This is a genomic window from Ruminococcus flavefaciens ATCC 19208 (assembly GCF_000518765.1).
Taxonomy (GTDB): domain Bacteria; phylum Bacillota; class Clostridia; order Oscillospirales; family Ruminococcaceae; genus Ruminococcus; species Ruminococcus flavefaciens.
On the sequence record NZ_KI912490.1, the window covers coordinates 173014 to 230684 of the forward strand.

The following is a 57671-nucleotide window of genomic DNA, read 5'->3' on the forward strand; positions in this document are numbered from 1 at the left end:
CTTGGCTTCAGTGATCTCCGAAGCATCAATGCTTGCTTCGCTCTCGCGGATAGCTTTTTCCAGCTCTGCCTTCTCATTTTTGCGATATGCAAGTGACCTGCGGACTTTCTCGACAAGACTTACGCGGTACTCCTTGTAGAGACGCTTCATTTCCATGTCGATAGCCTTCTGCTCCTCGGGAGTCCTTACAGGCGGAGTATATGCAGGACGAGGCTTGTTCTTCATTTCGCGAGCTTTTTTCCGCTTGAACTTCACATCAGCGATAAAGCGTCTGAAACGGTACTTGAAATCCTGACCGTACTTTTTGTAGTACACTTCCATCTGCTGACGTTCCTGCTTTTCCTGCTCCTTTTGCTGTTTCTTCTGCTCCTTTTCCGCAAGGAGCTGTTTATAGCGCGGATTATCGGTATCCTCGGGTATGATTCCGAATACCACAGCCAGTATATGCCTTATGAGGCGTATGATAACATATATGGGATTCCACGAATATTCGCGGTATATCTCCCTGAAAGGCTTGCTTTCAAAGTGCTGTCTTTCAGCCTTGAGACGCTGTGCACGCTCTGCCTCGGCTCGTTCCTTTTCAAGCCTCTGCTGTTCAAGTTTCTTACGGGCTGCAACGGCTCTCGGGTCTTCAAATTCACCCTGCTCCTCAGACTCGACCATTTCAGCCTTGACCTCTTCGACCTCATCTTCGGTGACTTCGTTGTACGCCTGTTTTTCAAGCTCGGCTTCATCGGGAGCATTATTGAGAGCCTCTTCATCAAGTCCCTCAGCCTCTCCCAGCTCGGCACGTGCCATTTCCTTATTCTGCCTGATGCGCTCACGCTCGGCAGCAATACGTTCTTCTTCCTCTCGTTTGAGACGCGCTTCTTCTTCCCTTTTACGCATCTCTTCCAGACGGGCAAGTCTTTCCTCTTCAAGCCGCTGACGTTCCCGTTCCTCGGCTTCCTGCTCGGCACGTTTCTTTGCCAGCATTTCCTGAAGCTTTCGTTCCTCTTCTTCCTTTTCGAGGCGGATACGCTCCAGCTCTGCGCGTCTTGCTTCCTCGATGCGCTGCTGTTCTCTGAGCCGTTCTTCTTCCTCCTGACGGCGTTTCTCCTCTTCCTGCCTGAGCTTTTCAAGCTCTGCCATATACGCAGTCTCGATGTTGATACATTCCGTTATCTGCTCAAACATGAGATTAAGGTCGGGAGGCAGCCTCTTCTCCATTCGGAATTCGGCATCTGAGGCGATATATCCTGCAACAGTCTCTGACGAAACACTGTAATCCGCAGCCAGCTCCTTATCGAATTTCTTCAAAAATTTCGGAGCTATAGGCTTTGAGGTCTGTGTTCTCAGCTCCTTTAGCTTTGCCTCGTTGTCGTTGTTCATGTACGAACGGAACAACAGCAGGTTAAGCACTATGAGCTTGTAGAAATCATCAACGTATTCCTTCTGAGGTGCTACAGCCTTATTCTGTATGTTTATCTCATAGCCGACCTTGTCATAGCTCTCTATGTACTGCCAAAGTGTAAGGCAGGCTTTCAGGTCGACATTTTTCATAATGGCGTTTGTACGCATTACAGGCGGTCTTATGAAGCTGTTTCCGAGAGTCCTGCAAAGCTCCGAGCCTTTATAGCCCTCGATAGCTGTTTTAAGCTTTTCAACTCTCTGCCATACGGTATAGCCGTTGGCATCATAAGAATCAAGACTGTCAACCGTCTCTATCTTTACGTCTATCTTCATTCTACTGCCTTTGGCATCATCAATGACTGTATCATATCCGAGTGTGAAAACCTCTTCGTCCTTTGATACCTCGGCAAGCTTTTCGTATCTTCTTGATATGAAGATGTAAAGCCTGTCCACAAGGGTATTGATGAACCTGTTCTCATATGTCATAAGGCTTTCTTCCTTATGCACATTGAGTATCTTTGAGGGAGTTATCTTTCCCGTTTTTCTGTCAACGCTCTGTATCAGGTCTGTATGCTGTGCAAGATGCTTGACAGATTCTATGGTCGTCTTACGCGACAGTGCTATGGGTACTATCTCCTCAACGTCCTCTATGGTACGCCGGGGATTTCTGAGAAAATTGTCAAGATGAACAAGACCATTTTCAATAGCCTCTACCCACGAAACATCTATCGCCTTTTCCATTATCTTCTTGTTGAAGGCAAAATTGTTACGGCTCGCTTCGAGGAGAGAACCAAGTGTACCATATAACTCATCGCTGCCGAACAGTTCCATGATCTCTTCAAACTCATGGTACCAGTTGCTGTATAAGCCGTTCACTTGCTCTCACCTGCTCTTCCGTATCAGAACAGCTTCTGTAGTCTTTCGAGATAAGCTATAGATTCGTTCATTTTATTTTTACCGAAGGTTTTTGTCATATATACGCATAATTCGCGCAGTTCCTCTCTCAGCATCGCAAGGTTGAGAGATTCAAATTTTCTGAATATCTTTGTAGCAAGAATGTAGTCTATGCCGTCAAGCTCGTCACCGCCGCAGGCAACATACACAGGAACAAAAAGGTTCATCTGCTTGAGGATACGGTTACCGAAAGCAACTCTCAGCTTTTCGATTACCCAGAGGTCAAGCTGCTGTATCTTCTTGAGGTTTTCCTGTGATATGGGATACTTGTCAAAGGCTTCCCTGAACAGCTTGTCAAGATGATCAAAGCCCAGATTCATAGGCGGCGTATCGGGTGCGTCAAATGCAACGCCCTTCGAGTCAAGATTTATAGGCTGAGCACGGTCGTAAACCTTATCCGATATAGCGAATGTAGAGTCATCGTTATTCGCTGTACCTATGTACCAGATATTCTGAGGGATACGTATCTTGCCCTTGTCAAGATTTACAGGGTCGGTGCTCCATACATTTGGTACGATATCCAGCTCCCACTCGTCAGCGTTAGGCATTTCGAGGATTGAGAGCATCTCTGCGAAGTAATACTCGACACGGGCGATGTTCATCTCATCGAGAAGGATAAGGTTTACATCGTTGTTATAGCCCGATGAATATATTCTCTTGAGGACTTCCGTTTCGTTGAAGTTCTTGGTGAATTCGTTGAAGTAACCGAAAAGCTCCGTTCTGTCACGCCATGAAGGCTGTACGGAAGCGATAGTGGTATCCACCTGTAAGAACTTACCGAAGGAGTACGGAAGTGATGTTTTACCTGTACCTGATATACCCTGAAGGATAATAAGCTTCGTAGAAGCCATACCCGCAAGGAAGAGCCATATTACCTTTGGCTCATAATAAAGATGCATTCTCGAGCAGGCGAAATTGCGGAAATTGTCGCATATGCCTGCAAGGTCTATATCATTGTCATACTCAGGCGGAGTATATTCCTTGTAAAAAGCATCGACTTCGATGAGCTTTGAAAATCTCTGCTCTGTAGTCTGTACAACACCGCTCTCAACAACAGCAGGTGCAGCCTCGCCGCCCTCACCACCGGCAGCCATGCTTCCGTCCGCAAGAGAAAGAGCCGATGAGCCCGCGGGAAGTCCCATCTGTGAGACCTTCATAGCCATTATCTCGTCCTTCTCCTTGGTCATTTTCAGTACCTTTCGCTGAAGCTCTGATATCTCTTCAAGCAGATCCTCATTGCTTACTATGGAATGACGGAACCTTACATACTTTCTTATGCCGAGTATTATCATAAGTATCAGCAGTACATATACAGCTATGACTATGATTATGGCGATTATGGAAAGCACCCAGCTCAGCGCACCGTAATTTGTGGAATGCTGCTTGAATATTTCGATATAGTTCTTTATATTGAAGATCTGTTTTATTCCATGACCTATGCCGCGGACTATTTCCGAATAGCCTTTCAGCATTTCCGAAATAAATTCAAAAAACCATTTTAGAAATTCATTCATAATAAACTCCTGAAGATCTATGCTTCCGCATATCTCATGTCAATTATTCGGCGGAGTCTCCTGCGATCTCTTCTGCCGCCTTTTCAACAGCCTCCTCAGCCTTTTCGACTGTATCATCAACAGCTTCTTCTGCTTTCTCTGCTGCTTCTTCGACCTTTTCAGCTGCTGCTTCGGCAGTGGTTTCAGCCTTTTCCTTCACAGCCTCCTCAGCCTTTTCGACTGTATCATCAACAGCTTCGACAGCCTTTTCTGCTGTATCCTTAACAGCCTCGGCAGCTTTTTCAGCAGTTTCGCCCTTGCTTGCAAGATACTCCTCTATTGCGCGTCTTTTGATCTCCTCTTCATCTATTTCGGGAGCATCTGAACGCTTTGTCTCAATAAGTGCGACAATGAACTTATAAAGCTCAAACAGGAAGAATATTGCCATAGGTATGAGTATGCATATGAAAAATCCTTTTTTGGTACGAAGGAAATTCATTGCCTTGCCTACCTTTGCTATCTTTGTCTCTGTCCACTTTCCTATGATATCACTTGAGTATGCAGGCAGTGTATCGTCTATAGGGTTGTTGTCGCCTCGTGTAATGAAGCTCCTTACACCGTCAGTATCATTGATACCAACGATCCTATGGGTATTCTTTACTCTTTTACCGTCTATGATAGTCCAGAAGGTGATAACATCGCCTGCTTTCAGGGCATTTATGTCGTCTATATCCTTACAGATAATAAGATCACCCTTATTGAATGTAGGTACCATTGAGTCAGATTCTACAGTCATCGGCATATATCCAAATAAATTTGCCACACCGTTGTTTTTATCGGAAGAAAATACTATCAGCGTTACAAGAAATGCCAATATAAGTATTAACCATGCAAAAACATTTACTGCTATTCTCAGCGCCTTTTTCATATTAAAAAATCTCCTTTTGGATTGATTATGTAGACTCTGTTATCTTGAAGTTCATACTAAGCTTTAATGTACCACCTATTATATTATCAAGACAGTCGGGATCGTTTCCCTCGAGCCATATGACCACAGTATATTTGTCCTTATTATCAGCCTCAAAGCCTTCGGTAGAGGTGCGCATTACCAGTGACGAAGAAAGAAACTCACTGTCACAGTCGCTTTCTTTTCCGCCGCCGTTTGATTTTGTCTTACCGTATACAGTCTTTTCACCGTTTTTGTAAACTGCGACACGGATAGCTTCGTCGACATTTTTCGTCACATTCTCTATTGACATCTCACCTGTATAAGAGAGTGTGTCATCACCCGAATTTATGAGATAAAACGTATAAGCTATATAATTTGTACCATTATGGCTTCCGTTTATCTTGTCAATATTATCGGGAATGTCATTTCCGCTTATATTCGTCATATCGTAAACGATATTAGCATTAAGCACTGCTGTCGCCTTGTCATATTCAGGTGTCTCTGACAGGGTAAGTCCCTGATGTACCATATCATACTTGCTTACCTTTACCGTAAAGCTGCCGAATTTATCATAAAAATACGATATTGCATATGCTACGGCAATTATCAGTATAAGGATTATTACAAGCAGAGCAAGTATCCTCATCAGGATCACATGGCGTTTTACCTCTTTGGCGGTTCTTCTGAGTTCAAGGACATCAATTATCTTATCATCCACAGCGAACTCTCCATTTCCTGAAATTCAATATCATTTCCTGAGAAATTATCGGTATAAATACCTTTTTTCAATCATCTGTTCTCCTTTTGACATATCTTTCTGTCACATATTTTCCCGACAGGCTGCCTGCACAGTATGAGCATTCAAACGAGTACAGCATTTCAGCCTGACGGCTATTGAAAACTCCGTCAGCAACAGGTTCTGAACCTATGTCGTTAACGAATGATATTATAGACTTCACCGCATTGTCCGATCTTTCGCCCCTGCCTATATAATTTGCGACCTCGGGACTGAGCATAACGTAATCAACAGAGAACTTTGACAGTCTCATCATAGGGCAGTAGCTTCCGCCAAAGCCCGTCAGCATAAAATGAAAGCCAAAATTTCTCATAGCCTGTATCGACTCAGACGCTTTTCCGTCGTCCTCAGCAAGAAGATTCTCAGAAAGCTCAAAGCATATACGGTTAGTCGGTATATCCCTTTTATGACATATCTCAACAACAGCCTTTGCAGCATGCTCGCTTTTCAGATAACGCACAGGCATATATACCGATATCCAGCCATAATTCAGTTCGCGTTCGTTAAAACTTCTGCACGCTTCCAGTGCCTGGAGCATTTCCAGCTGAAAGAGCTTTTCAGCCTGACTTGTCATTTCGCATACATCACGATACTTATCGGGTGAAAGAACTCCCAGCTTAGGAGAATTGAGCCGCGTCTGAGACTGATAAAAAGCCGTACTTCCACTTGATATCTCCCTTACAGGACGATAATAAAGCTCTACAGCCCTAAGACCGTCAACGGTGGTCTGTATTCCCTTTTCCGCCATTTCTCCACCCTCTTTCTGAAGATATATAATTTTTATATTTGTTTTATTATACCATAATTACTGCGCAATGTCAATGAAATAACTATTAATTACAACAAAAAAACAGTCAAAAATCGCTGATTTTTTTTGCTGATTATGCCATAATCAACAAAAATATGATCATATTCCGAGCCTGCATTGACAGGTTTGGCAGCAAAGGAATCCCTACAAACATATATATTTCCGCAGCAGCCGCCTAATTTGCCGATCAACAGCCTTTCTGCTCCTGCTTCAATATCACACCAATAAAAAAACAGCCCAGTACAAGTTGCCTCATACTGAGCCGTTTTGGTAATGTCCGAATATGCATTTTACTTGATAAAGCTTGTGATCACTTTTGCATTCGTGTAAATGAGCCAGTCACTTACGCCGCTGTTAGGGTATTTATTAACATCTGTATTTTCAGCAGCTTTATATAGCTCCGTTGTAAGATCTACCCTGTAATTTGCATAATCTGTAAAACTGTTGTCTTCACTGCCCGTTATCGCATCAAATTCAATATTGACAGTATAAATACCATCTTCCTTTTCACAAAGACTTGAAGGCATATCAACAGTTACTGTTTTTCTGTCTGATGCAATGGTAACACCCGATATCGTCTGTGATGTGAATGTTCCCACGCTCGGACTGAGAGGTATTGTTTTCGTACAGGTTCCTGATTTGAATACGATATCTCCCGAAAGTTTTTCATCAAGGTTTACAGGTTGATATTCAACACCTGTTATCACGCCCGCAGCCTTAATATCTGTCTTTTTGCTAAGCGAGAATGTCAGTCTGATATGATCTGCGTTTGCGTATCCGCTGAGAGATGTAGGATTGTACTTTGCAGCTGTGATTATCTTCATCCCCTCAGGACGACTTGAACGCAGTGCATTTATACCCAGTCTCGAGTGATTCTGACTCATCTCATCATCACCGTCATAGTCGAAAATGTCAAGATCGTTTGTAACAGAATAATACAAGTGAGCAGTATCCACCGATTCTCTGTAATAGTAATGACTGCTGCGCGGATATGAAGATGTCATACTTGAGAAAGCAAGACTGTCACTGTCATTGACATATGACAGATTTGACGAAGCACCTACATTTACACCGATTTGCGAATTGCTCGTTCCTATCGGGAACTCATCATCAAGTGCCGCTGTATCAAAGTCCATCTCCACCTTTGCATTAATAACCAACGGTACAGGCGGATCCTGGCTTTGATTTGTCCTGAGAGCAGACATTATAGAACTACCTGAAGTACGGATATTAAGATAGTCATTCTCAATATCTATTCCTGCCGCATCAATACTTGCAGCTACACCTTCTCCGAAGCTGTACTTTGCTGTAATGCTTGCATTATCATGTTCATCATCTATATCATGAAGTCCGACAATATTGTTTGAAACAGCTCCGTTACTTTCATAACGCGTAAGCGAAAGTTTAAATGAATGATATAAATCAGCACTGCTGAGATGCATGATAATTCCGGGGTTATTAATGGATATTCTGGTAGTTGCTTCAACTGTGATCTTCTTGTTTGATTCACTCATCTGTTCATCAGATGATGTCTTTAATGCAGCGGTTGTGTCCTGAGTATAAAGATCCGCAATAAACATGATATATCCTTCAGCGTTTGCTCTTGCACAGCTGACCTTCGCCGAGCTTGCTCCTGCTTTATTTGCAGGCTTATCAAACGTACCTACATTTTTTATGGTGTAGTAGTATAGTTCGTTATTATAATCATTGTTATGCGGAACATACATACTAAGATAGTAATCTTCATACAGATCTGTTCCTTCAGGTAAAACCAAATTACAGCCGCCGTTTCCGTTTCCTACATATCTGTAGTAAGTCTTTGTGAGCGTTATATTTCCCGAAGCATCTTTAGCTTCAGTGATCCTGTATGCATCATAATTGCTTGATGTAGCATCTATTGTTGTATAGCGGCCTCCCACAGTATCCACTGCCTCTATTTTAGCTGCAAGAATGTCTGCAAGATCTTTTACTTCAAAATTATTGGTTCCGTCGGTAAACTTGTTAAGAGCGATCTTCCAGCCTGCTTTTCCGTTTGACATATAGGTATTTGTAACAGTCCCATTAGTGTTGGGGTCTGTTTCAGTTTCAAATACACTCATATCATCAACATAATACATATCATCAGAATCACCGTTAGGATCAACAAGCACCATATATGTATTAGCAGGTAGTCTTAAATCAACATCATCTGAAAAGGTATCAAATGTAAATGTTTTTTCGTGATTCCATTTTACATTACCGCTTTCCAGCAATCCATTGATATCTTCTCTTTTGTAGGTGAAACGAATATACTGTGTTATCCATGTGTTCAGGCTGTCAAAATGGATAGTATTGCTCGTATCTCTGAATAAAGCCTCATACTGAGAATCTGTTGTATTCTTATAATTGTTATCCTTTACAGAATTTGCACCTGATATGGCTACAGCATTGAATTCAACTTCTATCTGTCTTATAGTGTAGACAGGAACATAGAGATGATATGCAATATAATTTGTATTAAACGGATCCTTGAACTGTACATCAACAAGAGAGAATGTATAGCTGTCGGTATTCTTTGAGTCTGCATGAGAACCATTCAAAGCAAATGTTCCCTTTGCAGTCTGTCCGTTTTCCTCTGATGTAACAGGAGGAGTCCATGTAAGTCCCGAAGTGCCGCCTGTTTCTTCAGAAAAAGCACCTGCATTATATTTGTACGGTGTTACGACAATATTATAATATGGACTGTAATCCGTATAGTCTGTAGATGTATTCGTAACAAGCTGGATATAACGATTGATAAGATTGGTAGTTTCGTCAGTATTATTGTTTGCGATAACAACTACTGCGAAATTATCCAGATTTGCCGCATCCTGCGGAAGTCCGCGCTCTGTCTGATAATTTGAGATACGGTCTCCGTCATAATCGGTACCGCGCATCAGATAATCTTCTATATTATTAGAGTTGTATATCGTTGTATCACTGAATGTCGTATACATTCCCGAAGCAGTGCCTGTCTTTATGTCGGCATATATCTTTGCCGCCATAGTCATGGAAGAAGGATAATGCGCACTGTTTCCGCCATCGGGTGAGAAATACTTTGTCGCTCCGTTTTCAGTATAGCTTGCATTTTCGCTGTTCAGCACAGCTCCGTCTCCCGAAATTATCTGTCCTGTACCCATTCCCGACTGTGGATTGATATTTACATAAGGATATGCAGGCATTGAGCTAACATTACCCGTATTATTATAGTTTGATACATCATCGGGATAGGTCGGTACACCGTTTACAGTTGTTCCCTGACTTTTTTCCGTATAGTCGGCAAAGACGAACGAAGCATCAGAGAATGAAGCAATATTACCAACGTTTTGAGTAAAGTTTCCGCCGTAAACCGCCATACCTGCGAACTGGATAATGGTTTTATTTGCATCAGTGGTACTTGTATCCTCAGCAAAACCAATCCATGCGCCCTTTTTATTAGTGCCTGTACTCGGGCTTGTAACATTATCGAGCTTGATATTGTAACCAAGTATCTTGTTATCAGGTTTCTTTGCTATGCCGCCGATAACACCGCCCGCATAATCCACATTGCCTGATTGTCCTATAACACAGTCTTCAACTGAGCTGTCATGGATATAACAGGTAATGCTTTCCTGCTGCGAATTGCAATAGCCAACAAATCCTCCTGCATACTTATTAACTTTGGCATTAATAGCGTAGTTTTCGACTTTACAGCCATTTATAATAATATTTGCATCATTTCCGTTTCTGGTACGTACATAACCTTCACCTACCAGACCGCCTGCTGAATCGCCGCCGTTTATGCTGCTGCTGTTTGCAGCTACACCAATAACATGGCAATTATTAAACTCCATACGGTACGGCACCCACGCTGTATGTTTATCATTGTCCCATTTTCCGCCGTATATTCCACCTGCAAAATTGCCTTTTATGGAAATATTTTCAACAGTACAGTTTTGAAGCATCGCATAACCCGTGTTACTATCCTGTGCTGCCGGCTGCATAACTCCGACAATACCGCCGCAAATTCCGGTTTTATCATTGCCGAGAGTAGTTCCTGCGGAATTTTTAGCTTCTACTTTCATATCGTAAGCATCAAAGCCGTGACCTGAATAGCCGACTAATCCGCCCACAGATACACAGAAATTATCTGTATCGTTTCCGAAAGAGAAGGTATTGATCTTTACGGTCGATATCTTTGTTGTATCTGTATTTGTGGTCGATCGTCCGCGAACAACTACCTTTCCCTCCTTGACCTTTCCGACAAAAGCACCCATTGCATTTCTTGGGTTGGCGTTAGACTGTGAAGCTGCCATTTTGACAGAGATATTATCTGCACTGCATTCTGTAATAGTAACATTGACTGAATCTGATTGATTTCCAGAATGAGCAAGAAGTCCGCCAACATAATTCGAGCCGTTCAAGGTTATATCTTTTAGAATGATCTTTTCAAAATTAACTGCCTGCGTTCCTCTGCTCCAGCCGCAAACTCCTCCCGTACTATGCCAGATTATCGCACCGCTTGTAGGCGCACTTAAGAACTCACTTCCATTTTCATAGATAGCAGTCTTGACCGAGCCTGTCAGAGTAAAATTATAGAATTTTCCGCCGCTCTTCATTATAACGCTGTCAAACAGACCGATGCCGTGCTCGGCGGTCGTAGTATCAATGGCATATGCTGTACCGCCGTTCACTGCCTGACTTGCGCCGCTATGAAGCATGTTAAAGTAGTTGTCAGTTTTGAACTTATTAAGGTAGATATCTGCATTGATAGTTTTACCGTTTCCGTCAAATTCGTTAAGTTTTATGCTGTACGGATTTGTAACGCCTGTTACCGTATCATAGATACCTACACAGCCCAGACCGCGGTAGCTGTCAGGAAGGACATACTCATCGCTGCCTGTCAGATTGATATCGTAATAGCCTTCTGTTTTTACTACGCAGCGTGCACCGTAATTATCAACAACTCCGGTCGTTGTATATGTTGTTACAGATGTTTCCGTATATGTTGTTACGTATGTCGACACAGATGTTACTGTATTTGTTACTATTGATGTCACTGTTTGTCCTGATGGTGTTTCATTTCTTTCAAATAATGCAAGTGGAGTACCCACATCTATTGTCTTCCAAGCGCAGAAATTATCTTTAGTATTAGCACAGTTAATATATCTATTACTACTATCACTGATACCCCAACCAGTTATACCATCTTTGCTTACCGGTCCAACATTTAAATAAATAGGTGTCTCACTATCAACAAAACCAAGATTACCACGTGCCATACCTGTATCTATATTTGGATTCTGGGCATCTTTGTAAATATTCGTAATTGTTAAGTACTTCCTTTTTTCTGCATTGTTACTGTCTTTATAGGTATAATAGATACAGTAGGTGGAAGCAGTAGGATGTTTTTCAAAACATACTTCTATCGCATTCTTTATCTTTGTTTCACCTAAAGTTAAACCATCCTCAGCTGTAGTATACTTTTTTGTAGTACGAAGAACATAATTACGTTTGTTAGTATTATCCCAACGTTCGTTGGTCAGATAATCTACATTATCTCTCTGTTCACCTATTATAAAATATGAGCCGCTTGGAATTGTTGCGCCAGTGAATTTTGTAACAGAATAACTATATACTTCCGATGTCACAACTGAAGTCGCTGTTGAATATATGATAGTTGTAACAGTTGAAGATTTAACTTCCGTCACAACCGATGTAAAAACAGCAGATTGAATTTTAGGTTCACATTCGGTATAGTACTTGATGATATAAGGTATTGCAGTATTTGCTGCTGTATCCTTGCTCGCATATGAGCTGAAATCATCACTTGATGCTTCGCCTGTACCTACATCACCATAACTTGCAATATGGCTCATACCGTAAACCGTACTGCTATATGTACCATAGGACAGTGAATTATTATAAGCTCCAAGCTCTGCCGATGCAGCCGTTCCTGCACATGACTGCGTAATAAGCGACAGAATAAACATTGCCTGTGCATTAGGAACATTGATATTGCCGTCTGTTCCGCTTGCTGCTACAGCCGTAACATCGAGCTTATTCGTATCGTTCTTGTTGATATCCGCAACAGAATAATGCTTTTTGCCGTTTTTCAGCGTATGCTGAGTGAGTGCCGAACCGTCAGAAGCAGTTCTTGCACTGCCTGCATCATCATGGTATGTGCCGTCTTCTGTCACCGAGAACTGCGTCGACTCGTTGACTGCATAGCCGTTGATAACGCGTCCCACCAGCGGATTTGCATAAATATCCGCCTTCGATGAATCGAGTGCAAGGTTAGTTGCAGTATCGCTGCCGTTATAAACTTTCAGACCCGTATTGTTCGCGCGGAGAACAGTATTGCCGTCAACTGTTTCGGTTGCAGTCATGTTCTTGAAGATAAGTCCGCCGAATACGATAACTCCGACATAGCCGCCAACAGGCACGATAGTACCGTATGTTCCTGTAAGCTTTACCGCAGAGTCGCCGTAGGATACATAGCTGTTGTCAATGATATTGTCGCCGCCCATTATCTCGCCGATAAAGCCGCCGTAATACTTACATTTTGCCTCATATCCGAAATATGCTTTATCATATGTATTCGTAGCCTGATCGAGCTGTATCTCGCTTATATCAACGATCATGTTTATATCCTTGATAACACAGCCGTTGGATACTTTTACAAGCGGATTTGCACTTTGGTTGGTAATGGTGTATTTGGGCACACCGCCCTCTTTTTCGCCTACAATAACGCCTCTGAAAGCAGTACCTTTACCATTCGTTATACCGCCAAGTCCCAGGAAGCTGTTGCTTCCCAGTGTGATGTTACCGCTTATCTTGTAATAGGCATTTGCAAGGTATTGCTGAACAGCAGTATTCTTCCAGTTTGAAGCACCTGCTACTGTAGATGTTGTTCCAAAAGAGGTACTGCCACTTTCTTTATATTCAGCATGATACCCCGTGCCGCTTTTATCTGTACACCAGCGGTTTCCTGTGGTATTCTCACTGAGCGTATCAAAATCACTGCTGTTCTTAGGAAGATTGATCAATCCCAGTTCCTTCGTGTCTGCTGATATGAGAAAACTTGAAAGAGCTTCAAGCTGTTCGCCCTTTTTTATCAGATAAGGGTCATTATATGTACCGCAGCCCTCAATAAAATCTGCCGCAATAACGTTTACCTTGATCTCTCTGTAATAGCAGTTGTTAGCGTCCTGAGTGCTATCATAAGCCTGTCCGACATATCTGACAAAGCCTGATGAAAAATCATAAACACTGCCTCGGTTCTCATTGCTCTCAGGGTTTACATAATATCTTGTTTCACCTGAATACCTTTGCTCTTTATCCTCATATTCTGTTGAATTCTTTATCTCCTGACCATATGTAACATTTCTTCCTTTGTTCCAGTCCTGAGCCCATGTGAAATAGTATTCCAGTGTGGCTGTCTGATTGGTATGGATAGATTCAAAGAATATGGCATTGCTGAATATGGAACGGCTTGTTCCGTATGCTGTTGTAAGAGCACTGTTAGCAGTACTGTTTGCAAGAGCCGCAGTTCTTGAATCGAGCTTTATTTCCGAAAACTTTAAAGACAGATCTTTTCCGCTTGCAGCACCGAATAAGCTCCTTGCTGCAATTGCATCTGTAACGTAGTTTTCAGTGGACAGATTCTGTACTATCAGTTCAACGGAAGGATCAAGCTCTGAATCTCTCTTGATATTATTGATGAGAAGATAACCGCTGTTATAAGCTGTACCGCCGGTCGTTTCAGGCATGAGGCCAGCAAGCTTGATACCTCCGCTGCCTGTACATTTCAAGCTTCCCTTCATTGTTCTGCTTATCAGAGCACCGCTGTATCCGAGGCTTGCATTTGTCGTATCTCCTGATGTGCCGTCAAGCTCAAGAAGAGTTCCTGCAAATTTGAGTTCTCCCGTAATGCTTATTGTCTTACCCTTCGGAAGATCAATGAACAGGCCTGAATTCATAAGATAATGCTGATTTTGCGGAGTTGTATCATCTGATCCCGAGGTAGTGTCACCGGGATCACGTACATAACTGTCAGTGGTACTGTTAGTGAAAATAGCTTCTCCTGATGACAGGAAGCCGCTGTAATCAAGTTTAAGCGTGAGTGCACCTATAGTACAATTATCTCCTGTTGCAAGAGGATAGAATGACAGACCTGTCATATCTGCATTACCGCTTATTACAGCACTGCCTTTAAATGTTGTTCTATTGAACGCATCACGGATATTTGAAGCAGCATAATTGTAAACGCTCCAGAGAAGCAAATTCTCTCCTGCGTCTGTAGTGCCGCATTTGTCAAGATTATAATAATATCTTGCAAATTTATTAGCATACTTTGTATTTACAAGTGCAGCCGACGAAGCGCTTGTAAGCTTATTCTGATATGTGCCAGAGCCTGTAACAGACTGACCATTAACAGTTCCCGATGAAACTCTTGCATTAGCTACGGTTCTGCTGCTATTCATATTTATTGAAATAACACCTGCGCCGCCTGTTAATACATTTTCCGCTGAGTAAACTGCCAGTTCATCATAAATACCTATTGAAGAAGGCAGCTGAATACCCTTGCTCGTGGTACTGTTCCAGTCTGTCAGCGTATATCCTTTATTAAGCACATCAAGATACAAACCGTCAGTGCCTGAATAAGCTTTGTTTACAAGCATACCGAGAGAAGCACTTCCGCCTGACGACATGGAAATATCATTCACAGTAAGCGAATCCACTTCCCATTTGCCCGTTGCATCATACGCCATAACGCCAACGTCCGAGGCCGCAAGCGTCATTGTACAGTTATTAACGGTAAGTCCTGAAACCGTAACATTTGCATTATACCATGAATGTCCGAGGATACCGCCTGCCTTACTTGTAGCAGGATTAACGATCGTGCATGGATCTGCTGAAACGCCTGAAGCCGCAGCAACACCAATATATGTATTATTTATAATAATGTTTTTATTGGTATAAGTTCCGTTTGAACTGATATATCCGATAAGACCGCCGATATAGAGTACATTATCTGTGTTGGAAGCTCCTGCCGCAACACCTGTCCTGTCAATATCCATCGTAACTTTACAGGTATCGCCTGAGTTGTCTGCAAATCTGATATTGACCTTACTTGATGAAACATTACCTATGGCGCTGCCGCACATAAGGTAATTCTTCAGCTTTCCGCTGAATCTGAACTGAGTATTTAATACAGTAGTTCCCTTGATCTCGATCGTGCCATTATCTGTATTATTATCAGCAAAGCCGATCAGTCCGCCAAGATGCTTTCCGAAAGCAGCAGAACCGCTTGTATCTCTGTCTTCATAATAGTTAACTGTCTGATTTGCAGTAATTCCATCAAGCGCAGTGCTGCCATGAGTACGTGCAGCAATACCGCCTATGCTCATTCCGTTTGCTCCTGCATTGCGGACATAGATATTTCCTGCAAGCTCAAGATCTGATACTGTAGCTGTCTCGCCTTCAGGATTTCCATTGCCGATAACAGCAAACAGACCTGTATACTGATGACGATATATCTGACCTACACCCTCATCGCTCGTTACATTAGGAGATGACCCGTCGGATTTCAAGCCATAGCTTTCACCTGCTGCAAAAGTAACAGTTTTATTTCCGCCGCTGAGTGTTCCTGTAAATTCACCGACGCTGCCTGTATTCGATGCAGAAATACCTGATGCTCCGTCACGCATAAATCCGTTGATACCTGTACCCGAAAGTGCAATATCAGCTGTCAGAGTCAACATACCTGAAAGAAGGTTGGCGCGTTTATTAGCATCACCTGATGTAAATTTAAGACATCCGTAATCAGTGCCCTGATTAAGCATTATATTCAGAGCAGTTTTGGCGAAATCAGCAGCAGAACCAATAGAGGTCTGCGCAGCCGCAACTGTGATATAATGACCGCTGCTAAGGTTTGTGCTGTCAATAATACCTGCTGCTTCTGCATTGCTGCTGCCGAACATTCTTACGACTTCGCCCCATGTGCCGAGGTCATCTGCGACCGCACCGTTTGAACGCTTGAACGTCCAGTTAGTGTCATTACCGCTGCCCAGTGCATATACAAGTACATTATCATTGTCACCAACAAGCTGTCCATAGCTGCTGTTGGTTGATGAATGACCGCCATACGGCTTTGCTGCACTCATATCTGTCGTTCCGCTAAGGCGCAGTACGCCGTTATTGAACTTTCCGACTACGCCTCCGCCGCAGAAGTCATTTGATGTAAGCTTAAAACTACCGAGATCAACAAACACGCCGCTTTCAGCAGATGTCTCACCGATAAGTCCGCCGAAATAAGCATTACCTGTATTTCTCTGAGATGAACCTGCTGCTGTGACAGTTACATTGCTAACCTCAATATACGCGGCAGAATCAACGATTCCTACAGCACCTCCGTAAGATGCAAATAACTGCGCTGACTCTGACTTGAATGTGAGGGCGCAGAGCAAAAGCTTATCCGTAAGCTTACTTGCTTCGTATTTTCCTATAAGTCCGCCGTAACAGCCTGATGTACTTCCGTCTGTACCCGATTTGTGTGCATCAGAGGTATTCGTTCCGGTAAATGTTACGGTATATGCGGTTTCATTGGTATCATTTTTGAACACGCCAAATAAACCACCGCTGTAAGTGCCTGTTGCACGTGCGGTTATTCCGTTATAATAAGTTGAAACATCAAAGCCGACAGTTGTATTTTTATTCAGGTAATAACCGAACAGACCGCCTGCTCCGTTTGTAGCTTTCACGTTACCTGCAACAACTGTAGCGGCAGGCAGAGTAACAATTGCATCAGATGTTAGTTCACCGATGATACCGCCTGCATTTCCGCCGTCTGATGTTACAGCAGGTGCATAGTTCGAAGGAACAGATGTTATGCTGAGAGATGCAGTTCCTTCCATAGTGCCGACATAGCCGCCTGCATTTCCGCTTGCAGATGTTATGGAACAATCTGCTGTTCCTGTATAAGCAGAAACAGTCAGTACAGAACCTGTTGCCATTTTTCCGCAAAGCGCGCCAACATCTTTATTATCAGATGCAGATTTTGATTCTATGGCAGCTGTTGATTCATTATTAAAACTAAGTCCAAGATGTGCGTTACTTTCAAGAGTTCCGATCACACCTGAATATGTGAAACCTGTATCTGTCGGAGCAGCAGCCTTTACTTGCCATGAAGCTGTGCCTGCATTTGCTCCCGTACCCTGATAAACATGCTCAGCCAGCAACGGTGAGCTTTCGCCTTCACCAACGCCCGATATACGCTTTATTTCAAAAACAATATTCGTCAAACCTGTATTATTCTTTATAGCAACCGAATCAGTAACATAACTGAAAAACGGTCTGTGCATTTCTAAGGTGAACGTTGCAGATCCAGGAAACTGAACAGAACCGTTAAACGGATAAGTTGAATTTCCGAGTCCTTTGAAATTCTCATTCAGAGTTCTTCCCTCATCATTTGTAAAAGACAAGATCAGATCATCATTCTTATGTGTGTTGGCAAAACTGTCACTTGTACTGTAGTAATAGCAGTAATCAATAAATTTTGTGACAGTCTCAAAGTCTACGCTGCCGTTGGAAAACTCTGTATATGTAGGAGTATATCCGGGAACTTCGCCCTCTGCAACAGTATTTATCGTAACGAGATCACTTATAAGTTTCGACAATTCGCCCACAGGTAATATATTAGTCATAATTGCTATAGTTGTAATGACACTTATGACCCTATGCCAGATTTTTCTGTTTTTATTCTGTTTCATATTATCACCACACTCTGTAATTTCTGATTAATATGAAGATGCGATATCATGATACCCGATATTCACATCTGATAAAATCTGATGCTTTACTATCACCTGTTAAATGTCGAGCAGGATCTTTCTTATATAACTGAAGCTCATATCTGTTTTTAATATCCTTGTCATTGATCTTATTCAGAGAATCGACCTGCAAAGTAACCATTTTCCATCTGTTATTATATGCAGTCACAGCCTCAGGAGTACCGTCTGTAATTGCATAAGCCGTTCCTGCGATTGAAACAGGCGTGGAATTATCAAAACTGTTTCCTGACAAATCTGAAAAGAAGAACGGATTGATCTCAAAAACATCGGAATCCCAAAGGATATCAACCTTACCTGCGCCGCTTCCCGATATTACATAATTATAAAAATCATAATCAACCGATGCGCAGTTTGATTCCACTAATGAGCCTATCCACGATGAACTTGCCTCAGAGCTTTTAGCTCCGAAAATCCTTGTATAAATCTTGCTCAGAGGAGTATTGGGTTCTGCCCATACACGAACGTAAAAATCAGGCTGGTCCTTCTCAAGATCAGAAGAAGAAACTGAAACAATATATCTGTCGGTCGATGATACACCTGCTGCGAGGGTCTCTCCTGAAAAACTAACGATATAATTATTTTCAGCATTCGCAGAAGAAGTAAAATACATTTCACCGCCGCTCAGTACACCTGTTCCATCATCTTCGGATTTTCTGATGAAATACTGATTATTTACCTTTGAAGTATATTCCGCATATTCCGCTGCCGCTGCTGCTTCTTTTTCTTCTTCTGTTTTTTCTTCATCGTCAGCGTATTTTTCGTCGATCTTTTCTTTAAGACCATTCATGTTATAGTATTCACCGTCTGAATACTTGACCTGTAGTTCAGCAAACAGAGCATATGTTATTTGCGAAGGATTATACGACAGTGATTTTTCCTGATCGTAATTACACACTGTAATTTCAAATGTATTTGTTGATGACAGTGCACGGCTTGAAATATCCTTTCTCATACAGTTTGACGAGAAAAGCTCTCCCGGTGCAGAAGTAGTCGATACAACACGCTTTACAGAAGAAACTTCCTTATACACGGCGTAGGTCACATAAGATGCAGTCGATAATAACAGGACGCTGATAAACCATATCCGAGTCCAGTTTTTCTTCAGACCGGCAAGTATTTTATTCATGACCTTCACCTCTTTTCATTATACAGTAGTTCTGCTTGCTGTTATATATATAATATCTGTCTCTTTATTGTTTTCCGCTTTATTCCAGTTCTCAAAACTTGTACCTTCTGTTTCGTCCCAGCCTAATTCCAGAATAAAATAATCGTGATCATTGTTAGGATCATTCGAAGGAGTGATAGGGTCCGCAGTCTGCAAGTACAGCGGAACTGCGTACATCTCGGGAGTATCGGGAGTTGCGCCGGTATCATTATAGGTATTGCTGTAATGAGTATCCGTCATGCTTGCAAGAACTCTTCCGTAAGCAGAAGTGCTTGCAGCATTGGCATTCAGAGTTGTAAGCGTCAAAGCCGTACCGCTTTTCTGATAATATGTCTTGTCATTCGGATCGTCCAACGGATGATATTCCACTATTCCGTCACCGGCAGCACTAACTTTGGTTGCACGATAAAGAGAATATGTAAAAGGAATATTCGTAGTATGAGCAAGCTGCAATTTATACGGTATCTTATAATCTCCTGCATTGACACTAAACACATAACACTTTGTCGGATCATCCTCATTCTCTACCATCTTCTCAATATCAATATCGCTCAGATCAAAGTTTATGATCTGATCATAATTACCTGCTCTGATATCAAGATTGTCAGGCTGTTTTATCATTGTCATGGTCTCAAGCTCGTTTGCGCTTCTGAACCATGCAAATACAGGAGTTCCGAGGAAAAGCGAAACCGTAAGGACAGATGCAAGCACTATTTCTATCCACTGAATTATTGTCAGTTCCTTAATGAATTTAGACAGCTTTTTCACTTACATCACCCCCCACCTGTATTATCTTCCGAAACGGAAAGCTTCAGGAGAATATAGTTCAAACGAATACCGATATCATTGTCCGCCTGATCATAACAGTCACCATAGTTACTGTAATCATTCACAATCATAGTCTCGTTCAGCACAGTCGAACGGCTGACACCTTTAAGGTAATAATCAGGGAAAGCAATAATATTATTTACGATCTTCTGATAATCGGACAATGTCTCCTGACCCGAAGCCACCTTGCTTGTAAAAGGAGTTATAGAAACATCGCTGCAGCTGCTTGCGTCAACAAGTGTACTCAGAGTCTTTGGCCAGACCCAATAGATAGTTACAGCTGTCCGCGTCCCCGCGCCGTCAAATCTCTTATTGCCTGTAAGTCTAAGCATATCGTCATCTGAAAGAATAGGATCGCTGTAGATATAATTCGGAGATGTGCCCGATCGGTTTCCAAATAAAAGAATATGTCCATTCAGATATTTTTCAAGATCTGCATTCTCCGGACTGTCAGCAAGAGAGGTCATTGTAGCTGTCCCTCCGCTTTCAGAATAAATATATCCTATTACTTCAAATTTAAATTTCAGATAAATAGTTGCAACCTTAGGAGTGACATAGAAGGTTATCATTCCGTACGATCCCGGCTTTATACCTGCATCGGGTTCGCTGAAATTATCCATTTTTGCCGTAGATGTCATATTCCAGACGATTGCAGAAGAATTGGTCTGCTCACGAACTATTTGCAGCTGATCGCTGTATATTCCCGGGCTTCCGCCCTCAGACTGAGATTTTACAGATATTTCGTACCTGTCTGTTCCGACGACTACATTCATACCCGAGCCCGCTACATTCCGATTTTGAGTAAACCAGCCCAGCGAACCTATAATAATGACGATCAGCAGAAAAATTCCGATAATTATAAACTTAAGCAATGATTTTTTCCGATTTTTCTCGAGCTCCTTCTGTCTATCGTTCTGCGGAGGGCTATGTGAAGCAGACTGAGGCAATTCACCTATTTTCATATTAAGATCGTTCTCATTCATCCGCTTCACCTCCGTGTGTGTTATATTTACAAAAGGGCATAGCTATGGCATTAGTGCACAGTAGCTCTACTTTATTATATCATTTTTATATATCCTATTTCAATGTGCATAATGGCTAATAATAGCGTTTACTATTTGTAATAAATGTGCATACAAAAATGTATAACAAGCGTCTTTTATTACAAGTCGTATATTTGCGAATGCAAATAACGAACCCCTCCGTGCTCAGAGGGGTTCGTTACGTTATAGAGGTATTTATGAGCCTATGATGAATCTTTCTTGTTAACCGCCCGCCAGACTGTTGCCTGTCGGGGAAAAGTATTCGAGTAGGCTTAAAAAACCTTATATGGAGGAATGATCATGAAAGCTTTTTTATGTAGAGCTTAGGGAGGAGCTCTTAGCAATTAATTGTTAGGAATTAGTTTTTATTGGTTAGTGATTAAGAACCAGATGGAAGTGTACACTGATTAGTTACATCTATCACATTGTGGTTGGTATTAACAACCTTATAAATCTTTGAATTTGAAGTGATAGTAGTATCTGGAGTATAGATATCAGCGCCATCAAGCTGAACGCTAATCTTGTAATAAGCTATACCGTCAATAGTAACAGTATCAGCAGTTGCTGTAGATACAGTTGCAGATGCGAGATTTGCCTTAGCTGTAGGAGCAGAAGTAGTAAGCTTTGTTACAGCCGTTGTTGTTCCGTCCATTACAATATCAAGGCTAAGAGCCCAGTTATCTGTTACTGTATTAAACACAGTGTTGTTACAATTTTCATCTTCGCCCTCAAGCCACAGTCTTACAACAACCTTGAAATAAGATGTAGTGCTTGCAGTTGCTGAGCCGATAGTAGCAGATGAATTGTAATTGGAAATCTCCGTTGGAGCAGTATTACCACTTATAGCCTTACCGTCTGAAAAATAGTAAGAACCTGTGTTACCAGTCTCACTACTAAGGATTGTTTTAAGAGTTCCTACTGTTCCAGCAGGTGCATCTGATGTTATATCTTCAGCGAAGATAGCTGCTCTGAAAGCATGAAGTGTGTCTGTAGTACCAGGCTTACCAGAAGTTAAGCTAATATCTTTAACAACAATGTCCTTAGCTGAATTAGTCGTGTTATTTGCCTTAATTTGAAATACATAATCAATATAACCATAAGCAACATTAGCTGTTGTTATTGATCCTGTTATTCCATAATTGGATTGGAACCCAGCATCATAATTGGTTTTGAAATTCACTCTTCCACCAAGATTATTAGCCAACTCAATTGATTCATTATAAGCAGTGTAAGCATCTGTTAAAGCATCACCACTACCACCTACATTATAAGTATCTGTGTACCAGAAAGATGTTCCATTTACAGTTGATACTGGTTCAAGAAGCGCGTTCATAACATCAATATCGGAAGTCTTGAACAGGTTATCAGCTTTCTTAGCTGTGCTTCCCAATTCATCCTGTGCAACAAGAAGGTTGTCACCAACCTGGGTTCTAACTTCCATACCCGTTACAGTAACTTCCTTATTCATGGTAAACCACGCGTAGGTTGAAGTTGCAAGCATTGAAGCTGATATAGCCAGCATTCCGGCAGCCGGTAATAGCTTTCTCGCTGTGCTTTTCTTTTTCATATTTTCTTTTTTCATCATAGGTCATTTTCCTTTCATAATATATTTACCGAATTAACGGCTCGGCTGCCTCATACCCCTTAAGGTTTTGTGGTTTATACTTTTTGTTTACAATCACATTATACACCATGCAAGTTGTTTTGTCAATAACTTTCCTAAATTTTTATTATATTTAGATTATTTTTGTTATATTGTACAATCAGGAGCATTTTGTTGTGCTTTTTAACCCGTTTTTTAAATACTTCGAGTATATTATTTTTTCGAGTTAAACTGTTGTAAACAGCATTTTTGTGATATTTTGCAAAAACGCCTCAAATTCAGCAGTAAAGTCCTTGTTTCGTCCTTTTTCTGCCGCGTAATTTTGAATTTACCATAAATTTTTTCATTTTTCATTGATTTACTGCATTTTATATGCTATAATATATTATGAATATGAACTGATATAACTTTATAATAATAATTCTTTATAAAGGAGAGTTGTTATGCAGCATATTGATGAACAATATATTATCGAAAATTTCGATTCTGCTCTGGAAAAAGGTTATATAAAAGCCTATTATCAGCCTGTTATCCGTACTCTTACCGAACAGATATGCAGCGTTGAGGCTCTTGCCCGCTGGCAGGACCCCGAAATGGGACTCCTCTCCCCTTACCTTTTTATCAGCGTTCTCGAAAAAAATCGGCTTATCCATAAGCTCGACATGATGATACTCGAAAATATCTGCTATACTTATAATGAGCTGCGCGAGAAAGGTCTGCCGCTGCACCCGTTCTCCATAAACCTATCCCGTCTCGACTTCAACGAAATGGATATGCTGAAGGCTATTTCCGATATCTTAGAGAAGTATAACGTACCTGCTACTGCTATACATATCGAGATAACCGAGAGCGTTATGCTGGACAATACCGCTTATTTCCGCAGGATATTCGACAGTTTCCACGAGGCAGGCTTCGCTATATTCATGGACGACTTCGGAAGCGGCTATTCCTCGCTGAACGTACTCAAGGACTACAGCTTTGACGTTCTGAAAATTGATATGCGCTTCCTCAGCGATATCGGTATACGCTCCAAGAAGATACTCTCGTCAGTTGTAAATATGGCTAAAGCTATAGGCATACACACTCTTGCCGAAGGTGTTGAAACAAAGGAACAGATAACTTTCCTGCGCACTATCGGCTGCGAGATGCTGCAAGGATACTATTACTCAAAGCCCATGAGCAGCGAAATGTATATTGAGTACCTCACGACCTCAGATATAATCGTTGAAGCCCGCAGCGAAAGCGACTACTGGGATACTATCGGCAAGGTGAATTTCCTGAGTCCCGACCCATTCAACGAGATATCTTCTGATGACTTCCCTATCGACGATACTTCGGTACTGCGCGAAAGTCCCACATCGCTTGCACTCATTGAGATAGATGGGAAAAAGGTGAAATTCCAGTACTCAAACAAGGCGTATATAGACGAGATAAAAAAGCTTGGCTACAAAAACACAGATGAAATGGAGTCAGCTATAGCCAATATGCCAATAGTCTATTTCAAGAACATCAACGAGCAGATAGAGCTTTCCCTCAAGACAGGCAAGCTCATAAAGAAAGATCACTACGCAAACGATATATATTTCACATACTCAACCAAGTGCATAGCCAAGACCGGCAATAAATATATGCTGGCTGCAAGTATAAAGACTTTCGATCCTTCCCGCAATGCCAACCGTGAGCAGATGTTTGAAAAATACAGCCGTATCCTCATCGACACATACGACCACATAACCGTTATCGACCACGATAACAACCGCATCATTACAAGACTCTACTCAAAAATAGGCTTCAAAAACGAATATCTCACTATGCCGCTGGATAAGGCAAGGCTTCTTTTTGCAGAAAACGAAGTGATCGAAAGCGAGCGCGAAAGATTTATCAAGTTCACAGATTTCGACTTTGTGAAGAAGCATATCGAAAAATCCGAAAATTCCATTCTTCAGCAGCCCTTCCATATCAGAAATCAGGACGGAAAGTTTCTGATAAAAGATATCAGGATAATCCTGACCACCGTAGAAGAAGGCGACAGATTCCTTTTTGTCATACAGTCAATGTCTCATACAGCTCAAAGAATGGCTTTGGAAGCATTAAAAGAAGATACAGATATGTTTATCTGATAACAGCCATAGTATCACGGCTTATGTTCGTATACTATGGCTGTTTTTATCTCATGTTTAAGTGATATAATTTAAGCAAAAAAGCAATATCATAATATATTACTTTCAAAATATTTTTATAAATTGATAATATTTTATAATTATAATAAGTATATTCCCGCTATTTTTTTATAATTTACAGTAAAAATGCCGTTTTTTAAGGTTGATTTAAGATTATTTTAAGATATATTCATTATTATGTAATCATCTATTAATAATATCTTTCAAGAGGTATGTTAGGAGGATGGTACACATGAAAAAGAAAACCATGCTTGCAGGCTTGATGTCTGCTTGTATTATCAGCTCTGCGGCTGTAACGCTGACCGCAGCTTCAGCAGCAGATACTATCGTTTACGGCGATGCAAACGGCGACGGAATCGTTGATATGTCCGATGCAGTACTTGTAATGCAGTCACTCGCAAATCCAAGCAAGTACGGAGTAACAGGCTCAGCAGAAGGCCATATCACTCAGGAAGGCGCAGACAGAGCCGATGTATTTGAAAGAGGTTCAGGTCTTACCTCAAGCGATGCCCTTTCAATACAGCGTTATCTTCTCAACGCTATAAGCGTGCTCCCCGAGTCTTATAAGGACAACGGCGGTCAGACAACCACTACTACTGCTGTTGCTACCACAACTACAGCAACCACCACGACCGAACCTGTAGTTACAGTCCCCAAGGAGGACGTAAATACAAAGATCCACCTCAACGGAAACTCAATAACCGTTGACGGCAAATATGCTGAAGCAAGCGGATCAAAGGTTACGATCTCACATTCGGGTACTTATACTATCGACGGTACTCTCAACGACGGTCAGATCTACGTTGAAGTTCCTGATGACAAGGCTGATCCGGATACCGTCAAGCTGGTACTCAGCGGCGCTAAGATCACAGGCAAGAGCGCTCCTGCTATTCTTATAAAGAATGCAGACAAGACCTCTATCACAATTGCCGATGGTACAGAGAATACTATTACAGATACAGAGGCTGCTTACACAGGCGACTTCCTTGAAAGTGCTGTTATCGAAGCTAAGGACGATCTCACTATCAAGGGCGGCGATGCAGGTACAGGTGTTATCACTATAACCGCTAATGTTCAGCCTGCTATCGTATGTAACAACGATATCAAGATCACCGGCGGTGTTATCAACGTTGATACTCTCAACCAAACTGACGGAAACGACGCTATAAAGGGTAAGAAGTCCGTTGTTATCAAGAACGGTACTGTTAGCATAAAGGCTGAAGGCGACGGTATCAAGTCCTCAAAGGGCAACGTTGATATCGAAGGCGGTAAGATCAGCATAAAGAGCGGCAGCGATGCTATCCAGGCTGAAACAGATATCAATATCTCAGGCGGCGATATCAGTGCAAACGGCGACAAGAGCCTTACAAGTACAGGCAATATCAACCTTACAGGCGGTACTATCGTTGCTACTTCTACAGACTGCCAGATAGAGAACCTTACTTCTACAGCTCAGTCAGCTATGCTCCTTGACTTTGCAAAGGAATGGTCAAAGAACAATCCTATAGCTGTTACTGATTCTTCAAACAAGATACTTCTTGAAGTAAATACTCTCAAGAAATACAAGTTTGCTCTTATTTCTTCTCCCGATCTTTCAGACAGCGCAAGCTACAAGGTATTTGCAGGCGGTATCAAGCAGAAGCACAGCACAGGCAATACCTTCAAGCCAGGCAAGCCTGCTTCATTCAAGGACGTAAACAACGATATGGACGATGCTGAGCAGCTCTACGGCGAGCTCTTCGATCAGTCATCAGTTCATAAGGTTGAAGTTAAGATGTCAGAAAATGACTGGAATAACTTCATGAAGGTAGCTCAGCAGGAAGAATGGGCTCCTTGTGACGTAGTTATTGACGGCGAGGAGATCAAGAACGTTGGTATCAGAACAAAGGGCAACAGCTCAAGAATGATGGTACAGAACGGCAAGTACAGCTTCCGCTTCAAGCTCGATAAGTACGAAAAGTTCAACAACTACCACGGACTCACAGAGTTCTGTGTAAATAATTTCTACTCAGATCCTTCATGCATGAGAGATATCATCTGCTATGACGCTATGTACGAAATAGACGGTGTTGCTCCTAAGGCAGGTTACTCCGATATGTACCTCAACGGCAAGCTCTACAGCTTCTACATGATCGCTGAGCAGCCGGGCACAACTCTCGCAGAGCGTTATGCTATAGATGATGATTCAAACCTCTACAAGGCTACCGAAAGAAGCAACCAGGCCGGCGGCGGCGGTATGTGGGGCGGAATGGGCGGAGGCGACAGCTACAGCACATTCACCCAGAATATGCCTGTAAACAACCTCGACCTTAAATTCGGCAACGACGAGCAGCTCACTCACCTTGAAGAGCTCAAGACAGCTATCAACAAGATGACTTCTTCAAACTACAAGTTCATCGAGGATATCATGGACGTTCCAAGCTTCCTCAAGGGCTTTGCAGTTAATGCTGTAATGTGCAACTACGACAGCTATAACGGTTCACTCGCACATAACTACTACCTTATCTATACCGGCGGCAAGCATTACTTTGTAGGCTGGGACTACAACCTCTGTTTAGGTAACTTTATGGGCGGTACTGATGCCGTAAACTCTGATATCACAACAAGCCTCTATCAGGCTACTCTCGAGTACAGACCTTTCGCAAGACTTCTCCAGATACCTGAATACTACGATATGTATGTAGGCTATGTAAAGGATATCCTTAACTACTACAGCGACCCTGAGTCATTTGTTACTAAGATCGCTGACATGATCCGTCCTCACATTCAGGCAGATCCGCTTTCAGCATTCACAGTTGATCAGTTCAACGCAAATACAACTAAAAGTGCTAACGGCCTCCAGACAAGCGGCGGCCAGCAGGGCAATAATCAGCAGTGGGGCCAGCAAGGCAACAACCAGCAGTGGGGCCAGCAGGGTAACAACCAACAGTGGGGTCAGCAGGGCAACAACCAACAGTGGGGTCAGCAAGGCCAGCAGGGCAATAACCAACAGTGGGGCCAGCAGGGCAACTGGGGCTTCCAGTTCAACTCTGATGAACCCGAAAATACTGTAAACACAGAAGAAAGCTGGGCATTTGAAGGCGGCTTTGGCGGATTCGGCGGAGGCGGCTTCGGCGGCTTTGGCGGATTCGGCGGCGGTGGCGGCGGAATGTTCAATAACAACACTTCCGTTATTGACTTCCTCATCGCTCGTTTCCAGATAATCCGTTCAGCATTAAAGTTCTGATGATAATTGATTCACCCCCTCATAACGAGGGGGTGAATCATCATTATTATATGAATTACAGTAAACATAAAGTTAAAAAATAAATTTTTCATAAAACTGTTGACATTTTATTCATTTTCTGATATAATTATTATGTTGCAGTTGATGAGCAGCAAAAATAGGGGTATAGCTCAGTTGGTAGAGCAGCGGTCTCCAAAACCGCGTGCCGAGGGTTCAAGTCCTTCTGCCCCTGCCAGATCATGAAAGCCTGTATTTCGAGAAAAACACCGAAATACAGGCTTTTCTCTTACCTATTCGAACCAGGTTGAACTGCATTTTTGCAGCTCCGTGTGCATAAAAATCAGGTGAAATGCACACAAAATCACACGAAATATAATGGTGGTACAAAGCTATTGAAGAAGCCAGCTCCCTCGCGGGAGCTGCGTTTCTATATATGAGTATCCATAATTGCAGCTGTCAGTAAGCGTAAACTGAGTATCATAATATATCTATTGTGTTATAGAAATGAATAACGGTTATCGCCCAACACATAATAACATTTAGGAGTTATTTTTGCCTAATCTCTTGACTTTTCTCCTAAAAGCGGCTATAATTATGAGAAAGGAGCGTGAGCTTATGAGAAACTTTGATTACAGCGAACTTGCAAAACGTTCATGGGACAGCGAGATCATCGGTCTTGTAGCCCAGATCCACGAATATAAAGGCAGGCAGGAGCTTTACCTTAGACAGAAACCTGCCGAGCTTGACCGCCTTATCGAGATTGCAAAGGTCCAGAGTACAGAGGCTTCCAATGAGATTGAAGGTATTCGGACTACTAATACTCGTCTGTTACAGCTTGTCAAGGACAAGACAACTCCCCGAAATCGTGATGAGGAAGAGATCATGGGCTACCGTGATGTGCTGAATACCATTCACGAAAACTTCGAGTATATACCTATTACATCGAACTACATTCTCCAGCTCCACCGTGACCTATATAAGTATTCTCATAAAAGCATCGGTGGCACATTCAAGAACTCTCAGAATTATATAAGTGCGACAGATGCTAACGGACGTGAATTCGTATTATTCACTCCTCTGCCGCCATATGAAACTCCGGTGGCTATCGAAACTATATGTGACAGCTATAATCGCATAATCGCCTCGCAGGATATCGACGCACTGCTTCTGATACCTGTGTTTATCCACGACTTTCTCTGTATACACCCCTTCAATGACGGCAACGGCAGAATGAGCCGTCTGCTCACAACTTTGCTGTTGTATCGTTCAGGTTATGTAATCGGCAGATATATCTCCCTCGAAAGCAAGATAGCCAAGAACAAGAACCTTTACTCCGATGCACTGGAACATTGCCAAAAAGGATGGAACGAAGGCGAAGAAGATCCTGCTCCGTTTATAAAGTATTTGTTGCAGACTATTCTTGCTGCGTATCGTAACTTTGAGGAACGTGTGGCGTTGGTCGATGAAAAACTGCCGGCAATAGAAATGGTACGTCGTGCTGTTTATAATAAGATAGGTAAATTTACAAAGAGTGAAGTCATGGAGCTTTGCCCGACAATTAGCAAGGCTTCTGTTGAGAACTCTATCAAGCAGCTTGTTGAACAGGGACTTCTCTTAAAGCATGGCAGCGGTCGAAGCACATTCTATACTCGAAGCGACATTTGAAGCAATAGAAGAGATAATAATCAAAGGAGTAAGATTATGAATATAGATAATACTCTTTACAGCGGACGACCAACAAATAATCGTTCCGAGCCCGAAGTAGCAATATATGATAAACTTGACTCTCTTGGCATCGAGTACAAGAGAGCAGATCATGACCACGCTGATACTATGGAGGACTGCCTGCTGATAGAATCTGTGCTTGGGGCTAAGGTCTGCAAGAATCTGTTTCTCTGCAACCGTCAGAAGACAAGTTTCTATATGCTGCTTATGCCTGGAGACAAGCCGTTCAAGACAAAGTTTCTGACCTCGCAGCTTAACTGTGCGCGCCTTTCATTTGCGGAAGCCGATAAAATGCAGAAATTTCTGCATACTATCCCCGGCTCTGTTTCAGCACTTGAGCTGATATTTGATACTGATAACAACATTCAGCTCGTCATTGATAATGACCTTATGAGCGATGAATACATCTGTGGACATCCGGGCATCAATACTTCAACTGTTCGCCTGCTCCGAGAGGATATGCTCAAATATGTCCGAGCAGCTAAGCATGAGCCAACATTCATCGACCTTCCCGTGGAGTGATATTATGCGTATATTTGCATTGGAGCTTGATAATGATATTAAAGGTATCGAACCAAGAAAGGCTTATATTGAGGGGCTTATTAAAAAGCTTCCCAAGCCTGATATAGTAGTTATGCCAGAGCTTGCTATATGCAGTTATATGGCAAGTCAGAAGATATGGGAGCTTGCAGATGACTGCGGTAGTGGCACAAGTGAATGGACTGTCAACATCGCCCAAAAGTACAATATCTACATTGGAGCAGGCTATCTTGATAAAGAGAACGGTGACTACTATAACCGCTATATGATCTCAGGTCCTGACGGAGTATGTGGTACTGTTACTAAGTCTGAGGGTGAATCGGCAGTATTCAAACGCGGAAACTTCGGCAGTATTATTCATACTCCATTTGGAAACGTTGGTGTTGGTATCTGTTACGATTCACGCCGCAAGCACTTCTACGATAACGTCAGTAATGAGGAGCTTTCACTGATACTGTTTCCGCATGGTTCCCCTGCGGACCCGAATAAACCAGATAAAGAACGCAGTGAAAACGACAAGCGCTGTATGGCTTATGTTGAGGCATTCGGAGTCCCTGTTGTCTACGTGAACAGTACAGGTAAACTTGAATATATGCCTGGAAAAATGGGCGCAATGATGAAGAAATACGGTTTCAGAATGAATGGTATGAGCAGGATATATGCACAAGAATCTGTACCGATAAATACGGATATTCCCGAAATAATAGGTGCAGAGGTCGATATTCAGCCTAAGAAAATGCATAAGGAAATCCGTTTTTATGGCGAAGACATCCTGCGCGGTAACTGGCTGTTCAAGCACTGTATTCTCAATCCCGATACAGAAGCAGGTATCAAGTCTTATGAGAGTGAACATAAAAAGGAATAGTAATTGAATATGAGAATATTATGAATGTAATGAATGTTCGAATCCCTCTCTGTCCGCCAGAATTAAAAAGCCTGTATTTCGAGAAAAGCACCGAAATACAGGCTTTTCTGTTACCTACATAAAGCAGTTTGAAATGCAATTTTGCAGCTCCGTGTGCATAAAAAACAGGTGAAATGCACACGACTAAAAGGCAGTATAACGATAATAAAAGAAGTCAGCTCCCTTGCGGGAGCTGATATTCTTCTTTAAGCTTGCCATATTTTGAACAAGCTATATTATGATATTTTATTACAAAGCCTATAGTAGCACGAACGGGATATACCTAATTCCCTCATAGCCTCAACAGGCTTTTTATTTCCGTATCGGACTTCTGTCAGCACCTCATGCCAGTTATCAGGCAGAGGCGTTGAAGGTCGCCCGAAGCGGACGTTTTTCTTTTTGGCAGCTTCAATGCCTTCACGTTGACGAGCGCGTATCTTATTACGCTCATTCTCGGCTATTGCTCCAAGTACCTCTATGAGTATAGCATTGATCATTTCAAGTACCCATGCCTGCTCCGGCGGAAAGTCAGTGAGCGTTGTAGGGATATCCAGTATCTTTACACGGATTCCCATACCCTTGAACTCTTCTAATTCTCGCTTTATATCAGCTTTGTTACGACTGAGCCTGTCCAGTTCCTTGATAACGAGCGTATCTCCCTTGCGAAGTATCTGACGTTTTAGATACTGGTAACCCTCACGTTCGGTATCCTTACCGGAAGCCTTGTCGATGATAATGTTCTGCTCAGGTACGCCAAACTTGGTGAGAGCTTCAATCTGTCAATCTTCATTCTGTTCCCGGGTAGATACCCGGGCATAACCGTAGATTCTGTTGTCCATATTACCTCCAATTTGTCCAAAAATGTGGTTGTTACTTTGTGGACGTCCATAAAGTCCAAATGGTACTTTTATGTACACTTTTTTGGTCAATTTCTAGGTGTGCAATAAAGTAAACTTTTTAGGACACTTCATTTTATATTCATATAATAAAATCGCCGCCATCACTGGCGGCTCAAGTATTCATTAGACTTTTGACTGTTTCAAAGTATCCCTTCATCTCAGAGTTGTCAGGCTCGATTTGCAGCGCAAACGCTATACGTCCGAGGAGCGAGTGCAGGTATTTGTCGGGAGATATATCAAGTCCCTTGCGGTTGATGATATCAGCAACTCCATACTTCTGGCAATAATAGACTTCCTGACGCAGCGTGCGTTTTTGACTTCGGGACAGCGTTGGCTTTTCATTGACAACTATGCCCGTAACTCTCTGCTGCTGCGATTAGCTGATAAACACAGTCTTCTTATCGTTAAGCTTAAATCCCATACGGTACAGCATACGCCTGACTTTGCCAACGACATTAGCACTGCGTATATCAGCCTTATTGCCCGAGAATGTCATATCATCGCAGTATCGAGTATACGTTATGTTGTGTGCGCAGCACAAATGTCCTAATTTTTCGTCAAACTGTTTCATTACCAGATTGGCTATGTAAGACGAATTCGGAGCTCCCTGCGGCAATCTTGCTTTGTATGTGCAGAGATGTGTCAGCAGCGTAGTTGCAGGAATCGATAAACCGAGACACTTCATCACAAGATAGACCATATCATCATTAATACTGTCAAAGAAGTGTGATATATCAATCTTAAGAACACATTCCTTTCCAATATGCGGAGAGACGTTATCAAGTAGGGACTTACCCTTGCAGTACGCAGTCGAGAAATCCGAAACTTCAAGCTGATACAGATGGAGTATCTGGTCATCGACCTGCGCAACAACGAGGGCGGTCTTGACGAGATTGGCTGTGCGCTCTGCGACTTGTTGACGGATCAGGAATATACCAGACAGAATCTCGGTATCCGCAAAAACGCGCAATATAAGATCGTTTCCGAGCACGGCATCCACGTGGACGGCGAATTTGCCGATCTTAAGGTCGTTGCGCTGAAAAATTATGAATGCGTGAGTGCAGGAGACGGCACCGCGCTGTATCTCTCGAAGCTCCCGAATGTGCCCCTTGCCGGCATCACTGACCCCTGTGGCTGCAATCAGGAGACTGGCGGCAGCATTGTCTTGTCCGGCGGCACAATCATCATCGGCTATCCTGTCGGACTTATCCTTGACGAGAATTCCGTTCCGAATGTGGATACCCGCGCCGACCGCATCAGCCGCAATCCGGTGGAGGTTCGCATTCCGCTTGATTATGATGCCGCGATGAAGATCTTCCGCGATAAGCAGGACTACGAGCTTGACTGGGCAGTGGCCTATCTGGAAGGGAAATAAGAGCCTGAAAACTATAAAGCAGCCTGAATTTCTACAGGCTGCTTTTTATTATATGTTGAATTACAAATTATCAAACTTTACTCCGAGCCGAGCATTTTTTCTGTATAGCTGAGCATCGCCTACTGTAATGCCGTCACCGTCCATAAATACTCAAGAATTAATAATGATATCTATATATACCATCGTAATTTTTCCCATCTTTTTGGCAATTTGTATTATAATATGTGCTTGTTCCGATAACTACACAGCTTTCCATTTCAAATCTGTCTTTGCATTTTTTATTGGTGATAGTTACTTCATGTGCATTAAATACCCTATTCACTTTATCTTTACTGTTTAAATCATATTCGATAATAAAATTTTCTCCTTTTTTATCAGAATACACCATGTAGAGTATTTTACATGAATTAGATCCATAAAATCCGATTCCTTGAGACTTGCAATCGTTAAGCCTTTTAGCCTTTTGATCTAATTCTATATCAGTACCATTCCATACCCGTCTACAATTAAATACACGTTTCCAATCACCTACTATTACATTGGCGTCTGTTAAATTAATAGGATAGTTATTTTTATTTGCTTCCATATCTAATACCGCACTGTAAACTTTGCCTCCGGTTTTTAAATAGAAATTGCAATATCTATCTACACTTAAATTTCTGTTCTGAAAAGCTTCAGCAGCTATTCCACCTAATTCTTTATTAACCTTATATGTTCCACGTTTTTCCATAGTTTCATTATTCTGATCAATAAAAAATTTTTCAATAATGGAATATCCATTATATTTATTTAATATTAATAAATATGTCTTACCATCATATCGTACTGCCGTCATATCACCAGCATGTCCACTACCAATGTAATCTTTTTTATCTTTATTTTTTAAAACTGTTGGATATCTACCCTCTGTGTTGTATCTAATAATTCTCACATTACTATCATCTGTTTTTATTTTAGCAACATAAATATAAGTTCCATCTGTTGCCATGCCTTGCATACATGTTGATTTTTCTTTGCTATCAACAATAGTTAACAAGTCGCTGTCTGCTTGTTGTGCCGCTATCATCCTTTCTTCAAAATCTTTCATGTAGCTGCTATTATCTGCAAATACTTGTGATGTTGTTATCATACTACATCCAAGTACAATAGATGCAATAGCCGACACTGTTTTTTTGATCACGTTTTTCATTTTAATCATTCCTTTTTTTATTATATTCCGGAGAATTTCAATCTCCATATATAACACACATAAAAAAAGGTTATTGTGCGGCCTAAAAATATTTTCGTCAATATCAACAAACAGAAAAGGGCTGAATTGTATAGTTTATTCAATGATATGAAATTGCAAACTTCATGGAGCAGACTTTTCTATATTCTTTTCAGATCACATACCATTGCAGGGACTAAAATACTTCCATCACCGATATATTCAGTATCTTTTGCGATCTCTGTAATGCTTGAAAGTAATTTCAGCAAATCTGTTTTTAACGTAATCACTTTATTACCGATATATCTTCCATATTTATATATTTTTAATCTTGCAACGGAACTAAATTCAAGTGTCACTGGATTAATACTTTCATACATACCTTGAAAAGTACTTATAACTGCAATAGTTTCTTTTTCATTTATTATTTCTCTGACTGTTCTTTCGCCATTTGACATTCCGATATTAATTGGTTTACACTGTGGCAATGAACGATACTCCATACGATATGATGAGGCAGTATTATTTATATCAGCGTTATGACTATAACATGATATTAATTGCTTAAGTTTTCCGTTCTTTACAATATATACAGGCTTTGTCACTGAACCTTCTCCGTCAATGTTTCCGCCTGATATTTTGTTTTCATTTGAATGCTCTACAATATTAATCAAAGGACTTAAATTGAATATTTCATCAATCTTATCTTTGTTTTGAGAAATAAAACAATTTCCGGCCAAAGGTGATTGCTCATTAAGAAACATAAGTAAAAGATATATTACTTCAGAGACAGCATGGCACGAAATAAGCAATTCATCAACATTGATATTAATTTCTGTATCATTAATCTCTGTTGATATTTCAGAAAACATATTTATTACTGTATCATAAAAAGTGCTATTGATGAATATTTTTGAGTATTCTTTAAATGAATCGTTTTTGTCTGTTAATGATATATTCGCACAATTCAAAAGCTTGTAGCCATGTCCTTCTACACCGTAAGAATTAGCAAGCTTATATAAGGATACAAATTGATTTGATGACAATTTTTTTAGTCTGATACCATGTTCTAAAGCAATCCTGCTTAGTTTCAAAAAGAGATCTTCATGATTTTCTTTGAATAAATCCGGAAATTCTGTATCAGAAGAAGTTATTTTTATTTTCGGCAAATATGCAAAAGGTACCTCTATAGTCTGAGTATCATTACTACGGAATCCTGAAGAAACAGCTCCGTTTTGAAGAAGCATTTTTCCGGTATGATTTTTGGGGTTGAAAATGCGCAATGAAGTACCTCTTATAAGTGAATTATATTTTACTGTCCCTGAATTTGTGTATTCATTAACCGATGTACTGTATATTGATGAAAAAACTTCTGAATCCGGATATCCTTTCATCAAATTTTTGTTCAGGTATAATTCATTATAAATATTTATCATAAACATATACCTCTCTTTGCGATTTTTACAGTAGGCATACCAAAGGATACATCTATAAGCTGACCTTGTTTGGCGCATTTGGAAGGGTAAAATTCAAGGTCGTTTCCAATGGCATTTATCTGATTAAGAGCATCGGCAATATTGCTTGAAAACAGAAATGGTTTTGTCACACCGATAATGCTGCCGTTTTCAACAATAAGACCATGATTAACATTGAAAACAAAATCACCATTTGCAGTAATTACATTTCCACCGATTATATCAGCAGCGATGATGCCTTTTTTAGTATTTCTCAATATACTCTCACATGACTCACTGCCATTATGCAAATATGTATTTCTCATTCTTGGAATTGGGATATTGAAGCAATCCATTGCCCTGCCATTTCCGGTATCTTTAATTTTATAATATTCTGAAATCATAGAATTTGTCATTATTCCTTCAAGAAATCCGTTCTTTATCAGATCAACATTTTCAGGAATAATGCCATCATCTGAAATATTATAATAAATCATATCTTCTCTGCTGCATCTGTCAGAGATTGAAATATCGTTTAAAGTTATTCGCTTTCCAAGCTTTTTATTAAGAACATTATCCTTTTCAAAAAACAGATCACCTTCAAGGCAATGACCAATTGCTTCATGAACAAATATACCGCCGATTCCGGCAGGCAGTATTATTTCATATTCTTCAGGATCAACTGATATAAGCTCTGATGAAGTATGTTCTGAATATTGTTTTTCTATTTTAAAAAGCTCTTTATTTAATGTATCAAGTATATTCTTCCTGTTTAATTTACCGTTTACATAAAGATTTCTCTTAGAAGTAATAGGTGAATAAAGATTTCCGAAAGATAGTGTCAGTTCGATTATTGTATATAAAGTATCATCCTTTGTGATATTATCGTCTGCTGTCACATGAAGCATACGTCTTTCACTTCTTATTACAACTGAAGTACACAGTACCGTACCTAAACTGTGTTCCTTAATAAGTGCATCAATATCATGCCATTGAATGTCATCGATATAATCATCAGCATCCATAGTAAAAATACTGCTGTCTATGCTGTTATCTGCATAGTATTCCACATCATTGTTATTGATACACCTTCTGACAGTTCCATCTTCAAAAAAACTTGTAATGTTTTTCTGACCATTAACAAGATTAATAACCGTAACTTTTTTTCTTTCTTCTTTGACCATGTTTATTCCTCATTTCAAAATAGTTTATACAAAAAGAAAGCAACTATAAAGTTCATGACAATTACGATGATATTACGGCATTTACTTATTTTTTTATTCTCCATAATGTAAAAAAGTAATAGTGATGCTGCATCAACGAGAACAGCCGAAAGCAGTATCTTTACAACACCTAAAGACAATACTGCACCTATTATAACAGATATGACAGTCATTAAAGCAATACACACCTTTAAATAATCCGTCATTATTTTTTTATGGGAATACGGAACAAAAAAGCCGTTTTTATGCTTATCCACAAAACTTCTGAACTGGTCATTAATTGATCTGATAACACCAATATATAATCCGCTTAAAATATACGCCGAAATCAAAAAAGAAATGTTTTTATGACCGTAAAAAATGTTTTCGGTTATATACGGTACTTTGACAATCAGAATACTAACTGCCGCCATTATTCCCCAGAACAGTACTAACTTTTTAAACGCACGTAATGAGCCGATACTTGCTTTGCATATTACAGCATTCTTTTTATTCATACTGAGCGAGGTGAGCTTAAAATAATTTTTTCCTTTAGCAGCTTTTTCAGTGCTTATCTGAGTCATTTCAGCGAGCCTCATGTGACGACCGGCTGCATCTATCCTTTCGGATAATATTATACTATCATTGTATTTTCCCCAGTCAGGCTTTATCTTTATCGCAAGATAACAGATGAAACAGCACAAAATCATTCCTACAGGCAGTAATACAATACTTTCCGATAAATATAGAACTGTACTCGCCGCAGTAAACAATAAAATGCTCTTTATAATATCAAAACGATTATACTGAAGCCATTTTATTGCTGAACAGGATACAAAAAATACTATAAAAAATGCTATCTTTTTTAAGGTACAGATAGAAAAGCCCCCAAATAAAAAGCCTATTATCATGGCTATGATAATATCTTTCAAAAGAGCTTTAAAAACCATATACCGCTTGACTTTTTTGAATTCAACGGAGTTAAACATGTAATGAAACAGTGCCGGCTTTATTGTAACACCGGGGCTATCCTTAAAGAATATATTCAGAAGGCTTAGGAAAATTAATGCAGCATATACAAATACAAAATGGTCATTGACCGCTGTCCTTATGCTAAGAAGTTTATTTCCAACAAATGACACAACTATAACAAATGATATTATTATACCGATTATTATAAGATAAGAATTCTTTATAAGTGCCTTCCATCCTCTTAACTGCTCAACAAACAGAAATCTGAACATTATTCCTCCTGATTCTCCGACTCATCAGGAGAAGTCTGATCATTATTTTTGTTTCTGAGATAAAGGTACAATTCTTCAATGGTAGACCATCGGCTATTGGCTGTCAATTCATCTAATGTTCCCTGAGCCATAAGAACTCCATTATCAATAAGAATATAATAATCACAAAGACTTTGTACCATATCAAGAAGATGAGTCGATAGTAACACTGTTTTTCCTTCATCTTTGTTTTCTTTGAATATATCCTTCAGATTGCTTATCTGTTGAGGATCAAGACCTGAAAAAGGTTCATCTGCTATAAGCAGTTCATATTGTCTGAGAGATGCACACATGATCGAGAGCTTCTGCCTTGTACCTTTTGAAAGCTGGTATGGAACCTTGTCAAGATGCTTGCCCATTTCAAGTCTGTCAATAAGGCTCTTTACTTTCGACTGTGTATTATACATAGCACTGACGAAAGCAAGATGTTCCATAACAGACAGCTCTTCATAGTATATAGGCACATCGGGAATAAAAGATATTGGGAAATCAGCATCATTTATGCTGTAGATATCATTTCCCTTGTATAATATTTTCCCGCTGTCAGGTGTCAGATATCTTATCATATGGCGTATGCTCGTTGTTTTTCCCGCACCATTTGCACCTACTAAACCGACTATTTTATTTTCAGGTATAGTAAAAGAAAGTGAATTCAACACACCGTAGTTATCAAAACTTTTTGATACGTTATCAAATTCAAGAATAGATTTCACTTTAACAGTCTCCATATTATACTTTCAGATTATTAAAGGCTCTAACGACCTCAGGATTCTCTCTTTTCCATTTACAGATGCTTTCGGGTATATCCCATGCCAATGCAACACAGCCTCCGCAGCTTCTTGCTTCCTCACAGTCCTTACAGGTAGATATATCCGGCTCTTTGAAATTAATAATAGGCGTAATGCGTTTGTAATCAAATATATCATTTACGCTCTGATCCTTAAGGTTTCCGTAGCTAAGATTAAACTGAAGACATGGTGCAACATCACCGTTTTCTCTTACACATATCTGAGAACAGCCACGTCCGCAAGATTTTACCTTGTTGATTCTTACCTCATCATCAACCTCATCATTATTTACAAAGAAAGTACCGTCAGAATACTTATCGTGTAATTCTTTTCCTTTCTGAATTATCAGCTTAGGATCAAGACATCCGATAACATTTTCGTTCTCCTTTGCTCTTCCTATATCACAAGTCATAGCGTAGCTGATTTGCTTTGCACCTAACTCTTTTGCAAGCTTAGTTATTTCTTCCATATCTTCAAAGTTCAATTCATTGAACGTTGAAGCAACAATGACGAATATACCATTTTCTGCCATTGATTTTATCGCTGCTGTAGCTTTCTGAAATGAGTCATTCACTCCACGTATCGTATTATGATTTTCCTGAGCACCATCAATGCTGACCTGTACAACAATGTTTCTCTTGAACCTTGCCAGTTCCTTTGCTCTTTCATCATCAATAAAATAGCCGTTTGTAGCTATAGATACACCCAAGAATCTTTCTGATGCCATTTCAACTACTTTAATGAAATCACGTCTTGTAGATACTTCACCGCCTGTAAGCATTACTTTCTTTACGCCCATATCCTGAAGTTTATCCATTACTATCCCGATCTCATCTGTTGTAAGTTCCTTACATCTGACTTCACCGGAATTATTAAAACAGTGTGCACACTTCAAAGGACAGGCTTTAGTAATCTCAAACTGAACATTAAACGGAAAAATAGTTTCGTAGTTGCCTGTCACGTTTATTTCCACGGCTTCATATTTATCCGAAACATAGAGATAATCCTTTTTAATGCCTTCGTTTACAAAACCAGAAACTAAAGACCTTGCTTTTTCATATTGCTCATTATATCTTTTTGAAAGAATATCTGCAATACTGTCCACAGAATTAGTACCGTCACATAATTCAAGTATTTCACATGCGGTTTTGTTGATTTTTTCATATTTATATTCATTTGAAGCTAAAAGTGCTTCTTCATCGGCAATCAACGGATATATCACAGAACTTCCATACTGCTTGAGTAAATTATACTTTCTTTTTAATACTGGATACATTTTTTTCCTCCTAAAAAATAATAAAGGGGCAACAAGTATTAATGATCAGAAATCGCTTTTTCATTAATAGACTACAAACTTGCTACCCCATTATTATATGTTTATATCGACTTACTTAAAATTATGCGATAACGCCAACGATTGTTGCGCCACATGGATAGTAAGCCATTGAAATTGTAGTTGCAACTAATGCCTGACAACCGATGCATCCAGCGATCTCAGTTGTCTCAAACTTTGGTTCCATCATGATTCTATAATTTCCTTTCCTTAAAATTTCCCTTTCTGAATATAATTCAAATCAAATTTATTAAATGATGCTATGGGGTTTAGTAAGACTAAAGTATAACATTTCTTTAAATAATTGAAATATAATTACAGTTTATCTTGAAAAGCTCAAGAAATTATAAAGGGATAAATATATTCAAAAGGGTAACTATGTAGTCATAATAGTAAAATAAATTTCCCTTTTGATACATGGAAATAATGAATACTTCAATATAAAATCGTCAGATTTAAAATGACACATTTTATACTGATGTAACACTAAGCAAAAATGAATTTTATTTTAAACAAACTAATCTTTAACGGCCTAATGTATTACAAAATAACTATAAGCGTCTTGAGATTGTTTTAAATTTAGCGTTTAGTCGATAATAAATATATTAGTAATGATTAACTAAAATCGCATACTAAGCAAAATAATTTTCATTATTTATATTTTATCATTAACAATAAAAAATGTCAAGTAATAATTGCTGTTCGCTTATAAATCTATTAAAGTAAGACAAAATTATTAACTTCCCAAGAATCAAACAATAAACTATGTCAAATTGAAATAACTGATTTTCCCTGCCCCGGAATGTTCATGAATTTTTTTGCTTCAAAAAAAACGGACAGAATACGCACGGCATAAGTCAGTATAATGATATAAAAGAAGCCCGCCTATCATAGCGCGACGAAAAAACACTGTCTTTATAAATTGCACCATAAGCGCTTTTACTTGTAATGATCGAGTTTACATGAAAAAAGTCTCCTTTACGGAGACTTCATTTTTGGGCGGCTTTTTTCAATACTGAAAACACCTGCTTCTGTACAGGAAAACGCCTTCTTTTCGGGACATCATCATTATAAAGCTGAATAAGAGACTGAGCATCGTCAGGATCAAGCTTTCTTATCAGGTCTAAAGTAAGTCCGTGAACGGCGTTCATCATCCAGTATGTACTCAGCGATTCGTTCATCTCTGCTTGTGCATGATATATATATCCGAGTACCTCACGCACCTCAGCTGAAGACGGAGCCATGTCACCGAAGCTTTTCAGTTCTTCCTTCAGCCTGTCAGCGAAAGCTTCGTGACAGGGATCGTCAGATATCTTCTTTCCCATACCAAACAATCCGACGCCTATCTTCTTTTCGCTTTCAAGCTTTTTTACCTGAGCGATATACTCGCCATAAATCTTCTTCATCTCAGCAAGCCCCATAGAACCCCCCCTTTCAGACAGTTTCACTTTCAGATGCATCACTCTCTGTACTATCCTCTTCTTCAGCTGCTTCTGCCTCGACAGTTTCATCATCAGCTGTATTATCATCTTTGATCTTTGCTGCATCAAGATCAACAAGGAAACGTTTTCTCGAATAGATAATAAACGCTACAGAAGCTACCATAAAAACACCGCCTATTATCCAGCACAGTGTCTTGCTCATGGAAGTATCCTCAGCCGATGATATCTTGAAAGCAAGGTAACATATATATAAGGCTACTATCATTCTCAGTCCGCAGGACTTATAAGCCCTTGAACGCTTTCCCATGTCAAATTTTACTTCGTTCATAATTATTTCCTTTCACATTAATGCAGATTACGGCCCGGAGCTCCCCATGACTGCTCCGAGCCGTATTATTGTCATTAACCTGCCTTGCCTGTCTTTTTGTTTGAAACAACGTCAAAGATAACAGCGATAAGAAGAACGCCGCCCTTTACGACATACTGCCAGTTGTTGTCAAGGCCCTTGATAGACATACCCTGATTGATTACACCGAGGAGTATAGCACCGACCATAACTCCGCCGACTGTACCGCTTCCGCCATATGCAGAAGCACCGCCGATGAAGCATGAACCGATAGCGTCCATCTCGAATGAGTTACCTGTATCACCGTTTACAGAACCAACACGTGCTGCAACGAGGAGACCTGAAAGACCTGCCAGCAATGACATAGATGTATATGCCATAAAGTAGACCTTGTTGGTGTTGATACCTGAAAGCTTTGTAGCCTTTTCGTTTCCGCCGACTGCATAGAAATAGCGTCCGAAGGCAGTCTTTGAAGTGATGAAAGCATAGATACATACAACCGCAAGTACCCATATAGCCATTACAGGGATACCCTTATAAAGAGCAAGCTTCCATGTGTAAGCAAGTACAAGAGCATCAATAACGAGTATCTTTCCAAACTGTGATATAGCAGGCTCCTGCTTATAGCCCTTCTTAGCCTTCTTTGCACGGTTAAGGATAGTAATAGCGATAAGAGCAACAGCTATAACGATACCTAAGATAAATGCTGATAATTTTACCTCAACAGTTCTGTCTTCAGCCTTGATGGTCCATGAATGATCAAGCCCCGGAACATCAATATACGAAGCAAAAATATCAAGGAACTTTTTACCTACGCTGCCCTCTGACTGAGTGATAGCGATAGTCTTTGATTCAAGTATCGCACGTCCGAAGCCTCTGAACAGGAACATTCCTGCAAGAGTACAGATAAACGGAGGGATATGTATATATCCGATCCAGAAGCCCTGCCACATTCCGATGAGAACGGAAAACAAGAGACAGAGGCATATAACGGCAATAGGATTCATGTTATGCTTTGTCAGCATCTGTGCAGCTACTGCGCCGATGAGACAAACCGTTGAACCTACTGAAAGGTCGATGTTACCGCCTGTGAGGATACACATAAGCATACCGCAGGCAAGCACAAGTACGTATGAATTCTGAATAAGAAGATTTGAAAGGTTCTGCGCAAGCAGAAGCTTCTGATCTGTCCATATAGCAAAGAATATAAATACCACGACCAAGGCTATGACCATGGTGTATTTCTTTATGAAGGTTTTAACGTTCATGTTACACTCCTTTGATCATCATTTTTTATCGGACTGGAGGATAGCAGACATGATCTTTTCCTGCGTTGCCTCAGAAGCAGGCATCTCTGCAACCATCTTGCCCTCGTTCATAACGTATATACGATCACACATTCCAAGCAGCTCAGGCATTTCCGAAGATATCATTACAACAGATTTGCCCTGTGCAACGAGATCGTTCATGATGCAGTATATCTCATACTTCGCACCAACGTCGATACCTCTTGTAGGCTCATCAAGGATAAGCACCTCAGGATCTGCAAACATCCATTTTGCCAGCAGCACCTTCTGCTGATTTCCGCCTGAAAGGTTTCCTACTGCCTGCTGTACAGAAGGAGTTTTGGTTTTAAGCTTTTCCTTATAGTCATTTGCAACTGCATTTTCCTTGTCGAAGTTTATGATACCCTTGCTGCACACCTTCTCAAGGCGTGACATGGTGGTATTCTTCGCAATGCTCTCGGAAAGGATCAGACCATTGCCCTTTCTGTCCTCAGTAACATATGCAAGACCTGCTTCAATAGCGCTGCGAACACTTTTCAGCTCCGTTTCCTTGCCGTCGATCTTCAGTTTACCGCTAACGCCCGTGCCGTATGATCTTCCGAAAATAGACATTGCAAGCTCAGTACGTCCTGCACCCTGCAATCCCGAAAATCCAACGATCTCGCCGCGGCGGACATTGAATGATACGTTGTCAACGACCTTCTTCTCGGTATATATCGGATGATGTACAGTCCAGCCGCTTACCTCAAGACCGACCTTATCGCTTACATTATGCTCGCGTGAAGGATAGCGGTCGCTGAGCTCACGTCCTACCATTCCGCGGATAATACGCGCTTCGTCGATATTATGGTCTGCATTGTCGATAGTTTCGATAGTAGAACCGTCACGAAGTACGGTTATCTTATCTGCAACATAAGAGATCTCATTGAGCTTATGGGAAATAATAATAGAAGTCATGCCCTCTTTCTTGAAGCCTAACAAAAGATCAAGAAGCATTTTTGAATCTTCTTCATTAAGTGATGAAGTAGGCTCGTCAAGTATGAGCAGCTTAACGTTCTTGCTGAGAGCCTTTGCTATCTCAACAAGCTGCTGTTTACCTGTACCTATATCCTTTATAAGAGTAGTAGCCTCTTCCTTCAGACCTACCTGACGCATATGCTCTCCTGCCTCATGATAAGTCCTGTCCCAGTCGATGCCAAAGCGTCCCTTGCGCTCATTTCCCAGAAACATATTCTCGCCTATAGAAAGCTCAGGAATAAGAGCAAGCTCCTGATGTATGATAACAATGCCCTTTTCCTCACTGTCATGCAGTGTTTTGAACTGGCATTCCTCGCCGTTATAGACGATATCTCCTGAATATGTACCATAGGGATATGTACCGCTGAGAACGTTCATAAGCGTGGATTTACCTGCACCGTTCTCACCGACAAGAGCGTGTATCTCTCCAGGTCTGACCTGAAGATTAACATTATCCAGCGCTTTTACACCCGGAAACTCCTTTGTGATTTTTTTCATTTCAAGTATAAATTCTGCCAAGTATATCCCTCCTTTATACTGCGGAAACGGCTATTTACCGTTCGCATCCGACCCGAAAGTTTATAAAAAGGGACGGGCACAGCCCGCCCCCTAAGATATTATTACATTATTCGTTTATCAGGTCGTAGAAGCTGTTGACTCAAGATACTTGTTACTGCTGTCCCACTTGTAGAGACCTGTGTCTACAAGAACGTCCAGATTATCCTTAGTAATTACATAAGGAACGAGGAGATATGAAGGAACCTTCTTTACGCCGTTGTCATATGACTCTGTATCATATGATGCCTCAGCAGAAAGTGAGTCTACAAGGCTTGCATCAGGTGTCTGACCTGAAAGGATAGCCTTTGATACTTCGAGAGTAACACCAGCCTCATCGCTTACGTTCTTATATACAGTCATTGACTGCTTTCCGTCAACGATATTCTTGAGGTTAGCGATATCGCCGTCCTGACCTGTAACGATAGGTGAATTACCGCCATTATAGTCAGTAGAGATAGCCTGAGCTACACCAAGAGCTGTTGAGTCATTTGAACAGAGAGCAACATCAAGCTGTGTGCCGTCTGAATAGTATGAAGCGAGAGTATTCTGCATATTCTCAAGAGCCTTATCTGTAGACCATGAATCTGTAGCTACCTGCTCAAACTTCTTCTTGCCCGACGGGATCTTGAGCTTGCCTGCGTCGATGTACTCCTTAACAGCGTCGTATGCACCGTTGAAGAAGAAGCCTGCGTTATTATCAGCAGGATCGCCTGCTGTGAATTCGATATTGAAAGGACCGTCGCTGTTCTTCAGATCAAGTGCATCAACAACGTACTCGCCCTGAAGCTTACCAACTGTGTAGTTATCAAATGAAACGTAGTATGAAACTGCGTCTGTATTCATGATAAGACGGTCGTAAGCGATAACTGAGATACCTGCATCCTTAGCATCAGCAAGTGTCTGAGAAAGTGTGCTTCCGTCGATAGCAGCGATAAGGAGAAGGTCTACCTTATCAGCGATCATGCTCTGGATATCGTTGTTCTGCTGGTTTGTATCATTATCAGAATACTTCAGCTCAACATTATAACCTGCTTCTTCAAACTGTGACTTGAGGTACTCACCGTCACGGTTCCAACGCTCAAGAGACTTTGTAGGCATTGCTATGCCGACTGTCTTGCCGCCTGAACTTGTGTTTTCATTGCCAGCATCGCTTTCGGTTGCAGCATCAGCTGCCTTTGTTGTAGTATCTGCGTTGTTACTGTTGTTGCTGTTAGTGCTGCTGTCGTCGGATGAGCTGCTTCCGCAGGCAGTGAATGCGCCTAACATCACCAGTGAGCTTACAGCTGCAAGAAACTTTTTCATTTTCATTGAAGATTCCTCCTTAATTGTAAAAAAATACTTGTTAAAAAATTGTTGCCTTACTTTAAATTATAACGATAACCGTCATAAAATATTTTACTCTCTTTTCGTTAAAGTGTCAATTGTTATATCAGCATTTTGGCGGATTGAATAACATCGCTCCACATTTTATATGCATAATGACAATCAGCCCTTCAACGATTCATTCTTTTGTGTTACAGTTATATAAAAATCGCGCGTTTTATACAAATGGTAATCCATTATGTGTATTTTGTCTTTCTATATAGTATAAACGTAGCATCTCTTCACAAACGGACAACTATTTTATAATTTTTTTATTTACTTAAAAATCTATCCATGCACAAAATACCTTACCATATAAATAAGAATTTACTTTTGAATATCTCACGAGATCATCTTTTTCATTTATGCAATATACCCATGTCTTACAGCTACTTGAAATAGTCAGCAGCAGATGTTATAATAAATGTGTACTCACTTCGCCTTAATAAGCAAAATAAGGTGCAGGAAAAAGTGAAATGATAAAAGGCGGACAACACAATGGCAGAAATAATGATAATTGACGATGATACTCATATAAGCGATATGCTATGCGAAGTTCTGCTGGGCGAGGGATATACTGTATCCAAGGCATATTCGGGAACAGAAGCACTTATGCTGCTTTCCGTCAGAAAGCCCGATCTGATACTTCTCGACCTTATGCTCCCGGGACTCAGCGGCGAAGAACTGATAAAAAGCATAAAGGATATCCCTGTGATAGTGGTTAGTGCAAAAACAGCCACTTCAGATAAAGTCGGACTGCTCCTCAGCGGTGCTGCCGACTATATGACCAAGCCCTTTGATATTAACGAGCTTCTTGCAAGAATAACCGTACAGCTCCGCAAAAGCCGCAGTTTATCCGATGGCGTGATAAAATGCGGCGAATTGCAGCTCGATACAGATTCTCACAATGTCAGCTTTGCAGGCAAGGATATAAAGCTCACCAGAACCGAATACGCTATCCTGAAGCATCTCATGCAGAACGAAGGACAGGTTGTCGCAAAGCTTACCATACTTGATAGAATAAGCAATGATACTCCCGACTGCACCGAGGACTCACTTAAAATACACGTTCATAACCTCCGCAGGAAACTAAAAGCCGTATCGGACACAGATTACATATCCGCAGTATGGGGCATAGGCTTCATGCTGAAATGTTAACCATATCTTAACTCATTCCTTAACCGTTTTCTTAACCATTTGATGCTATAATGGTCTCAGAAAGAAAAAAGGAGGTTCTTATATGGACTATGTACTAAAAACCAATGCCATAACAAAAAAGTACAAGGACTTCAAAGCACTTGACGGACTTACCATGAACGTGCCAAAGGGTTCTATATACGGATTTGTTGGCAGAAACGGCGCAGGAAAAACTACGCTCATACGCACGGTATGCGGACTTCAGCCGCCGACTGACGGCACATTCGAGCTTTACGGAGTAAAAAATACAGACAGCGCCATTTCCGACACAAGAAAAAGAATGGGTGCAGTTGTAGAGACTCCATCTATTTACCCATATCTTACAGCAAAACAAAATCTTGAGATACAGCATGAGATAATGGGGATCCCAAGTAAAAAAAATACAGACGCTCTTCTTGAGCTTGTAGGGCTTAAAGATACAGGAAAGAAAAAGGCAAAGGACTTTTCACTGGGTATGCGTCAGCGTCTCGGAATAGCCGTTGCACTCTGCGGAAGCCCCGACTTCCTTGTACTTGATGAGCCTATAAACGGTCTTGACCCACAGGGAATAATCGAGGTGCGTGAGCTAATACTGAAGCTGAACCGCGAAAAAAACATAACCATACTCATATCCAGCCATATCCTTGATGAGCTTTCAAAGATAGCTACTCACTACGGCTTCATCAACGACGGTCATATTGTCCGCGAAATGAGTGCAGAGGAGCTTGAAAACGAATGCCGCAAGTGTGTGCGCATGAAAGTCACCGATACTTCTGTCCTCGCAAGGATTCTTGACGGAATGGGAATAGAATATAAGATAATCGACAACGAGTCAGCCGATGTCTTTGCTTCTCCGAATATAACCAAGCTTGCTTTCAAACTCTGGGAGGAAAAATGCGAGATACTCTATGTATCCGAGCATGACGAAAGCCTTGAAAGCTTCTTTATATCACTTGTAGGAGGTGGCAGCAATGAATAACCTCCTGAAAGTAAATTTTAGCCTGATGAAATACAGATTTGATGTCAAATGCTGTATGGTAATGAGTGTTGTTCTCGGTATTATCTATCCTGTTTTGGGAAAGCTAAACGATAATCTTACATGGTTCGATATGTTTGAAATGGGAATAATGATGATAATGCTGCTGTCAGCAATAGGCGGCCTCTTCATAAGCCGTGATTACACAAACAATACCATACGCAACAAGCTTACCGTAGGTCACAAAAGGAACGATATCTACCTCGCCAACCAAATAACAGACATACTTATATTCTGCCTGCCAGTGATAATTTACATCATAACATCGGTGATATGCAATATTTGTTTCATAGGTACAAAGACTCTTGATATATCTGCCTTTACCAAAAATGTTACAGTATATCTGTTCGCACATATCGCTACATCAGCCATAACCACATTTGTAGCAATGACTGTAAAAAGCAATGCTGGCGGAGTACTGACTCTGATCCTTATGTATCCGACAATGATATTCTCTGTTTTATCACAGGAATTCGGAGAATCGAAGTGGCTGGAAATAGTCAATGATATAATCCCGCTCAGTCAGCTTGCAGTTCTTATGATGCCCGACAAAGAGCCGGCTGTCCACATACTCTATTCAGTATTGATAACCATAGTATTTATACTTGGCGGAATGGCAATATTCCGCAGGGCAGATCTCAAATAACAAAACAGGAGGAAAAAAATGGTATTATGTCTGTTATGCGCCCCAGTTGTTATTATACTTCTCATCGCAAAGATATATATGCTGAAAAAGTCAGCACGGGAAATATACGAGCAGTTTGCTGACAGACTGAAAAAAGATACCAACACCCCTGTTTGTGTTTCCAGCAGCGACAAGGACATAAAACAGCTTGCCGACAGCATAAATACTCAACTTGCCATACTCCGTAATGAGCAGCTGTCATACATCAACGGCAACAACGAGCTGAAAAACTCGATCACAAACATATCTCACGACCTGCGCACTCCCCTTACAACTATACGCGGATACCTTGATATAGCAAAAAAGACAGATGATACACAGAAGCTGCACCGATATATGGATATAATCTCAGAGCGCACAGAAGCAATTCAGAAGCTCACAGAAGAGCTTTTCTGCTACTCCATGATAGTATCAAAGGACGAAGTCCCCGAGCTTGAAGATGTCTATATAAATCAGCTCCTTGCAGAGAGCATCAGCAGCTTCTATCCTGTACTGACACAAAATAATATTACTCCTGTGATTGATATTACCGATGAGAAAATAATACGCCGTGTCAATAAGGAGTCTATGTCACGTGTATTCTCGAATATACTCCACAATGCCGTCAAATACAGCAAGGGTGACCTTGAAATACACCTTGACGACACAGGTATTATAACATTTTCAAATACTGCCGATGAAATAACTCCCATACAGGCAGAACAGCTTTTCGACCGTTTTTACACTGTTGAGACAGCAAGAGGCTCAACAGGTCTCGGACTCCATATCGCACGTTACCTGTTAAACGAAATTGGCGGAAGCATAACAGCATCCTACCAAAACGGAAAGCTTATATTCACAATAACAATATGACCTCAGCCCTCGCAGCAATGCCGTGAGGGCATTTTATTGAATGCACAATTTATAAATTATTCACACATTATCATTGACTATATATGATAAAAATGTTATAATATAGGAGATATGATACAATAATATTTAATATATTTGATTTTATTTAACTAAATATACAATTTCAGGGGGGATTTGTATGTTCAGCAATGATAAGATATTCAATAAAATAGCTGAAGCTCTCCTTGTGGACTATTCGAGCGTTTACTATGTCAATGCCGTGACCAATGAGTATCAGTGGTATTCTGTAGATCCCGAGTTCCATTCTCTGCATATAGAACAGGGCGGCAAGGATTTCTTTAAAAATATAATACGTGATGCGGATAAAGTAGTTTATGAAGAGGACAAGCATATCTTCACGGAAGGCTTCCAAAAGGAAAAGCTCCTGTCTGATATAAAGGCGGATACTATGCAAAGCATAGAATACCGTCTTATGATAGACGACAAGCCTGTATATCATACCCTCAGACTCATACGCGGTGTAAGCGATGATGAGGATTATTTTATTCTTGGCGTCATAAATATAGACGAGAGAGTGCGTGAACGCGAAAGACTGCGTCAGGCAGAAAACGAACGTGAGTTATATTCGCGCATATCCGAATCACTTGCTGCCTATTATGATGTGCTTTTATATATAGACTCGGAAACAGGCAGTTTTTCGGAGCTTTCATTTGACAAGAAAACAGGAACTATATGCGTCACAAATGAAGGCAGTAATTTCTTTGAGTCCATGACGGTAATGATTAGCAATAATTTCTACCGCCTTGACCAGAAAAATATTATCAGGACACTGACACAAGAAAATCTCAAGAACGAGCTTCAGGATAAAAAACAGTATATTATCGAATCCCGTATAGTATCAAACGGTGAGCCTATACACACAAGGCTCACAGCTATGTGGTCAAGCGATCACTCTCACTTTATAATCGGTATCGAGAATATCGAAGAACAGCTCAAAAAAGAACAGGAACAGCTGGAAGCTCTGAAAATAGCCAATGAAATAGCACGGCGCGATGAGCTTACAGGAATAAAGAACAAGAATGCTTTCTATGAGCTTGAAAAGACTGTACAGAGCAATATCGACAATGGTCTTGACTATCTGCCATTTGCCATAGTTGTATGCGACATCAACGATCTTAAACATATAAACGATCGCTATGGTCATAAGGAAGGCGACGAGTATATCAAAGCTTCATGCAAGCTTATCTGCGATATATTTACTCACAGCCCTGTTTTCAGAGTAGGCGGCGACGAATTTGTCGTATTTCTCAAAAGCTCTGACTACGAAAACCGCAGCTCACTTATTGAACAGCTGCAAAATCAGGTCATCGAAAATCAGAAGAAAAAGGACGGTCCCATTGTAGCAAGCGGCATGGCAGTTTACGATCAGAATCACGACAGTCATTTTACCGATGTTTTCGAGCGTGCCGATACTATGATGTACGAAAATAAAAAATGGCTGAAGGACGGCAATGTCCGCAGACATATGCACGGTCCTGACAGCCTCGAGGCTCCGATACCGCTTGAAAGGAAAAAGAAGCTCGATGCGCTTTTTGATGCCTTTGATGTAGTGGCTGACGGAACATATGTCTATGTATGCGACATGAAGCACGATTATTCACGCTGGTCAAAAGAAGCTGTAAAATGCTTTGGTCTGCCGTCTGAATATATGCTTGGCGCAGGCAGTATCTGGGAAAAGCATATCCACTCCGAAGATGTTGAGATCTATCATGCAGGTATCTCAAATATCTTTTCGGGAACCGCTATCGGACATGATATGCAGTACAGAGCAAAAAAACTCAACGGAGAATATGTTCTTTGCACCTGCCGAGGAGTAGTTATCAGAGACCCAAACGAGATTCCCGAATTCTTCTGCGGCTCTATCCGAAACCACGGTATTCACGGACAGATCGACCCTCTTACAGGTCTGAGAAATCAGTACGGTTTCTTTGAAGACATCGAATCAAATATGGTCAAAAACATTCAGATGCGCATATGCATGGTAGGTATAGGAAAGTTTTCCGAGATCAATGAGATATACGGCTATCACTTCGGAAATATGGTGCTTCAGAAATTCGGAAGATATATGTTTGAAAACGTGGATAAATCGGAAACTATCTACCGGCTTGACGGTACAAAATTTGCAGTTCTCACAACGTCAAGAGAAGTTGACGAGATGAAGGAGCGGTATGATAAGCTCCGCGCACATTTCAGACAGGGCTTTTTCGTTGATGACAAGTTCATTATCCTTGATCTTAACGCAGGTCTGATAACTGTCGATAACTTCCTTATAGACGTACAGACGGTATATGCCTGCCTGAACTTCGCATACGGCGAATCAAAGATCCGCAGACAGGGCGATCTTGTCGAATTCTACAACGATCTCAACGATGAAAACAAGCACAGGATAGAAAAGCTCCATGTAATAAGAGCTTCCATAATGCAGAATTATCAGGGATTCTATCTGCTGTATCAGCCCGTTGTAGACGCTGAAACGGAACAGATAATCGGCGCGGAAGCACTTCTGAGATGGAAGAATGACGAATACGGTATAGTACCGCCGAATCATTTCATTCCTATTCTCGAAAAGGACCCTCTTTTCTTCAAGCTCGGTCAGTGGATACTGAAAACAGCTATACTCGGCGCAAAGGAGCTTATGAAAAAGTATCCCGACTTTGTAATAAACGTCAACCTTTCATATACTCAGCTTGAAAAGACAAACTTCCTTGATATGGTATTCAATACCCTTGAGGATACAGACTTTCCTCCCGAGCATCTATGCCTTGAGATCACGGAAAGATGCAGACTTCTCAATATGGATATGCTGAAAAACATTATCGTAAATCTGAGAGGACGGGGTATAAGGATAGCACTTGATGATTTCGGAACAGGCTTCTCATCTATGGAAATTGTAAAAGAGCTGCCGTTCGATGTCATAAAGATCGACAGAAGCTTCGTTATGAAGATAGAAGAAGATATGAAGGAACGCACATTTATAAAGACATTTGCAGAGGTATCCTCTACATACGGTGCAAAAGTCTGTGTTGAAGGAATAGAGACCGCGGGCATGCGGCATATACTTCTGAATTATCACGTTCACAGCTTGCAGGGATATTATTATTCACGCCCTGTAGAGCTTGAAAAGCTTCTTGAAATGAATACAGAACACGAAGAATGATCCCTAAGCAGCATAAACGTTGTTAAAACGGCGTTTATGCTGCTTTTATTTAATCATAAATACTATATAACACAACGTTAACAAAATATTATTATAAACAAACAAAAATAATAGTGTATTTGTGATATAATATACATATATAGCAAATGTTTTTGCTATATGTGGGGGTGATATGATGAATCAAAGTATTCAAATACAATTCTGTGCTTTGATCTTTTTGCTGCTTATATGCTACTATTCTTTCAAAAGGCAGAGCGTTATTCTTGAAAGTATGTGGATATACCGCCAGCTCGTTGTTGTGACTACTCTATGCGTAATGGCAGATATATGCTCAATAGACGCTATATTATATGCTCCCGAATCACAAGCCGCAATATATTGCAGAATATACCTGTTTCTGGTAATATGGACAAGTTTCCTGTCATTTAATTATGTATGCTATGATATTGTAAAGCTGCGGCACAAAAAGAAACTGCGGCGTTATTTCTTTATATTTACATTCATATTAAGTATAATACCGTTTGCACTTCCCATACACTGCAATAATGTACCCGGCGAAATATACAGCTACGGACCTGCCGTAACGTACACGTTCATAGTTGCACCTATATACATAATTGGCTCGATACTGATGATACTGTTTTTCAACAAGCTGATGAATCCATACCGCAGCCACGCCGCTATGCTATGGATGCTGCTTGAAACTACGGGAGCTATGATACAGCTGTTCAACCGCCAGATACTTCTTGTAAGCTTCTCAATGGCACTGGGCGTGACAATTCTTTTTGCAAAAATGGAAAATCCCGACTCAGGTATAGACCGAAATCTGGGAATATATCGTATCCAGATGCTTTATGAATACTTAAAACAGCTTTTCGACAATAACAAGAAGAATTACTCGCTGATCATTATCACAAATGAAAGTACGGAAAAAACTTCTCTCTCGGAAGATCTGCTGCTTGAAGTATCGAACTATCTGAAGAAATCTATCAGCGACAAGGTATTCCGAGGAATAGCCAATGACCTTGTTATCGCTGTTCCCGATGACGGCGGACTGGATCAGGAACTGGTACAAATAAAGAAAAGATTTGAAGCAGGTTGGTCGGATAATCAGTTTATAAATCCGCATTTCATTTCTGTCCCCTCATTAAAGCTGTTCAAGAACGAATCTGAATTTTTTTCAGCATATCGCTATTATTCAAACATCGTAAGCGACAATCACGAGGAATGCTTTGTTTTCGATAACGATGCTATAAATAATATGGAAGAATACCGTACAATGCAGAACGAGATCAAATCAGCACTGAGTGAGGACAGGTTCGAGATATTCCTTCAGCCTATATACTCCGTTCAGGAGCAGAGCTTTGTATCCGCAGAAGCTCTTGTGCGTCTGCGAGGCAAAGACGGCAATATTATAATGCCAAACCGTTTCATTCCTATCGCAGAGAGTTCAGGACAGATAGAACAGTTAGGAGAAAGAGTTTTCGAGCTTGTTTGCAGGCTGATACACAGCAATGACATTTCAGCTATAGGACTGCAATATATCGAGGTAAATCTTTCGGTAGTACAATGTGAAAATCCCGAACTTGCTCATAAGTTCCTGAAAATAATGCATAAATACGACATCAATGCCGATAAACTCAACCTTGAGATTACCGAATCGGGCGCAATAAAACAGAATGATGTGCTCCTTGATAATATGGAGTATCTCCGCAAATTCGGCTGTACCTTCTCGCTTGATGATTTCGGCACAGGAGAATCCAATCTGAATTATGTCGTAAATATGCCTGTTGACATAATCAAATTCGACCGTACTATGATACGTTCATATTTTTCAAACGAAAAGGCAAAAATAATGCTTGAATCGGTAACGGAAATGATAAAGCGCATGGGTATGCATATCGTTGCCGAAGGAGTCGAGGAACAGCATCAGCTCAAGCAGCTTTCCGATCTGGGAATAGACTATATACAGGGCTATTACTTCTCAAAGCCGCTGCCTGTCGATGATTTTCTCGATTTCATCCGCCGAAACAATTCCTCCACCTCCAAAATATAGCGAACAGCCGTCCATATGACCAATGGACGGCTGTTTGTGTATTATCTGTTATTGATGCTCTCTGGATAAAGATCGTGATGAGAGAGTCTGTCCCACGCAAGCTCCTCCCATTTTGTACCCGGCTTGCCGTAATTGCAGTACGGGTCTATGGAAATACCGCCGCGGGGCAGGAATTTTCCCCATACCTCGATATATTTCGGAGACATAAGCTTTATGAGGTCCTTCATGATTATATTTACGCAGTCCTCATGGAAGTCTCCGTGATTGCGGAAGCTGAAAAGATACAGCTTCAGCGACTTGCTCTCCACCATTACCTTATCGGGAATGTAAGAAATATATATTGCCGCAAAATCAGGCTGTCCTGTAATAGGACAAAGGCTCGTGAACTCAGGGCAGTTGAACTTTACGAAATAATCGTTATCGGGGTGCTTATTGGGGAATGTCTCAAGCACGGAAGGGTCGTAGTCCGAGGAATATTTTGTATTATTGTTTCCGAGAAGAGTTATGCTTCCCTTTTCGTTCTCGCTTCTTCCGCTCATATTATTCTCCTTTCATTGCAGGGTCATGTACACCGTTTGCCTCAAATGCAGCTATCCTATCACGACAGGTGCCGCATACTCCGCACGGCTTGTCGCCGCCCTCATAGCAGCTCCATGTAAGCTCATAGGGTACACCGAGTTTCAGTCCCTTAGCCACTACCTGTGCCTTATTTATGCCGATAAACGGAGCGACAACTTTCAGCTCGCAGCCGCTTCCGAGGTAAATAGCGCGGTTTATAGCGTCGTTGAAATCGCTGCTGCAATCAGGATAGGCATTGCCTGCCGCATCATCACTGTGAGCGCCGTAGTATATCTCCGTACAGCCGTTTGAAAGAGCGATACTTGCCGCAGATGCGAGGAAAAGTCCGTTTCTGAACGGAACATAGGTGGAAACAGGCTTGCCGTCAGTCTTTTCGAGCTGCTTGGCATAGCTCTCCTTAGGGATATCTCCGCTTGAACCTTTAAGCAGCGTACAGTCGCTGTCCGCAAAGATAAGCGCAAGGTCAAGCTCCTTATGCTTTACGCCGTAATGAGAAGCTATCTTACGAGCAGCTTCAAGCTCGCGGCTGTGCTTCTGACCGTAATAAAGAGAAAGCGCCAGCACATTATCGGCACCGTATTTATCAACTGCGATAGCGAGACAGGTCGTGCTGTCAACGCCGCCGCTGAATAAGACCAAAGCTTTCATAATATCCTCCTCAGTCGAATTTTACAAGCTCTTTAAGCTCCGCACTGTCGCGGAATGCTCCCATAAAAGTACCGGTTACTGTTTTGGCATTAGGATTTCGGATACCTCTTGCAGTCATGCAGCTGTGGCTTCCGCGTATCATTACTCCCACATCGGGAGTACCTGCTGCCTCAGATATTATCTCGGCAATATCCCTGCCCAGTCTTTCCTGCAATTGCAGACGCTTGGCAGCCATATCGCAGATACGTGCTATCTTGCTGAGTCCGAGGACTTTACCATGGGGAACATACGCAACATTCACGCTCATATCATACATGAGAGCGATATGATGCTCACAGTAACTGAAAACAGTTATATCCTTCATAACAACAGCACTGTCCATATCGGCATTGTAATCAGCTTCAAAGGTCTT

Annotated in this window: 39 protein-coding genes and 1 tRNA gene (2 of these 40 only partly in view); 13 read left to right on the plus strand and 27 right to left on the minus strand. The window is 41.0% G+C overall.

The window, feature by feature from the left end; translation table 11 throughout:
• The 10 genes from L870_RS0111010 to L870_RS0111065 all read right to left on the minus strand — a co-directional run.
• Window positions 1-2268: the 5' portion of a signal peptidase I gene (locus L870_RS0111010; protein WP_028518190.1), read on the minus strand. The gene continues 684 nt to the left of window position 1, outside the view; only the first 2268 of its 2952 coding nucleotides appear in the window; the start codon lies at window positions 2266-2268; its stop codon lies beyond the left edge, outside the window.
• Window positions 2269-2291: 23 nt separating this feature from the next.
• Window positions 2292-3860 (minus strand): hypothetical protein, encoded by a 1569-nt coding sequence (locus L870_RS0111015; protein WP_028518191.1) that lies wholly within the window; start codon window positions 3858-3860, stop codon window positions 2292-2294.
• A 43-nt stretch (window positions 3861-3903) separates the two neighbouring features.
• A complete protein-coding gene (locus L870_RS17375; RefSeq protein WP_080676427.1) occupies window positions 3904-4767 on the minus strand; it encodes a signal peptidase I in 864 nt (287 codons plus the stop codon).
• A 25-nt stretch (window positions 4768-4792) separates the two neighbouring features.
• A complete protein-coding gene (locus tag L870_RS0111025) occupies window positions 4793-5506 on the minus strand; it encodes a hypothetical protein (protein WP_242836505.1) in 714 nt (237 codons plus the stop codon).
• A gap of 67 nt (window positions 5507-5573) precedes the next feature.
• Complete coding sequence (locus L870_RS0111035) at window positions 5574-6332, minus strand: EAL domain-containing protein (RefSeq protein ID WP_028518193.1); 759 nt, start codon at window positions 6330-6332, stop codon at window positions 5574-5576.
• 350 nt (window positions 6333-6682) lie between these two features.
• Window positions 6683-18163 (minus strand): hypothetical protein, encoded by an 11481-nt coding sequence (locus tag L870_RS0111045; protein WP_028518194.1) that lies wholly within the window; start codon window positions 18161-18163, stop codon window positions 6683-6685.
• A 46-nt stretch (window positions 18164-18209) separates the two neighbouring features.
• Entirely contained in the window at window positions 18210-19370 is a 1161-nt protein-coding gene (locus tag L870_RS0111050) for a hypothetical protein (RefSeq protein WP_028518195.1), read from the minus strand.
• An 18-nt stretch (window positions 19371-19388) separates the two neighbouring features.
• Entirely contained in the window at window positions 19389-20177 is a 789-nt protein-coding gene (locus L870_RS0111055) for a hypothetical protein (RefSeq protein ID WP_028518196.1), read from the minus strand.
• 5 nt (window positions 20178-20182) lie between these two features.
• Window positions 20183-21010, minus strand: coding sequence for a hypothetical protein (locus L870_RS0111060; protein WP_155250193.1), 828 nt, complete (start codon window positions 21008-21010; stop codon window positions 20183-20185).
• A gap of 649 nt (window positions 21011-21659) precedes the next feature.
• Complete coding sequence (locus L870_RS0111065; RefSeq protein ID WP_028518198.1) at window positions 21660-22865, minus strand: hypothetical protein; 1206 nt, start codon at window positions 22863-22865, stop codon at window positions 21660-21662.
• Between the two features lie 461 nt (window positions 22866-23326).
• Here L870_RS0111065 and L870_RS18580 point away from each other — a divergent pair, with 461 nt between their 5' ends.
• The 6 genes from L870_RS18580 to L870_RS0111095 all read left to right on the plus strand — a co-directional run bounded on the left by L870_RS18580 (window position 23327) and on the right by L870_RS0111095 (window position 31419).
• Window positions 23327-25003, plus strand: a complete 1677-nt coding sequence (locus L870_RS18580; protein WP_051411522.1) for an EAL domain-containing protein — start codon at window positions 23327-23329, stop codon at window positions 25001-25003.
• 292 nt (window positions 25004-25295) lie between these two features.
• Entirely contained in the window at window positions 25296-28289 is a 2994-nt protein-coding gene (locus L870_RS0111075; RefSeq protein WP_028518199.1) for a carbohydrate-binding domain-containing protein, read from the plus strand.
• 159 nt (window positions 28290-28448) lie between these two features.
• Window positions 28449-28524: transfer RNA gene (locus tag L870_RS0111080), tRNA-Trp, on the plus strand.
• A 380-nt stretch (window positions 28525-28904) separates the two neighbouring features.
• Window positions 28905-29954, plus strand: coding sequence for a Fic family protein (locus L870_RS0111085; protein WP_028518200.1), 1050 nt, complete (start codon window positions 28905-28907; stop codon window positions 29952-29954).
• 36 nt (window positions 29955-29990) lie between these two features.
• The gene (locus L870_RS0111090) at window positions 29991-30536 is read left to right on the plus strand and encodes a prolyl-tRNA synthetase associated domain-containing protein (RefSeq protein ID WP_028518201.1); all 546 of its coding nucleotides are present in this window, start codon (window positions 29991-29993) and stop codon (window positions 30534-30536) included.
• A gap of 4 nt (window positions 30537-30540) precedes the next feature.
• On the plus strand, window positions 30541-31419 hold the full coding sequence (locus L870_RS0111095; RefSeq protein WP_028518202.1) for a carbon-nitrogen hydrolase family protein: 879 nt from the start codon (window positions 30541-30543) through the stop codon (window positions 31417-31419).
• A gap of 275 nt (window positions 31420-31694) precedes the next feature.
• On the opposite strand, the gene L870_RS17385 is transcribed toward L870_RS0111095, so the two are convergent.
• Both L870_RS17385 and L870_RS19500 read right to left on the minus strand, forming a co-directional pair.
• On the minus strand, window positions 31695-32234 hold the full coding sequence (locus tag L870_RS17385; RefSeq protein WP_278244614.1) for a recombinase family protein: 540 nt from the start codon (window positions 32232-32234) through the stop codon (window positions 31695-31697).
• A gap of 499 nt (window positions 32235-32733) precedes the next feature.
• Entirely contained in the window at window positions 32734-33303 is a 570-nt protein-coding gene (locus tag L870_RS19500; protein ID WP_242836512.1) for a reverse transcriptase family protein, read from the minus strand.
• Between L870_RS19500 and L870_RS19505 the strand changes: the two genes are divergently transcribed.
• Entirely contained in the window at window positions 33199-33732 is a 534-nt protein-coding gene (locus tag L870_RS19505; RefSeq protein ID WP_028518204.1) for a S41 family peptidase, read from the plus strand. The two genes, L870_RS19500 and L870_RS19505, sit on opposite strands and share 105 nt — an antisense overlap.
• A gap of 157 nt (window positions 33733-33889) precedes the next feature.
• Here L870_RS19505 and L870_RS0111115 read toward each other — a convergent pair whose 3' ends face one another.
• The 12 genes from L870_RS0111115 to L870_RS0111165 form a co-directional block, all read right to left on the minus strand.
• On the minus strand, window positions 33890-34969 hold the full coding sequence (locus tag L870_RS0111115; RefSeq protein ID WP_028518205.1) for a hypothetical protein: 1080 nt from the start codon (window positions 34967-34969) through the stop codon (window positions 33890-33892).
• A 131-nt stretch (window positions 34970-35100) separates the two neighbouring features.
• Window positions 35101-36375, minus strand: a complete 1275-nt coding sequence (locus L870_RS0111120) for a metallopeptidase TldD-related protein (RefSeq protein WP_155250194.1) — start codon at window positions 36373-36375, stop codon at window positions 35101-35103.
• Window positions 36372-37577, minus strand: coding sequence for a TldD/PmbA family protein (locus L870_RS0111125; protein WP_028518207.1), 1206 nt, complete (start codon window positions 37575-37577; stop codon window positions 36372-36374). Before L870_RS0111125 ends, L870_RS0111120 begins: the two co-directional genes overlap by 4 nt.
• Window positions 37578-37591: 14 nt before the next feature.
• Window positions 37592-38839 (minus strand): hypothetical protein, encoded by a 1248-nt coding sequence (locus L870_RS0111130; RefSeq protein ID WP_028518208.1) that lies wholly within the window; start codon window positions 38837-38839, stop codon window positions 37592-37594.
• Window positions 38839-39591, minus strand: a complete 753-nt coding sequence (locus tag L870_RS17400; RefSeq protein ID WP_162148446.1) for an ABC transporter ATP-binding protein — start codon at window positions 39589-39591, stop codon at window positions 38839-38841. The genes L870_RS0111130 and L870_RS17400 overlap by 1 nt, the downstream gene beginning before the upstream one ends.
• Before the next feature lie 16 nt (window positions 39592-39607).
• Complete coding sequence (locus L870_RS0111140) at window positions 39608-40942, minus strand: radical SAM/SPASM domain-containing protein (RefSeq protein ID WP_028518209.1); 1335 nt, start codon at window positions 40940-40942, stop codon at window positions 39608-39610.
• A gap of 121 nt (window positions 40943-41063) precedes the next feature.
• Window positions 41064-41189, minus strand: coding sequence for a hypothetical protein (locus L870_RS20065; RefSeq protein WP_278244612.1), 126 nt, complete (start codon window positions 41187-41189; stop codon window positions 41064-41066).
• A gap of 799 nt (window positions 41190-41988) precedes the next feature.
• Window positions 41989-42420: a hypothetical protein gene (locus L870_RS0111145; protein WP_028518210.1), complete on the minus strand. Its 432-nt coding sequence runs from the start codon at window positions 42418-42420 to the stop codon at window positions 41989-41991.
• Window positions 42421-42433: 13 nt separating this feature from the next.
• Window positions 42434-42769 carry a hypothetical protein gene (locus L870_RS0111150; RefSeq protein ID WP_028518211.1) on the minus strand — a complete coding sequence of 112 codons (336 nt, stop codon included), beginning with the start codon at window positions 42767-42769 and terminating at the stop codon, window positions 42434-42436.
• Between the two features lie 74 nt (window positions 42770-42843).
• On the minus strand, window positions 42844-44055 hold the full coding sequence (locus L870_RS0111155; protein WP_028518212.1) for a sugar ABC transporter permease: 1212 nt from the start codon (window positions 44053-44055) through the stop codon (window positions 42844-42846).
• A gap of 18 nt (window positions 44056-44073) precedes the next feature.
• A complete protein-coding gene (gene mmsA, locus L870_RS0111160) occupies window positions 44074-45609 on the minus strand; it encodes a multiple monosaccharide ABC transporter ATP-binding protein (RefSeq protein ID WP_028518213.1) in 1536 nt (511 codons plus the stop codon).
• Window positions 45610-45726: 117 nt separating this feature from the next.
• Window positions 45727-46956, minus strand: a complete 1230-nt coding sequence (locus tag L870_RS0111165; RefSeq protein ID WP_037272048.1) for a substrate-binding domain-containing protein — start codon at window positions 46954-46956, stop codon at window positions 45727-45729.
• A gap of 552 nt (window positions 46957-47508) precedes the next feature.
• On the opposite strand from L870_RS0111165, the gene L870_RS0111170 reads away from it, so the two are divergent.
• The 6 genes from L870_RS0111170 (at window position 47509) to L870_RS0111195 (ending at window position 56032) form a co-directional block, all read left to right on the plus strand.
• Window positions 47509-48168, plus strand: coding sequence for a response regulator transcription factor (locus L870_RS0111170; RefSeq protein ID WP_028518215.1), 660 nt, complete (start codon window positions 47509-47511; stop codon window positions 48166-48168).
• Between the two features lie 82 nt (window positions 48169-48250).
• Window positions 48251-49165, plus strand: coding sequence for an ATP-binding cassette domain-containing protein (locus L870_RS0111175; protein WP_028518216.1), 915 nt, complete (start codon window positions 48251-48253; stop codon window positions 49163-49165).
• Entirely contained in the window at window positions 49158-49868 is a 711-nt protein-coding gene (locus L870_RS0111180; protein WP_028518217.1) for an ABC transporter permease, read from the plus strand. The genes L870_RS0111175 and L870_RS0111180 overlap by 8 nt, the downstream gene beginning before the upstream one ends.
• An 18-nt stretch (window positions 49869-49886) precedes the next feature.
• A complete protein-coding gene (locus L870_RS0111185; RefSeq protein WP_028518218.1) occupies window positions 49887-50759 on the plus strand; it encodes a sensor histidine kinase in 873 nt (290 codons plus the stop codon).
• A 178-nt stretch (window positions 50760-50937) separates the two neighbouring features.
• Entirely contained in the window at window positions 50938-53976 is a 3039-nt protein-coding gene (locus tag L870_RS18590) for an EAL domain-containing protein (RefSeq protein ID WP_028518219.1), read from the plus strand.
• 175 nt (window positions 53977-54151) lie between these two features.
• Window positions 54152-56032 (plus strand): EAL domain-containing protein, encoded by a 1881-nt coding sequence (locus L870_RS0111195; protein WP_028518220.1) that lies wholly within the window; start codon window positions 54152-54154, stop codon window positions 56030-56032.
• 41 nt (window positions 56033-56073) lie between these two features.
• Here the strand turns inward: L870_RS0111195 and queF are convergent, their stop codons facing one another.
• The 3 genes in view from queF to folE are tightly spaced (at most 10 nt apart) and all read right to left on the minus strand, a layout consistent with a single transcriptional unit that may run on beyond the window.
• The gene (gene queF / locus L870_RS0111200) at window positions 56074-56571 is read right to left on the minus strand and encodes a preQ(1) synthase (RefSeq protein ID WP_028518221.1); all 498 of its coding nucleotides are present in this window, start codon (window positions 56569-56571) and stop codon (window positions 56074-56076) included.
• A gap of 1 nt (window position 56572) precedes the next feature.
• Window positions 56573-57259: a 7-cyano-7-deazaguanine synthase QueC gene (gene queC / locus L870_RS0111205; protein ID WP_028518222.1), complete on the minus strand. Its 687-nt coding sequence runs from the start codon at window positions 57257-57259 to the stop codon at window positions 56573-56575.
• 10 nt (window positions 57260-57269) lie between these two features.
• On the minus strand, window positions 57270-57671 hold the 3' portion of the coding sequence (gene folE / locus L870_RS0111210; RefSeq protein ID WP_028518223.1) for a GTP cyclohydrolase I. 168 nt of this gene lie beyond the right edge of the window; 402 of the gene's 570 nt are visible here — the last part of the coding sequence; its start codon lies beyond the right edge, outside the window — the gene reads right to left on this strand; its stop codon occupies window positions 57270-57272.

What these genes read in the sequence shown, in the direction of transcription:
- L870_RS0111015 (WP_028518191.1), bottom strand. Translation starts at nt 3,860, where the DNA reads ATGAATGAATTTCTAAAATGGTTTTTTGAATTTATTTCGGAAATGCTG.
- L870_RS17375 (WP_080676427.1), bottom strand. Translation starts at nt 4,767, where the DNA reads ATGAAAAAGGCGCTGAGAATAGCAGTAAATGTTTTTGCATGGTTAATA.
- L870_RS0111035 (WP_028518193.1), bottom strand. Translation starts at nt 6,332, where the DNA reads ATGGCGGAAAAGGGAATACAGACCACCGTTGACGGTCTTAGGGCTGTA.
- L870_RS0111045 (WP_028518194.1), bottom strand. Translation starts at nt 18,163, where the DNA reads ATGAAACAGAATAAAAACAGAAAAATCTGGCATAGGGTCATAAGTGTC.
- L870_RS0111050 (WP_028518195.1), bottom strand. Translation starts at nt 19,370, where the DNA reads ATGAATAAAATACTTGCCGGTCTGAAGAAAAACTGGACTCGGATATGG.
- L870_RS0111060 (WP_155250193.1), bottom strand. Translation starts at nt 21,010, where the DNA reads ATGAATGTAGTCGTCGGAACAGACAGGTACGAAATATCTGTAAAATCT.
- L870_RS0111065 (WP_028518198.1), bottom strand. Translation starts at nt 22,865, where the DNA reads ATGATGAAAAAAGAAAATATGAAAAAGAAAAGCACAGCGAGAAAGCTA.
- L870_RS18580 (WP_051411522.1), top strand. Translation starts at nt 23,327, where the DNA reads ATGCAGCATATTGATGAACAATATATTATCGAAAATTTCGATTCTGCT.
- L870_RS0111075 (WP_028518199.1), top strand. Translation starts at nt 25,296, where the DNA reads ATGAAAAAGAAAACCATGCTTGCAGGCTTGATGTCTGCTTGTATTATC.
- L870_RS0111085 (WP_028518200.1), top strand. Translation starts at nt 28,905, where the DNA reads ATGAGAAACTTTGATTACAGCGAACTTGCAAAACGTTCATGGGACAGC.
- L870_RS0111090 (WP_028518201.1), top strand. Translation starts at nt 29,991, where the DNA reads ATGAATATAGATAATACTCTTTACAGCGGACGACCAACAAATAATCGT.
- L870_RS0111095 (WP_028518202.1), top strand. Translation starts at nt 30,541, where the DNA reads ATGCGTATATTTGCATTGGAGCTTGATAATGATATTAAAGGTATCGAA.
- L870_RS19505 (WP_028518204.1), top strand. Translation starts at nt 33,199, where the DNA reads ATGGAGTATCTGGTCATCGACCTGCGCAACAACGAGGGCGGTCTTGAC.
- L870_RS0111115 (WP_028518205.1), bottom strand. Translation starts at nt 34,969, where the DNA reads ATGGAGATTGAAATTCTCCGGAATATAATAAAAAAAGGAATGATTAAA.
- L870_RS0111120 (WP_155250194.1), bottom strand. Translation starts at nt 36,375, where the DNA reads ATGATAAATATTTATAATGAATTATACCTGAACAAAAATTTGATGAAA.
- L870_RS0111125 (WP_028518207.1), bottom strand. Translation starts at nt 37,577, where the DNA reads ATGGTCAAAGAAGAAAGAAAAAAAGTTACGGTTATTAATCTTGTTAAT.
- L870_RS0111130 (WP_028518208.1), bottom strand. Translation starts at nt 38,839, where the DNA reads ATGTTCAGATTTCTGTTTGTTGAGCAGTTAAGAGGATGGAAGGCACTT.
- L870_RS0111140 (WP_028518209.1), bottom strand. Translation starts at nt 40,942, where the DNA reads ATGTATCCAGTATTAAAAAGAAAGTATAATTTACTCAAGCAGTATGGA.
- L870_RS20065 (WP_278244612.1), bottom strand. Translation starts at nt 41,189, where the DNA reads ATGATGGAACCAAAGTTTGAGACAACTGAGATCGCTGGATGCATCGGT.
- L870_RS0111145 (WP_028518210.1), bottom strand. Translation starts at nt 42,420, where the DNA reads ATGGGGCTTGCTGAGATGAAGAAGATTTATGGCGAGTATATCGCTCAG.
- L870_RS0111150 (WP_028518211.1), bottom strand. Translation starts at nt 42,769, where the DNA reads ATGAACGAAGTAAAATTTGACATGGGAAAGCGTTCAAGGGCTTATAAG.
- L870_RS0111155 (WP_028518212.1), bottom strand. Translation starts at nt 44,055, where the DNA reads ATGAACGTTAAAACCTTCATAAAGAAATACACCATGGTCATAGCCTTG.
- L870_RS0111165 (WP_037272048.1), bottom strand. Translation starts at nt 46,956, where the DNA reads ATGAAAATGAAAAAGTTTCTTGCAGCTGTAAGCTCACTGGTGATGTTA.
- L870_RS0111170 (WP_028518215.1), top strand. Translation starts at nt 47,509, where the DNA reads ATGGCAGAAATAATGATAATTGACGATGATACTCATATAAGCGATATG.
- L870_RS0111175 (WP_028518216.1), top strand. Translation starts at nt 48,251, where the DNA reads ATGGACTATGTACTAAAAACCAATGCCATAACAAAAAAGTACAAGGAC.
- L870_RS0111180 (WP_028518217.1), top strand. Translation starts at nt 49,158, where the DNA reads ATGAATAACCTCCTGAAAGTAAATTTTAGCCTGATGAAATACAGATTT.
- L870_RS0111185 (WP_028518218.1), top strand. Translation starts at nt 49,887, where the DNA reads ATGGTATTATGTCTGTTATGCGCCCCAGTTGTTATTATACTTCTCATC.
- L870_RS18590 (WP_028518219.1), top strand. Translation starts at nt 50,938, where the DNA reads ATGTTCAGCAATGATAAGATATTCAATAAAATAGCTGAAGCTCTCCTT.
- L870_RS0111195 (WP_028518220.1), top strand. Translation starts at nt 54,152, where the DNA reads ATGAATCAAAGTATTCAAATACAATTCTGTGCTTTGATCTTTTTGCTG.
- queF (WP_028518221.1), bottom strand. Translation starts at nt 56,571, where the DNA reads ATGAGCGGAAGAAGCGAGAACGAAAAGGGAAGCATAACTCTTCTCGGA.
- queC (WP_028518222.1), bottom strand. Translation starts at nt 57,259, where the DNA reads ATGAAAGCTTTGGTCTTATTCAGCGGCGGCGTTGACAGCACGACCTGT.